This is a genomic window from Duganella violaceipulchra, from assembly GCF_019166075.1.
Classification (GTDB): domain Bacteria; phylum Pseudomonadota; class Gammaproteobacteria; order Burkholderiales; family Burkholderiaceae_D; genus Rugamonas; species Rugamonas violaceipulchra.
In genome coordinates, this window is sequence record NZ_JAHTGR010000014.1 from 1 (window position 1) to 55,155 (window position 55,155).

A 55,155-nucleotide genomic window follows, 5' to 3' on the forward strand; every position below is an offset into this window, starting at 1 on the left:
GACACGGCCTCTGCCGTAGGCGCCGCCTACGGCAGAGGCCGTGTCCGAATGTCAGACTTGACCCCCGTATAAAAAAAAAGCCCGCTGGTGAAAGCGGGCTAAATCCAATTCCTTTGCAAGAAGTGGAGGAGACAAGTCAATTATGCTGCAGCGCGGTATATAACGCAAATTTATTTTTCGAATATCGAACATCACGATAACGCATAACTGTCCGGCCGCCGCGCCGTGCATTCCGCGCGCCGCGGCCCTCTGGATTACTTCGGTTTGCAGCTCAGTGTCACGTTGCTGACCTTGGCGCCGTTGACCACGCCGCTGTTGTTGGCCAGCGAGCAATTGAGGTCGTCCGGCTGCGACAGGATGGTCACGCCGTAGGCGGAACCGTCGGCCACCGGCGACGCAAACTCGTACTCGCCCTTGCCCAGCACGGTATCCGTGGCCGCGGCGCTCGACACCGAGACCTGGCCGCCGGTGGAGCCGTTCAGCAGCACCACGACGCGCGGGACGGCCGCCACCGCGGCGGTGCTGCCGCTGGCGGGGATGGCCTCGGATTTGTTGAACAGGCCGACGAACGGGCCGCCCACCGAGTAGCTGTTCTGGGCGCACTGGATCGTCACGGCGATCGCCACCGTATGGCCGGCCGAACCGGAACCATTCAACGGCTGGCAGGTCTGGTGCGCCGGATTGGCCAGCACGGTGACGTTGTACTCGGTGCCGTACGGGATTTGCTTGGGCATCACGAAGCTGGTGGCGCCGGCCGCCACCGGCAACTGGTCGGCGCCGTTGGCCAGCACCAGGCCAGGGTTGCCCAGGCCGCTGATCGCGCCCTGCACGGCGAATTGGGCCTTGCCGCCGCAGGCGGACAGCGCGGCGGCCAGCATCAGCGCCGCTACGGCGCTCAAAGTCGAAAATTTCATCAATTACTCCAAAAAGAGGCGGATCGGCCGGCCAGCGCGATGCGGGCCGGCGCGAGAATTAGTTGCAGGTGACGGTCACGCCGAGGAAGCCGCCGGCCGGCATGGTGCCGACGTTGCTGGCCAGCGTGCAGGTCTGGGCCGGATTGTTCGGCTGCGCCAGCACGGTCACGCCATAGGGCGAACCGTCGCCAACCGTGTTGCCGAAGGTGAACGAGACCGGCGCGCCGGCGGTGGCCGGCCGCGGCACGCTGACGGTGTCGGCGCCGTTGGCCAGGATCAGGCCTGTGTTGGCGGGGCCCGTGCTGCTGAGGCCGCTCACGGTGCCGCCCAGCGTCCACGGGTTGGCCTGGCAGGCGAAGCCGATCTGGCCCGAGGTATAGGCGTTGGCCTTGCCGACGTTGCTGGTGCCGATCGGTTTGCAGCTGCCGCCGGTCGGGCCGGCGAAGACCTGGATATCGAATTCCTCATCGACCGCGGCCAGCTTGGTGAACACAAAGCCGGTGGCACCGGCGGCGATCGGCAGTTTTTCGCCGGTCTTGTTGTTGATCAGGACCAGATCGGGCTTGGTCAGGCCGCTGATGCCGCCGGACAGGGCCAGGTTGCCATTGCCGCCGCCGCAGGCGTTCAGCAAGGCGGCGCACACCAGGGCCAGGCCCGAACGCAGATACAAACTTTTCATAAAATTCTCTCTCCAAAACGAATAGGGCCCGGCAAACCTCGGGTGCAGCATCTTACACGGAATGGCCCGTATTTTAGTGCATTTGCTCAGGCCGGGCCGCTAAGCGATGTAACAGCTTGTGACACTTGCGGCCGCGGCGCGGCCTAGCGGACCTGCGCCAGCGCGCAGCGCGAACGCTTGCCGTCGAGCCGGCACGTGTTGCGCACCCGGCCTTGCTGGTCGTGCACTTGCACCAGCCACTGGTCGGCGCCCAGCCGCTCCATGCTCATGAAGCCGAAGCCGTCGACCCAGGAACTGAACTGCTCGACCTGCGCGCCCGGCGCCGGCGTCACGCCGTCCGGCAAGCGTTCCGGCAGCGGCACGGTGTCCTCGGCGGTGCCGGAAAAGCCGGAAATGAACTGGCTCGGATGGCCGCTGGCGAAGCTGACCTGCTCCCACAGATGCACATGGCCGGACAGCATCGCCTGTATGCCGTCCGGCAGCAGCTGCGCGTTGAGCGAGCCGAACGCCTGCTGCAGGCCGGCGTCGCCCGGCAGCAGCACGGTGGCGCCGTCGGCCTTGCGGTCGGCGCCCATGCCCAGCAGCGGATGGTGGACGATGCCGAGGTTGCGCGGCGCCTGCCGCGCCAGCGCCTCCAGCTTGCGGTACAGCTCGCGGTACTTGTCGTAGCCCGGCTCGCCCGGCTTGAGGCCCTTCCAGCTGGTGCTGGCGCTGTCGAGCACCAGCAGCTGGGTGTCCTGGCCGATCGGCACGGCGTAGGGATCGCTGTAATTGCCGACGGCGTCGTCGGCGGCGAGGTTGCAGTCGCGGCCGGGCAGCAGCGGGCGCGGATCGAGCAGGCGCCAGTAGCCCTGGCCGCCGCGCAGGCAGTTTTCGTGGTTGCCGCGCGCCATCACCCACGGCGCCGCCTGCAGCAGCGCCGCGCCGGGCGCGAAGAAATCGGCGTTCCAGGCGTCCCAGCCATAGCCCCAGGGGCTGCCGGCGCAGCCGGCGTTGCCGTCCGGGCAGGCGTTTTCGCGGTAGTGGTAGTCGCCCACGTGGATCACCAGCTCGGGGCGCCACGCGGCGGCGGCGGCGGCGATGGCGGCGAACGGGTAGGCGGCGCCGTCGTTGCAGGCCTGGTAGCTGTGGCTGTTTTTTTGCAGGCGGCAGCCGGTGTCGCCGAGCACGACGATGCGCCGCGGCGCCGGCGTCGGCAGCGGCAATACCCGGCCCAGCACGCTCGCCTGGCGATAGCTGCCGGCGGCCGGCAGCGGCGCCTCGCAGGTCAGCAGCGGGAAGGCGGCCGGCTTGGAGTCGGCCGGGGCCGACGGCGTGCTGCGCAGCGCCAGGGTGGCGGCCGGCGCGCGCACGGCCATCGGCCGCGGACGCTGGTCGATGACGATGTCGGGGCAGGCTGGCGCGGCGATCAGCACGCGCGCCACGGCGGCGCCCTGTTCGCCCAGCACCACGAAGGAGGAAAACGCCGGCGCCTGGCCGACGGTGGCGCAGCCGGCCAGCACGGCGCTCAGCAGGGGCGCCGCCCAGCGGCGGCAAATCGTCACAAACATGGTCAAAGGCACGGCGGCTCCAGCAGGGGAATCCGGTAATTTACCATGCCGTCGCCGGGTCGTTGCCGGCTCGTCGCCAAGCGGCGATCGGTGCGACAATACGCGGATTCCACATTTTCCCCTGCCCGCCATGAACTATCGCCGCCCGCACGCCCTGCTGTTCGACCTTGACGACACCCTGTGGCCGATCGCCCCGGTGATCGCGGCGGCGGAAACCAGTTGGCACGCCTGGCTGGCCGAGCACGCGCCCGAAGTGACGCAGCGCTACTCCATCGCCGAGCTGCGCGCGCGCCGCATGGCCTTGCTGGAGCAGCGTCCCGAGCTGGTGGTCGACCTGTACCAGCTGCGCCGCGTGGCGCTAGAGCAGGCCTTCGCCGACGCCGGCGCCGACGCCGCCCACATCGACGGCGCCATGCGCCATTTCCACGAGCGGCGCAACGCCGTCACGCCGTATGCCGACGTGGTGCCGGCGCTGGCCGAGTTGCAGGCGCTGCTGCGGCTGGGCGTGATCACCAACGGCAACGCCGACCTTGAAGTCATCGGCCTGCAGCACCATTTCGACACCGTGCTGGCCTCGTCGCGCTTCGGCCGCGCCAAGCCCGACCCGTCCATCTTCCTGGCCGCCTGCGCGGCGATGGGCGTGGCGCCGCAGGACGCGGTCTACGTCGGCGACGACCTGCGGCTGGACGTGCAGGGCGCGCAGGGCGCCGGCCTGCGGGCGGTGTGGATGAACCGCGCCGGCAGCACGGCGCACCTGGAGGCCGGCGTGGCGCCGGACGCCATCTGTGCCAGTTTCGATGCACTTCTGGCCTGGGTGCGCGGGCAAATGCGGCATTGACGCCACGCCGCGGCCCCTGTCCGGCGCAGAGCGTGCATAATAAGCGGAAATACCATCAGTGAATGAACATGCAACTCGAACCACGCGCACAAACCCTGCTCAAGGCCCTCGTCGAACGCTACATCGCGGACGGGCAGCCGGTGGGCTCGCGCGCCCTGTCCAAGATCTCCGGGCTGGACCTGTCGCCGGCGACCATCCGCAACATCATGGCCGACCTGGAGGAGCTGGGCTACGTCGCCAGTCCCCACACCTCGGCCGGGCGGGTGCCGACGCCGCGCGGCTACCGCATCTTTGTCGACACCTTGCTGACGGTGCAGCACCTCGACGAGCAATCGGTCGAAGGGCGCATGCGGCTGCAGGCGCCTCAGCCGCAGAAGATGATCGCCAACGCGGCGCAGATGCTGTCGTCGCTGTCGCAGTTCGCCGGCGTGGTGCTCAGTCCGCGGCGCGAATCGGTGTTCCAACAGATCGAGTTTTTGCGGCTGGGGGAGAAGCGCATCCTGCTGGTGATCGTCGGCCCGACCGGCGACGTGCAGAACCGGCTGCTGCTGACCGACGTCGACTACAGCCCGGCGCAGCTGGTGCACTCGGCCAACTACATCAACCAGAACTACGGCGGCCTGGCCTTCGACGAAGTGCACATGCGGCTGCAAAACGAAGTGCGCCAGCTGCGCGACGACATGGGGCGGCTGATGCAGGCGGCGGTGGAGGCGGGCAGCGAGGCGATGGCCGACAGCTCGGACGACATGGTCATCTCCGGCGAGCGCAACCTGCTGTCGGTGAGCGACCTGTCGTCGAACATGACGTCGCTGCGGCAGATGTTCGACATGTTCGAGCAGAAGACCGGCTTGATGCAGTTGCTCGACGTCTCGAGCAAGGCCAGCGGCGTGCAGATCTACATCGGCGGCGAATCGAGCCTGGTGCCGATGGACGAGATGAGCGTGGTCACCGCGCCCTACATGGCCAACGGCAAGATCGTCGGCACCTTGGGAGTGATCGGCCCGACCCGCATGGCGTATGAGCGGGTGATACCGATCGTCGACATCACGGCCAAGCTGCTATCGAACGCGCTGAGCCACAACTAAGCGGGGGTCAGGGGGTCAAGTCTGACATTCGGACACGAGCTCTGCCGTAAAGCAGCTTACGGCAGGGCTCGTGTCCGAATGTCAGACTTGACCCCCGAGGTTTTGGATAGGCTTACTGGCGGTGCGGGCAGGCGGTCTTGGTGCAGTTGCCGTAGATCGCCAGCGCATGCTCGGCGATCTTGAAGCCGCGCTCCTTGGCGATGATCTGCTGGCGCGATTCGATTTCCTCGTCGAAGAATTCCTCCACCCGGCCGCAATCGAGACACACCAGGTGGTCGTGGTGCGAACCTTCGTTCAATTCGAAAATCGCCTTGCCCGTCTCGAAATGGTTGCGGTTGAGCAGGCCGGCCTGCTCGAACTGGGTCAGCACGCGGTACACGGTCGCCAGACCCACATCCATATTGTCGGACAGCAGAATCTTGTAGACATCCTCGGCGGTCAGGTGGCGCACTTCGCTGTTCTGGAAGATGTCCAGGATCTTGAGGCGGGGCAGCGTGGCTTTCAGGCCGCTGGCCTTCAGGTCGGTAGGATTGTTGCTCATGATGTCGACTCTTTGAGTGGTTGGCGATTGTGAGCCGACAGTTTAACGCACTCCGACAGGCGCCGCACCTTCGACGCGAGACGCGCCCTCCCGCGTGAAATTTACATTTGCAATGTTTTACAATTAATCTTTATAAAACAAGGACATAGTTCCGGATTTGCTGGATAATGCGATCTCTCCGAGTGCCCGCGCAGCCCCATCTCGCACCTTGTGCTTTATGATATAGCGTTTTTCGGCACTTCCGCTCGATCAGATTGAGGACAACCATGCGCGTCACCCAGGCTTTATCGCAGTCTTTGTTGCACCGTTTCACCCGCCGCGCGCCGCTGCTCGCCGGCGCTGTTTGCGTCGCGCTGGCCGTGGGCGGCTGTGCGTCCAACACCACGCTGGGCGAGAAATCGACCGACGTCAAGGAAACCGGCACCACGCTGGACGCCAACAAGGGCGCGCAAACGACCACCATCACCAAGCTGCAGAAGTTCATGTGGTTCTTCTCGCCGTATCGCCCGGACATCCAGCAGGGTAACTTCGTGTCCGAAGAGATGCTGTCGCAGCTGAAGGCCGGCATGACGCGCGACCAGGTCCGCTTCATCTTCGGCACCGCGCTGTTGGCCGACCCGTTCCACGCCGACCGCTGGGACTACGCCTTCCGCATGGCCAAGGGCAACGGCGAAATCACCACCAGCCGCGTGATCGTGTTCTTCGACAAGGACGGCAAGGTGGCGCGCTGGGAAGGCGGCAACCTGCCGACCGAAAAAGAATACATCGCCCGCATCGCCGGCCCGGCGCCCAAGGTCAAGAAGGACCTGAGCGTGCCGGATGCGCGTCCGGTGGGCAATACCTCGTCCATCCCGGCCGGCAGCGACAACGCCGCCGCCTCGCCGGTTGGCGTCACGGTGAACAACGACAAGAAATAAGCACGAGGACCGAAGCATGACAGACCTGAACATCGCCATCGCCGGCGCCGGCGGCCGCATGGGCCGCATCCTGATCGAAGCGGTGCTCGACGCGCCCGACGCCACCCTGTCCGGCGCGCTGGACCGCGCCGGCTCGGCCAACGTCGGCAGCGACGCCGCCGCCTTCCTCGGCAAACCGGCCGGCGTGCCGGTGGAGTCCGAGCTGGCCAAGGGCCTGGCCGGCGCGCAGTTCCTGATCGACTTCACCCGCCCCGAAGGCACGCTGGAGCACCTGGCCTATTGCGCCGAGCACGGCATCAAGATGATCATCGGCACCACCGGCTTCGACGACGCCGGCAAGGCCGCCATCGCCGAGGCGGCCAAGAAGACCGCCATCGTGTTCTCGCCCAACTTCAGCGTCGGCGTCAACGTTACGCTCAAGCTGCTGCAGCAGGCGGCCAAGGCGCTGTCGACCGGCTACGACATCGAAGTGATCGAAGCCCACCACCGCCACAAGGTCGACGCCCCGTCCGGCACCGCGCTGAAGATGGGCGAAGTGCTGGCCGACGCGCTCGGCCGCGACTTGAAGGATTGCGCCGTCTACGCGCGCGAAGGCGTGACCGGCGAGCGCGATCCGTCGTCGATCGGCTTCGCCACCATTCGCGGCGGCGACATCGTCGGCGACCACACGGTGCTGTTCGCCGGCACCGGCGAGCGCATCGAGATCAGCCACAAATCCAGCAGCCGCGTGACCTACGCGCACGGCTCGCTGCGCGCCTGCCGCTTCCTGGCCGACAAGGCCACCGGCCTGTACGACATGAACGACGTGCTGGCGCTGAACTGATGACGCCCAACCACTTCACCCTGGCCAGCTACTGGGAGCAGGGCGACACCATCAGCCACATCGTGGCGCTGGTGTTGCTGGCGATGTCGCTGGTGAGCTGGTTCTTCATCCTGGCCAAGAGCTACGCCGCGTGGCGCATCCGCCGCGGCGCGCCGGCGGTGCAGGCGTTCTGGGAGGCGCCGTCGATGCAGGACGGCGTGGCCGCGCTGACGCTGGCCGATCCCGAACAAGTGTTCCTGCCGCTGGCGCAGCAAGGCGCCGCGCAGTTGAAGACCGCCGGCCGCTCTTCACTGGGCGGCGAGATGGGCCATGCGGCCCAGGTCACGCGCGTACTGCGGGTGGCGATCCAGCATTCCACCAACCGCCTCGAAGGCGGCCTGACCCTGCTGGCGTCGATCGGCGCCACCGCGCCCTTCGTCGGCCTGCTGGGCACGGTGTGGGGCATCTACCATGCGCTGGCCAATGTATCGGCCAGCGGCACGGTGCAGATCGACAAAGTGGCCGGCCCGGTGGGCGAGGCGCTGATCATGACCGCCATCGGCCTGACGGTGGCGATCCCCGCCGTGTTGGCGTATAACGGATTCAACCGCGTCAACCGGCTGACCCTGGCCGAGCTGGACGCCTTCGCCCACGACCTGCACGCGTATTTGACGAAGTAACGGAGGGGGTCAAGTCTGACATTCGGACACGTGCTCTGCCGTAGCGGCTGCTACGGCAGAGCACGTGTCCGAATGTCAGACTTGACCCCCCGCTTTAAGAGGAGCGAGCATGAGCTTTGGCGCATTCAACCACCACCGCAATCCCGGCCCGATGGCCGACATCAACGTCACGCCGATGGTGGACGTGATGCTGGTGCTGCTGGTGATCTTCATCCTCAGCGCGCCGATGTTCACCCACGCCGTCAAGCTGGACCTGCCGAAAGCACAGGCGCAGGCCAGCCCGCAGCAGGCCGCGACGGTCACGCTGTCGATCGACGGCGCCGGCAAGATCTTCTGGAATAACGACCCGGTCGAGCAGAGCGTGCTGGAAGCGCGCCTGGTCGAAGCGGCCAAGCTGGAGCCGCAACCGGAACTGCAACTGCGCGCCGACAAGGACACCCGCTACGAAGTGGTGGCCCAGGTGATGGCGGCCGCGCAGTCGAATGGATTAACGAAATTGGGTTTCGTCACCGACCCCAAAAGAGAAGGAAAAAAATAATGGCAACCGCAGAACTGAACGGCGCGGCGATCACCGACTTTGACGCCTTCCACGCCGCCTGCAAGGCCGCGCTGGGCTTCCCCGACGGCTACGCCAACACCATGGACGCCTGGGTCGATTGCCTCAGCTATTTGCGCGACGAGGACGGCATGAGCAAGTTCCGCCTGAAGCCGAACGAAGTGCTGGAAATCGTCATCACGGGCGCGGAGGCGATGAAGGCGGCCGTCCCGGATATCCTGGAAGAGATGACTTACTGCGTGGCCGGCATCAACGAGCGCTACGAAGACTACGGCGAGAAGCCGGCCCTGAAACTTACGCTGCGCTAACCGCGCCGGCCGGCACGGCGTTCGGGATCAGCGCCTTGGCGCCGGTCTCGCCCGGTGCCAGCGTCAGCACCTCGTAGCCGGTCTCGGTCACCAGCACCATGTGTTCCCACTGCGCCGACAGCGATTTGTCGCGCGTCTCGACGGTCCAGCCATCGTTCAATTCCTTGGTCGCCGCCTTGCCGGCATTGATCATCGGTTCGATCGTGAACAGCATGCCCGGCTTGAGTACCACGCCCTGGCCCGGACGGCCGTAGTGCGCCACCTGCGGCTCCTCGTGGTAGACCATGCCGATGCCATGGCCGCAGTAATCGAGCACCACGCTGTAGCCGGCCTTCTCGGCGATGGTCTGGATCGCGAAGCCGACGTCGCCCAGGGTGGCGCGCGGCTTGACGGCGCGGATGCCGGCCCACATCGCCGAATAAGTGGTCTCCACCAGCTTGCGCGCCGCCTTCGACGGCTCGCCGACGTAGTACATGCGGCTGGTGTCGCCGTGCCAGCCGTCGCGGATGACGGCGACGTCGATGTTGATGATGTCGCCATCCTTGAGGATGTGGTCTTCCGCCGGAATGCCGTGGCACACCACATGGTTGACCGAGCTGCACACGGTGGCCGGGAAGCCGCCGTAGCCGACGTTGGCCGGAATCGCCTGCTGCACGTTGACGATGTAGTCGTTGCACAGCTGGTCGAGGTAGGCCGTGCTGACGCCCGCCTTGATGTGCGGCGTGATCATGGTCAGCACGTCGGCCGCCAGCTGGGCGGCGACGCGCGCCAGGACGATTTGCTCGGGCGACTTGATCAGGTTGGCGTTGCGACGGGACATGGGACTACCTCTTTCATTTTTTAAGCCGCGTATTCTGCCACAACCGCTAGCGCACCGCTTTCAAGTCGAAGTGCGGGTTGTCAATAAGGCAAAGCAAATTGCCGAACGGATCGGCCAGTTCGACCGTCTTGATGTTCTCGCCGACGTCCTGGATCGCGCCGTGCACGGTGGCGCCCAGCGCGACGATGCGCTCGACTTCGGCGGCGATATCGTCGACGCCCCAGTAGACCATGCTGCCGGTCTGGCCCGGCTTGCCGTCCGGGATCAGGCCCAGCTCGAAACCGCCGACGTTGAAGCCGACGTAGAACGGCTGGTCGAAATAGGGTGCCGTATCGAATACCTTGCTGTACCAGGCCTTGGCGGCTGCCAGGTCGGCGACCGGGTAGGCCACGGTGCGTAATCCCTTGATCATGCTTGTCTCCACTGAGATGTTGAAAACACCATCTTGGCACAATGGCGGCGGGCGCGATTGTAAAAATGGAAGCTAGGCCGCCAGCAGGAAGCGTTCCGGCGCGCTGCCGGCGAATTCCTGGAAATCGTGGATCAGGTGCGACTGGTCGAAATAGCCGCAGGCCAAAGCCAGTTGCGCCCAGTCAGGCGACGGCTCGGCCTTGAGCGCGGCCGTGGCGCGGCGGAAGCGGCAGATGCGCGCATACAGCTTGGGCGACAGCCCGACCCGCGCGCGGAACAGCGCCGCCAGGTGCTGGCGCGACACGCCCAGCTGCGCTGCCAGGTCTTCGATGCGCAGCACGCCGCCGCTGGCGTCCAGCGCGGCCAGCGCGCGGCGGATCAGCAGGTCGCCCGGATCGCCCGCTTGTCCGGCGCCGTCCGCGCGCAGCCGCCGCAGCAGCTGATGCTCGATCAGGGCGATGCGCTCGCGGTCGGATAGTTCGCAGGTCCACAGCGCGTCGGCCAGCCGTTCGGCATCGCTGCGGTCCCACAGCAGGTCGATATCGGCCCGCTGGTCGGTCAGCGCGTGCAGCGGCGCCGCCAGGAAGGCGCCCGCCGCGCCGGGTTTGAAGCGCACCGCCACCGTCCGCAGCGGCCCGCCGCTGGCGACCAGGATGGCGCTGCTCATCATGCCGACCGCGAAGCCGGGCCGTCCGCCGTCCTGCCACAGGATGTCGACGCAGTTATCCGGCAGCACCCGATGCGTATGGGCGCCGCCCGGCGCGCAGGCGGCCCACATGCACTCGACATGCGCGGCCAGCGCCGGGTGGGGAGGATATTCGCGATAATACATCCGCCCAGTATACCCCGGGGGTCAAGTCTGACATTCGGACACGGGCTCTTCCGCAGTGCAGCAGAGGCCGTGTCCGAATGTCAGACTTGACCCCCTGGGTTATAATGTCCGGTTCATATTCACTTATTGGCCGCACACCATCATGCAAGATAAATATAGTCCCGCTGACGTAGAAAAAGCCGCTCAATCCCACTGGAAAGCCATCGACGCCTACAAGGCCGTCGAGCACGACCCGCGTTTCCCGAAAGGGAAGTATTACGCCTGTTCGATGCTGCCTTACCCATCGGGCAAGCTGCATATGGGCCACGTCCGCAACTATACGATCAATGATGTGATGTACCGCTACCTGCGCATGAACGGCTACAACGTGCTCATGCCGATGGGCTGGGATGCGTTCGGCATGCCGGCGGAAAACGCGGCGATGGCCAACAACGTGCCGCCGGCGCAGTGGACCTACTCCAACATCGCCCACATGCGCGAGCAGATGGAGTCGATGGGTCTGGCGATCGACTGGTCGCGCGAAATGACCGCGTGCAAGCCGGAATACTACAAGTGGAACCAGTGGATGTTCCTGAAGATGCTGGAAAAAGGCATCATCTACAAGAAGACCGGCACCGTGAACTGGGACCCGATCGACCAGACCGTGCTGGCCAACGAGCAGGTGGTCGACGGCCGCGGCTGGCGTTCTGGCGCGCTGATCGAAAAGCGCGAAATCCCGATGTACTACGCCCGCATCACCGACTACGCCGACGAGCTGCTGGCCTACGTTGACGACAAGCTGCCAGGCTGGCCTGAGCGCGTGCGCACCATGCAGACCAACTGGATCGGCAAGTCGACCGGCGTGCGCTTCGCCTTCCCGCACCAGATCAAGGGCGCCGACGGCGAGTTGATCCAGGACGGCAAGATGTACGTCTTCACCACCCGCCCGGACACCATCATGGGCGTGACCTTCTGCGCCGTGGCCGCCGAGCACCCGCTGGCGATCCACGCCGCGCAGACCAATCCGGCGCTGGCCGCCTTCAACGCCGAGTGCAAGCTGGGCTCCGTGATCGAAGCCGACATGGCGACGATGGAGAAGAAGGGCATGCCGACCGGCCTGTTCGTCACCCATCCGCTGACCGGCGCGCAGGTCGAGGTCTGGGTCGGCAACTACGTGCTGATCACCTACGGCGACGGCGCCGTCATGGGTGTGCCCGCGCACGACGAGCGCGATTTCGCCTTCGCCAAAAAATACAACTTGCCGATCAAGCAGGTCATCACAGCCGAAGGCAAGGACTTCTCCACCGAAGCCTGGCAGGAATGGTACGGCGACAAGGACATCTCCATCGTCACCAACTCCGGCAAGTACGACGGCCTGCGTTACGCCGAAGCCGTCGAAGCCGTGGCCGCCGACATGGCCGCCAAGAACCTGGGCGAGAAGAAGATCACCTTCCGCCTGCGCGACTGGGGCATCTCGCGCCAGCGCTACTGGGGCACGCCGATCCCGATGATCCATTGCGCCGATTGCGGCGTGGTGCCGGTGCCGGAAAAAGACCTGCCGGTGGTGCTGCCGGAAGACTGCGTACCCGATGGTACCGGCAATCCGCTGAACAAATACGAAGCCTTCCTCAAGTGCGACTGCCCGCAGTGCGGCAAGCCTGCGCGCCGCGAAACCGATACGATGGATACCTTCGTCGATTCGTCGTGGTACTACATGCGCTATACCTCGCCGGGCGCCGACAAGGCCATGGTCGATGAACGCAATGACTACTGGATGCCGATGGACCAGTATATCGGCGGCATCGAACACGCCGTCATGCACCTGCTGTACGCGCGCTTCTGGACCAAGATCATGCGCGACTTCGGCCTGGTCAAGTTCGACGAGCCGTTCGTCAACCTGCTGACCCAGGGCATGGTGCTCAACGAGACCTACTTCCGCGAAGACGCGGCCGGCAAGAAGACCTGGTTCAATCCGGCCGACGTCGACCTGACGCTGGACGACAAGGGCCGCCCGCAAGGCGCGACCTCGAAGGCCGACGGCTTTGCCGTCAACATCGGCGGCACCGAGAAGATGTCGAAGTCGAAGAACAACGGCATCGACCCGGCCGCGCAGATCGACCAGTACGGCGCCGACACCGCGCGCCTGTTCACCATGTTCGCATCGCCGCCGGAACAGACGCTGGAATGGTCGGGCAGCGGCGTCGAAGGCGCCAACCGTTTCCTGCGCCGCGTGTGGGCGTTCGGCTACGCGCAGCGCGAAGCCATCGCCGCCGCCGGCGCGCCGCTGACCGCCGTCGCCACCACGGACGCCGGCAAAGCCCTGCGCCGCGAACTGCACAAGGTCTTGCAGCAGGCCGACTACGACATCAAGCGCATCCAGTACAACACCGTGGTGTCGGCCTGCATGAAGATGTTGAACACGCTGGAATCGGCCAAGGACGCGGATGCCGCGTCGATCGCCGAAGGCTACGCGATCTTCCTGCGCCTGCTGAACCCAGTCGCTCCGCACGTCACCCACGTGCTGTGGGAAGAACTGGGCTACGCCAAGGCGCATGGCGACATCCTCAACGTGCAGTGGCCGCAAGTGGACCCTGCGGCGCTGGAGCAGTCCGAGATCGAAATGATGATCCAGGTGAACGGCAAGCTGCGCGGCAGCGTGGTGGTGGCCAAGACCGCCGACAAGGCGAGCATCGAAGCGGCGGCCCTGGCCAACGAAGCGGTGCAGAAGTTCATCGAAGGCACGCCGAAGAAGATCATCGTGGTGCCGGGCAAATTGATCAACATCGTGGTTTAACTGGATAGCACATGCTTACTACTTCCGAGTTGTTCCGGCGCGGCCGGCTGGCCGGCGCCGTGCTGGCCGTGGCGCTGACCGTGTCGGCCTGCGGCTTCCATCTGCGCGGCGACGGCGGCCACTACACGCTGCCGTTCCCGTCGATGTACGTCGGACTGCCGGAAGCGTCGCCGTTGGCGATCGATTTGAAGCGCAATATCCGCGCCAACGGCGGCACCACCGTCGTCAGCGCGGCCAAGGATGCGGACGGCGTGATCGAGGTGCTGTCCGACCCCGAAAAAACCCGCTCCAAGACCATCCTGACGCTGAACCGCAACGGCCGCGTGAGCCAGTATCTGCTGTCGTACAACATCGTGTTCCGCGTGCTGGACAAGCAGGGCAAGGAGCTGCTGGGACGCACGCAGATCCTGCTGACCCGCCCGATCGACTTCAACGAAACCCAGTTGCTGGCGAAGGAACAGGAAGAAGCGCTGCTGTACAAGGATATGCAGACCGACCTGGTGCAGCAGATGATGCGCCGCATCGCGGCCATCAAGCCGCTGCAGGTGTCGCTGCCGCCGCCGCCGGCCCTCGGCCAGTAAGGACGCGCGATGCAACTAAGGTTGGAAGCGCTGGACGGCCATTTGACGAAGTCGCTGTCCCAGCTGTACGTGATCACCAGCGACGAGCATCTGCTGGCGCTGGAGGCGGCCGACAAGATCCGCAAGGCGGCGCGCGCGCAAGGCTATTCCGAGCGCGACGTGCTGACCGTGGAGCGCAGCTTCAAGTGGGGCGAGCTGTTGGCGTCCAACCAGGCGCTGTCGCTGTTCGGTGACAAGAAGCTGATCGAGTTGCGCATCCCGACCGGCAAGCCGGGCAAGGATGGCGGCGCGGCGCTGCAGAATTATGTGAAAGATCTGAGTCCGGACAACCTGACCCTCATCACGCTGCCCAAGCTGGATTGGCAGACGCAGAAGGCGGCCTGGGTCGCCAGTCTGCAGCAGGCGGCGGTGTATATCGACATCGCCCAGATTGAACGGGCGCAGTTACCCAATTGGATAGGCCAGCGCCTTGCCGCACAAGGGCAAAGCGCGGATAGACAGAGCATCGATTTCATCGCCGATCGCGTTGAAGGCAATCTGCTTGCGGCCCATCAGGAGATACAGAAGTTGGCCTTGCTGCACGAGCCGGGCAAGCTGACCTACGAGCAGGTGCACGATGCGGTGCTGAACGTGGCGCGTTACGACGTGTTCAAGCTCAGTGAAGCGATGCTGTCGGGTGATCCGGCGCGTCTGGTGCGCATGCTGGAAGGCTTGAAGGGCGAGGGCGAGGCGCTGCCGCTGGTGCTGTGGGCCGTGTCGGAGGAAATCCGCACGCTGCTCAAGCTCAAGGCGGGCATGGCGCAGGGCCGTCCGCTGGGTGCGCTGCTCAAGGAGTATCGTATCTGGGGACCGAAGGAACGCATGATGGAGCCGGCGCTGCGCCGCATCTCGCTGCCTGTACTGGAAGCGGCGATGCGGGACGCGGCGCAGGTCGACAAGATGATCAAGGGCTTGCGCGCCAAAGCGCACGCCGGCGACGCGTGGGATTCGATGCTGCAGCTGGCACTCAAGGTCGCACGCGGTTAGGAAAGCTAGCTATGGATATCAAGCACTACATGGAACAACTGGGTCAGCAGGCGCGCAAGGCATCGCGCGCCATGGCCCGTGCCGACAGCGCGACCCGCAACCGCGCGCTGACGCTGATCGCCGACGCGATCGAACGCGAGGCGCCGCAACTGCGCGCCGCCAATCAGCTCGACATGGACGCGGCGGCCGCCAACGGCCTGGCGCCGGCCATGCTGGACCGCCTGGCGCTGTCCGACCAGGCCATCGCGACGATGGTGGAAGGCCTGCGCCAGATCGTCGCGCTGCCCGATCCGATCGGCGAAATCTCGGGCCTGAAGTTCCGCCCGTCCGGCCTGCAGATCGGCCAGATGCGCGTGCCGCTGGGCGTGATCGGCATCATCTACGAATCCCGTCCCAACGTGACGGTGGACGCGGCCGGCCTGTGCATCAAGAGCGGCAACGCCACCATCCTGCGCGGCGGCTCGGAAGCGATCCACTGCAACCGCGCGCTGGCCAAGCTGGTCACGGAAGGCCTGCTGGGCGCCGGCCTGCCGGCCGATGGTGTGCAGGTGGTCGACACCACCGACCGCGCCGCCGTCGGCGCCTTGATCACCATGCCGCAGTACGTGGACGTGATCGTGCCGCGCGGCGGCAAGGGCCTGATCGCGCGCCTGATCGAAGAGGCGACGGTGCCGATGATCAAGCACCTGGACGGCATCTGCCACGTCTACATCGACGCCAAGGCCGACATGAAGAAGGCGCTGGACATCGCGTTCAACGCCAAGTGCCACCGCTACGGCACCTGCAACACCATGGAAACGCTGCTGGTGGCGCGCGCGATCGCGCCTGCGGTGCTGCCGGAACTGGCCAAGCTGTACGCGACCAAGCAGGTCGAGCTGCGCGCCGATCCGGAAGCGCTGGCGATCCTGTCCGCTGCTGGCTACCCGCACCTGGTGGCGGCGACCGAGGAAGACTGGTCGACCGAATACCTGGCCGCGATCCTGTCGGTGAAAATCGTCGCCGGCATCGACGAGGCGATGGAGCACATCAACCATTACTCGTCCAAACACACGGAAGCCATCGTCACCGAAGACCACACGGACGCCATGCGCTTCCTGCGCGAAGTCGATTCGGCGTCGGTGATGATCAACGCGTCGACGCGCTTTGCCGACGGTTTCGAATATGGCCTGGGCGCGGAGATCGGCATCTCCAACGACAAGCTGCACGCGCGCGGCCCGGTTGGTTTGGAAGGTTTGACCTCGCTGAAGTACGTCGTGTTCGGTCACGGCGAAATCCGTCAATAAGGAGACATATGCTCTGGATTAAAGCGCTGCACATTTTCTTCGTGATCGCCTGGATGTCGGGTGTGTTCTACCTGCCGCGCATCTTCGTCAACCTGGCGATGGAGACCAACGAGGTCTCTACCCAGCGCCTGCTGACGATGGCGCGCAAGCTGTATCGTTTTTCGATGTGGCTGTCGGTGTTCGCGGTGGTGTTCGGCGCTATCCTGGTGTGGATGCAGTACGGCGCGCAGATGCCGCACTGGCTGCACGCCAAGCTGTTGTTCGTGGTGCTGGTGATCGGTTATCACCACGCCTGCGGCGGCATCCTGAAAAAGTTCGAGAAGGGCGTCAACACCCGCAGTCACAAGTGGTATCGCGTCTTCAATGAAATGCCGGTGTTTATGATGCTGGCGATCGTACTGCTGGTTGTCGTCAAACCCTTCTGATCGGAGCGTCATGAGTAAAGTCTGCCAGTATTTTTTCGCCGCCCATTCGCCGTGGACCTATCTGGGCCATGCGCGCTTTGTCGCCATGGCGCGCCAGAACGGTGTGCAGGTTGAAGTGCGTCCGGTCGATCTGGGCAAGGTGTTCGGCGTGTCGGGCGGCCTGCCGCTGGCCAAGCGCGCGCCGCAGCGCCAGGCCTACCGCCTGGTCGAGCTGACGCGCTGGTCGGAGTTCCTCGGCATTCCGCTGAACGTGCAGCCGAAGTTTTTCCCGGTGTCGCCGGACATGGCCAGCCGCATGGTGATCGCCGCGCGCCTGACGCACGGTGTGGACGTGGCGCTGGAACTGGCGTTCGCGGTGATGCGCGGCCTGTGGGCGGAAGACAAGAACATCGGCGACGAAGAGACGCTGGCGCAGATCGCCGGCAGCTGCGGCCTCGATGGCAAGGCGCTGATCAAATCGTCGGAGACGGCCAGCGTGCAGGCCGAGTATGACCGCAATACGGAAGACGCAACGGCGGTCAGCGTATTCGGCTCGCCGTGGTATGTGTTGGATGGTGAAAGCTTCTGGGGCCAGGACCGCCTGGACTTCCTGGAAAGAGCAATGCAGAAGTAAATCGCGCCGCGCCACTCGGGCGGCGCGCAATTTTTTTAACGGACAAAAGGTACACCTATGGCATCCTATTTTTGCCCATGCCCACGCGGCATGGAAGCGGCGTTGGCCGAAGAACTGGGCGAAATCGCCCTGCTGAGCACCACCCTGAAGGTGCACAACCAGGTGCCGGGCGGCGTGCACTGCTCCGGCGACCTGCTCGATTCCTACCGCATCAACCTGCATTCGCGCATCGCTTCGCGCGTGCTGATGCGCATGGCCGTCACCGGCTACCAGAACGAAAACGACATCTACGACCTGGTGCTGGCGCAGCAGTGGGAAGACTGGTTCACCTACGACCACACCATCCGCGTCGACGTCACCGCCGTCAAGTCCCCGCTGAAAAGCCTGGAGTTCACCACGCTGAAAATCAAGGACGCGATCTGCGACCGCTTCCGCGACCAGTTCGACAAGCGTCCATCGGTCAACACCAAGGAACCGGACATGCGCATCGTCGGCTTCCTCGACGCGCGCCAGTTCATCATCTACCTCGACACCTCGGGCGAAGCGCTGTTCAAGCGCGGCTGGCGTGAAGAAACCGGCGACGCGCCGCTGCGCGAGAACCTGGCCGCCGGCCTGCTGCGCGTGTCGGGATGGAAGCCGGGCATGCCGCTGTTCGACCCGATGTGCGGCTCCGGCACCATCCTGTGCGAAGCGGCGCAGATGGTGCAGGGCATTCCGCCAGGTGCGTGCCGTCGCTTTGCCTTCGAAGCCTTCAACGACTTCGATCCGGCGCCGTGGAACGAGATGAAGAATTCGATCAAGGCCAATCCGCTGCCAGAGTCGCCGACCATCTTCGGCTCCGACATCTCGGGCGACATGGTGGAGATGACCCGCCACAACCTGAAGTGCGCCGGCATCATGTTCGACGTGCCGCTCAAGCAGATCGAGGCGCAGGAAGTGAAGGCGCCGACCGAGCAGCCGGGCATCCTGCTGACCAACCCTCCGTACGGCGAGCGTATCGGCGTGCGCGGCGACAGCACGCTGCCGGAAGACGAACTGGCGAGCAGCTTCTACTCGGCGCTGTCGACCACCCTGAAGCAGCGCTTCGCCGGCTGGACGGTGTTCCTGTTCACGGCCGACCTGGGCCTGCCGAAGCTGCTGCGCTTGAAGGAATCGCGCAAGACGCCTTTCTTCAACGGCGCGCTGGAATGCCGTCTGTTCCGCTTCGACATGGTGGCCGGCTTCAACCGCCGCGAAGCGGCCAAGCCTAAAGAAGTCTAACCACTACGCCACATGTTCCCGACACCTCCCGCAAATCTTCCCCCAGATCCTGTCGCGGAGGTGCCGGAACCGCCGCCGTCGCACATGAAGGTCCTCGGCGCCGGCGCGCTGGCCGCCACGCTGGCCGCGCTGTCGATGCTGGGGCCTTTCTCGATCGACGCCTACCTGCCGGCCTTCCCGAATATCCAGGCCACGCTCAACGCCACGCCGATCGAGGTCCAGCAAAGCCTGACCTTCTACATGCTGTCCTTCGCCTGCATGGTGCTGTGGCACGGCGCGCTGTCGGACGCCTTCGGCCGCCGCAACGTGATCCTGGTGTCGCTGGCGATGTTCGCCATCGGCACGCTGGGCTGCGCCGCCGCGCACACGGTGCACTACCTGTGGGTGTTCCGCATCCTGCAGGGCATGTCGTCCGGCGCCGGCGTGGTGGTGGGGCGCGCCATCATCCGTGACCTGTACCATGACGCCGCCGCCGCGCGGCTGCTGTCGATGGTGACGATGATCTTCTCGATCGCGCCGGCCGTCGCGCCTATCCTGGGCGGCTGGGTGGTCACGCTGTTCGACTGGCGGGCGATCTTCCTGGCGCTGCTGGCCTACAGCGTGCTGCTGTTCATCTACTGCTACCGGCGCCTGCCGGAGACCCTGCCGAAAGAGAAGCGCCATCCCTTCAATCCGCACTTCCTGTTGCGTAACTACGGCGAGATCATGCGTTCGCCGCTGTTCCACATGAAGTCCGGCGTGGTGGCCTTCAATTTCGCCGGCCTGTTCCTGTACATCTCGTCGGCGCCGGTGTTCCTGCCGCAGCACCTGGGGCTGGGCGCCTCGCAGTTCGGCTGGCTGTTCATACCGTCGGTGAGCGGGATTTTCCTCGGCGCGCTGGCGGCCAACCGGATTGCCGGAAAGATGACATTTTCGCGACAGATTGGTATTGGCTTTTGTTTCCTGCTGGCGGCGTCGATATTTAACGTTTGCTACCACTTGTTGCTGCCGCCTGCGCTGCCGTGGTCGGTGGCGCCGATGTTTTTTTATACCTTCGGTATGTCGGTGGTCGCGCCGGGCGCGACCTTGCTGGCATTGGACTTGTTTCCGCACATCCGCGGCACGGTGGCTTCCTGCCAATCTTTCGCCACCACCCTGTTGGGCGCGCTGGTGGCGGGGGTGATTGCACCCTTCCTATCACACTCCGTGCTCTGGTTAGCCGCAGGACAGATGGCATTTAGTACCTCTGCTCTCGTTTTCTGGTTGACGTCGCGCTATTACCGGAGCATGCTTCTACGCCATCCGGGCCAATAATTATTAACGGCAGGAAATTGAGTTAGTTTAGAAAGAAATCTTACCTGCTGTTAAGTTACTACAAGACTTTATGTTAGTATAACTTTTTGGTAGCGATTTTTTCCCACGATTTTTGCACAACGCACCCGGCCCAGAACCCGCTTGATACGATGCATCAACCTGACCATGATATTCGCAATCGCCTGCTGATTGCCCGTCTGCCGGCAATGCCGCAGATACTCATTAAGTTGATTGAGCACTTGCAAGCCGACGACGCCGGCATGCCGGAGCTGGCCGCCCTGATCGCCAAGGATGCGGCGATGACCAGCAAGATCCTCACCGTCGCCAACAGCTCCGCGTACCACCGCAACGCGCGCGTGGTCGGCCTGGAGCAGTCGCTGGTGTCGCTGGGCACCGACATGATCAAGACGCTGGTCATCAGCGAATCCGTCTTCCAGACCTTTAACAGCTTCCCGCATTCGAGCAGCACCGACCTGCGCGGCTTCTGGAAAGGCTCCCTGACCACCGCCGTTATCGCCCGCGACATCGCCAGGCAGATGGAGTACCCGCACGTCGAGGAAGCCTACCTGGCGGGCCTGCTGCATAACGTCGGCCGCCTGGCGCTGCTGGCCACCGCGCCGAAGGAATACGCGTTCAACTTCATGGCGCGCGACGACGAGGACCTGTGCGCCGTCGAACAACGCACGCTGCAAATCACCCACTCGGAAGCGGGCGCCTGGCTGATCGAACGCTGGCACCTCGACTCGTTCCTGGCCGACAGCGTGCTGTATCACCACGAACCGATTTCGCGCGTGGAGTCGGCCCATCCGCTGATCCGCGTGGTGCGCCTGGCGCACCTGTTGTGCTTCCACGAAGACCAGCAGCTGGCCATCGAGGAAGCCGGCCACCTGTGCGGCCTGGATGCGGAAAAGTTGGACCAGATCGTCAGCAACGCCGCCCGCCAGGTGGAGAAGTCCGCCGCCTACCTGGGCATCGACCTGGCCGGCGCCGACGATATCCCGACGCCGACCGCCTATGCGGCGCCGATGGTCGATCCGGTGCAGCAGCGGCTGTCCGAGGAAGTGCGCAATATGGTGCTGGTGTCCGAGATGGGCCAGACCTTCGCGCGCCAGCAGGGCGAAGCCGGCCTGCTCGATGCGATGACGCGCTCGGCGCGCATTCTGTTCGATTTTGAAAACGCCGTGGTGCTGCTGGAGAATCCGACCGGCCACGCGCTGCACGGCACCGCCACCGGCGACCAGCAGCAGCGGCTGGCCGAATTGGTCATCCCGCTCAACAAAGGCGGCGTGGTGGCCGAGGCGGCGACCGCGCGCAAACTGACCTTCGTCAGCCGCGATTCCCAAGCCCTGAGCGTGGCCGAGGAGCAGCTGTTCCGCATCGTCGGCAGCGAGAGCATGGTGTGCCTGCCGCTGGTGGCCAACCAGCGCTGCCTGGGCGTGTTGATCGGCGGCGCGCCGGCCTGGCAGATGGCCAGCTTCCAGAAGCGCGAACGCTTCCTGCAATCGTTCGGCACCCAGGCCGCCGCCGCGCTGGAGACGGCCATCAGCGAGCGCGGTCACACCAAGCGCCAGATCGCCCACGTGGCCGAAGAATACCGCGAAGCCTCGCGCCGCGTGGTGCACGAGGTAAACAACCCGCTGTCGATCATCAAGAACTATCTGTCGGTCCTGGACGGCAAGCTGGCCAAGCGCGAGCCGGTGGTGGGCGAGATGTCGATCCTGAACGAGGAGATCGACCGCGTCGGACAACTGATCAACGGCCTGGCCGATTTGCAGCCGACCGAGAGCTCGCGCGTGACCGATGTCGGGCGCGTGGTGGACGACGTGCTGCGCCTGTTCCGCGCCACCGACTTCGTGCCGGCCTCGGTGCAGATCGTGGTGCGCATGCAGGAGGAGCCAGCCGAAATCGACGGCGACGCCGACCTGCTCAAGCAGATCCTGGTCAACCTGATCAAGAACGCCGTCGAAGCCCTGGCCGACGGCGGCAAGATCGAAATCTCTAACCGCGGCCACGTCAACCGCGAACGCAAGCTTTACCTGGAACTGGTGGTCAGCGATACCGGTCCGGGCTTGTCGGCCGAGGTGCTGGCCAATCTGTTCTCCGCAGTGCGCAGCACCAAGGAAGGCGCACACCACGGCCTGGGCCTGTCCATCGTCCACAGCCTGGTGAAGAAAATGCAGGGTCTGATCACCTGCCGCTCCGGTAAAACGGGTACCACCTTCGAAATCCTGCTGCCCGCCCGTGGCAGCACCAGTCAAGTCGCCGGCGTGCAAACGCGGGCGATGGATTCAGTTTAAGGCCATGATGAACCTGAACCCAGCCAGCCTCACCGCTGCCGCCCCGGACGACCACGCCCCCGTCGTCCTCTCCACCGATAACTGCCCGCGCATCCTGCTCGTCGACGACGAGCCGCGTTTGCTGTCATCCCTGTATGAACTGCTGCGCGACCGCGACTACCACCTGGTGACGGCGACCTGCGGCAGCGAAGCGCTGGCCCAGCTGACCAGGCTCAAATTCGACCTGATCCTGCTCGACCTGCGCCTGCCGGACATGAGCGGCCACGAGATCATGGACTTCATCAACGCCAAGGAGATCGACGGCGACGTCATCGTCATGAGCGGCGATGTCGGCATCGAGGCGGCCATCGGCGCGCTGAAACGCGGCGCCTACGACTACCTGCGCAAGCCTTACAGCCGCGAGGAGCTGCTCAAGACGGTGGAGAACGCGCTGCAAAAGCGCCGCCTGGCGATCGACAACGAGCGCATCGCCTCCAAGCTGGAAAACTCCGAGAAGATGTACCGCTACCTGGTGGACAGCTCGCCGGACATCATCTACACCCTGAACCACGAGGGCAAGTTCACCTTCGTGAACGACCGCGTGCAGCAGCTGCTGGGCTTTACCCGCGAGGAGCTGATCGGCCGCCACTACTCGGTGCTGGTGCACGACGAAGACCAGGAGCGCGCGCGCTACGCCTTCAACGAGCGCCGCGTCGACGAACGGGCGTCGCGCAACGTCGAGCTGCGCCTCAAGTGCAACACCGGCAGCGGCATCGAGCGTACCTTCAACAACACGCTGATGACGATTTCGCTCAACGCGATCGGCATGCACATCCCCGACCACGAGGTGAAGAAGCACGAGTTCTTCGGCACCTACGGCGTGGCGCGCGACATCACCGACCGCAAGCGCGCCGAGGAAGTGATCTCCTACCAGGCCTACCACGACATTCTGACCGACCTGCCCAACCGCATGCTGTTCAAGGACCGTCTGGGCCTGGCCGTGATCCAGGCCAAGCGCAAGTTGACCGAGCTGGCGGTGATGTTCGTCGACCTCGATCGCTTCAAGCTGGTCAACGACACGCTGGGCCACGTCAAGGGCGACGAGCTGCTGCAGCAGGTGGCCACCCGCCTCAAGGATTGCCTGCGCCGCGGCGACACCCTGGCGCGTCAGGGCGGCGACGAATTCACCATCGTGCTGCCGGAACTGCGCGACCGCCAGGACGCCAAGGCGATCGCCGACAAATTCCTCGAAAGCCTGCACAAGCCGTTCGACCTCGATGGCCACGAGGTGCATATCTCGGCCTCGATCGGCATCGCGATCTATCCGGGCGACGGCGAGACCATCGACGAGCTGCTGCGCCACGCCGACATCGCCATGTACCAGGTCAAGGCGCTGGGCAAGAACGGCCACAGCTTCTATCACAACTCGATGCTCGACGTGTCGCACCAGAAGATCGCGCTGGAGCAGAGCCTGCGCAAGGCGCTGGAGTTGAACGAGCTGGAAATGTACTACCAGCCGCAGGTCGACGTGGCCAGCGGCCGCATCATCGGCGCCGAGGGCCTGATGCGCTGGAACCATCCGCAGCGCGGGCTGCTGTCAGCCGGCGAGTTCCTGCCGTTCGCCGAAGAGAATGGCCTGATGCTGCCGATCTCCGACTGGATGCTGGGCGCGCTGTGCCGCGACCTGCTGCAGTGGAACGCGGCCGGCGGCGAGGCGATCCGCCTGTCGCTGAACCTGTCGCCGCAATACCTGGACCGCGGCGACTTCTTCGAGAAGATGCGCGGCGCGCTGACGCGCTACGGCATTTCGCCGGCGCAGATCGAAGTCGAGATCACCGAGAACATCTGCATCCGCAATCCGCAGTACGCGATCGAGCAGCTCAACAAGTTGTGCCAGCTGGGCGTGTCGGTGGCGATCGACGATTTCGGCACCGGCTATTCGTCGCTGTCGTACCTGCACCGCTTCCCTATCCACACGATCAAGATCGACCAGTCCTTCGTCAAGGAGATCCACGACGAGAACGGCCACTACCCGGTGATCCTGGCGATCATCTCGATCGCGCGCGGCCTCGGCCTGCACCTGGTGGCCGAGGGCGTGGAGACCGAGGTGCAGGCGCGCTACCTGCAGGCGAACGGCTGCACCACCATGCAGGGCTATCTGTACCACCGCCCGATCTCGCTGGCCAGCTTCATGGACGTGCTGCAGGACCAGGGACGCCTGACGGCAATGCCTTCGGCCCATGTGCTGCACGTGGTTCCCAACCTAGACACCCAACCGGCAATGGTCGCGATCCAGGCCTGACGCAGCTTAGAAAAACAGCATGACGAAATACGGTCCCAACGAAGCCGACGCCAACAGCGGCAGCACTTACACCGCCGAGTTCTTGCGCGTCAAGGGACTGGCCGAGCGTGGCGTGGCCAATGCCCAGCACAGCCTGGGCTTCATGTATTTCAACGGCCAGGGCGTGGCGCAGAGCTACGAGCTGGCGGTGGTCTGGTATCGCCAGGCCGCGCAGTCCGGCCTGGAACACGCGCAGTACAACCTGGGCGTGATGTACCAGAAGGGCCAGGGCGTCGAGCAGAATTACCAGGAAGCGGCCGCGTGGTACCAGCTGGCGGCGGAGCAGGGCTACGCCGCCGCGCAGTACAACCTGGGCTGGCTGTACGCCAAGGGCCAGGGCCTGGACGCCGATACCAGCAAGGCCATGTACTGGTTCAGCAAGGCGGCCGACCAGGGCGACGCCGGCGCGCAAAACAATCTCGGCATGATGTACGACACCGGCAAGGGGGTGCCGCAGGATTTCAAGCAGGCCATCGCCTGGTACCGCAAGGCGGCCGAGCAGGGCTATCCGCGCGCCCAGTTCAACCTCGGCCTGCGCTACGACAACGGCCAGGGCGTGCCGCAGGACGTGGGCCAGGCGATGTCCTGGTACCGCAAGGCGGCCGACCAGGGCTACGCGCCGGCGCAGTTCAACCTGGCGCTGCGCTTCGACAAGGGCGACGGCATCGCGCAGGACAGCCAGAAGGCCATCCTGTGGTACCGCCGCGCGGCCGAGCAGGACCACGCCAGCTCGCAGTTCAACCTGGGCCTGATCTACGACAACGGCCAGGGTGTGCCGCGCGACGAGCAAAAGGCGCTGGACTGGTATCGCAAGGCGGCCGAGCAGGGTCACGCGGCGGCGCAGAACAACTTGGGCCTGCGCTACGATCACGGCCAGGGCGTGGTGCAGGATTACGAGCAGGCGCAGTTCTGGTACCGCAAGGCGGCCGAGCAGGGCTTCCCCGGCGCGCAGTACCACCTGGGCATGCTGTACGACGCCGGCCACGGCGTGGTGCAGGACCCCCAGGAGGCGATCTTCTGGTACCGCAAGGCGGCCGACCAGGGACATCTGCGGGCGCAGTTCGACCTCGGCCTGCGCTATGAAACGGGACGCGGCGTGCCGCGCGACGACCGCAAGGCGATGGCCTGGTACCGCCGCGCCGCCGAGCAGGATTACGCGGCGGCCCAGTACAACCTGGGTCTGCTGTTCGACAAGGACGACGGTCCGCAACCCGATTGCGCCCAGGCCAACGGCTGGTACGCCAAGGCGGCCGAGCTGGGGCACGCGCTGGCGCAGTTCACGCTGGGTCTGCGCTTCGACAACGGCCAGGGCCTGGCGCAGGATTACGCGCAGGCGCACCACTGGTATCTGCAGGCCGCCGGCCAGGGCCATGCGCGCGCGCAGTTCAACCTGGGGCTGATGTTCATGGTTGGCCAGGGCGTGCGCGCCGATATCGGGCAGGCCTGGATGTGGCTGGCGATGGCCGAGCGCAGCGGCTACGCCGCCGCCGGCCGCTACCTGAAAAATGCCGCCGCCCGCATGGACAGCACGCAGCTGGCCCAGGCCCGCGAACGGCTGGAATTGCTGCCTGGTTAAAATTATTCTGTAACAGTGATGGACACCTTAGTTATTTTATAGATAATATCTAAAAACCAACTAAAACATAGGGTGTCTCATGAATAAATTTTTGACCGCTGCAATGCTCGCCAGCCTCGTCGGCCTGACCGCCTGTGCCACCACCGAGCAGCCTATCGTCCAGGCCGACGCTTCGGCACCGGCCGCCAAGCCATCCCAGGCCCGTCCGCTGACCGGTACCCGCATCCCTTCCAAGGGCACGGGTCAGACGGTCTCGGCCACAGAAGGCTCCGACTACGACCGCGATTCGCGCGGCCAGGCCTCGCCTTACACCATCAAGTAAGCGCGTTTTTGAGGCGGGACTGCTCAAGTCCCGCGTTTTGTTGCCGATAGATAATCATCAACCATCGTTCCGTGATGGCAGCGAGTATCGGCGACATGCAGATCAATACCAACCTCTCCTCCCTGAACGCCCAGCGCAGTTATGCGCAGTCGGGCGAGGAGATGGCTGTGCGGCTGCAAAAACTGTCGAGCGGCCAGCGCATCCATTCGGCGCGCGACGACGCGGCCGGGCTGGCCATCAGCGAGCGCATGAGCGCCGGCATCAATGGCTTGCACCAGGCGCGGCAAAACATCAACGACGGCATTTCCCTGATCCAGGTGGCCGATGGCGCGGCCGGCCAGTTGCTGGACAATTTCCAGCGCATGCGCGAGCTGGCGGTGCAGGCCGCCAACGCCACCAACAGCAAGACCGACCGCGCCGCCATCCAGGGCGAGGTCAACGCGCTGGTCGCGTCCAATGTGGACATCGTCGCCGGCGCCCGCTTTAACAACCAGAGCTTGCTCGACGGCACGTTCTCGCAGCAGCTGCAGGTTGGCGCCGAGGCGAACCAGACGCTGACGCTGGCCATCCCGGCCGCGCTGGTGCCGATCGGCACCAACCTGGCCAATGTCAGCGTCGCGCCGGAGCAGGCCACGGCGGTCGGCACGGCGGTGCTGGGGGCGATCGGCAATGGCGACCTGGTCATCAATGGCGTGGCGGTGGGGGCGTCGGCGGCCGGCGCGCAGCCGGGGCAGGGCGCCGCCAGCGCCTTCGCGGTGGCGGCCGCTATCAACGGCGCCAATGTGCGCAATGTGACGGCCAGCGCCGCCACCAGCGTGGCGGGCGCCGTCGCCGCCAACGGCGCGCTGGCGGCGGCCAGCTTCTCCATCAACGGCGTCAACATCGGCGCCATCGCCGGCAACACCGCCGCGATCCGGGCGGCCAGCGCCGCCGGCGCCATCAGCGCGGCAGCGGGCGCCAGCGGCGTGACCGCCAGCGCCGCCGGCGGCACGCTCACGCTCAGCGCCGCCGACGGGCGCGATATCGTCATCTCCGAATCCAATCCCGGCAGCGCCGGCTCGCTGGGCCTGACCGTGGGGGCGAACAAGGGCGTGGTCACCGTGACCGAGGCGGTGCGGCCGGGGCCGCACTCGCTGGCCATCACCGGCGCCAATCCGGCGGCGGCGGGACTGAGCGCGGGCAGGCAGAGCTCGGTCGTGGTGGGGCCGCCGCAGGTGGTGCAGCAGGATGTGTACAGCGCCGGCGAACCGGCGCAGGACTTGTCCACCTTCAGCGGCGCGTCCGACGCGCTGGCTTACTACGACGGCAAGATCGACGAGGTGAGCAGCCTGCGGGCCCTGCTGGGGGCGGCCAGCAACCGGCTGTCGGCGGCGGCCAGCAACGCCGAAAGCGGTGCCAACAGCCTGGCGGCGGCGCGCTCGCGCATCCGCGACACCGACTACGCCAGCGAGACCGCGCTGCTGACCCGCGCCAGCATCCTGCGCGAGGCCGGCGCCTCGATGCTGGCCCAGGCCAACGCCCAGCCGCGCGGCGCGTTGCTACTGCTGCGCTAGCCCCGGCGCCGACACATGGCCGACCCGGTAGCGCTGTTCGTGCCGCAGCGGCGGCAGCGCCGGCTCGCCGCGCCACAGGCACAGGCGCACGATGCTCCAGTTGCCCGGCTCGAAGCCGATCACCACCGCCAGCGCGCCGCACTCGAGCGCATGGCGCGCATGCTGCTCCTCCCGCTGGCGCAGCTGGGCCAGGTCGCTGTGCGGCGCGATCGCCTCGACGCTGCGGGTGGCGTGGCGCGCCTGCCGCACCGCCTCGCCGACGCTGGCGTGCCACGGCGTCCAGGTGCGCACCGACGGCCAGCCGAAAGCCTGTGCCACGCCGGCGAAACCGGGACCGTTGAGGAAGTCGTGCATGCCTTGCTCGCTGTGCCACAGGTAGAACGGCGCGTACAGGTTCTCCGTAGCATCTCCCCGTTCCGCGTACAGATAGGCCTTGAAGGCCAGGTGGGGCAGCTGGTCCAGCAGCGGACCCTTGCTGCCGATGCGCTCGCGCACGATGGCCATGTCGTAGTCGGCCGGCAGGCTGAAGCTGTATTGCATCGCGATCATGCCGGCCTCCACAGGCTGGCGGCCGGCGCGCCGCCGCTGAACGACCAATCGTCGCCCTGCGAGCTCGACAGCACCACCATCACATCCTGCGGCCGCAGGCCGGGCGCCTCGGCCAGCAGCTCGACCAGGCGGCGGTAGAAGGCTTGCTTCATTTCGGTGCTGCGCGGCTTGCCGGTGGTGATGTGGATCAGCACGAAGTCGTCGGAGCGCGGGCCGGCCGGGCTTTCGTAGTCGCGGTCGAAGACCAGCTCATACGCCTCGTGCTGCGTGATGACCTGGAAACGGTCTTGTTCCGGCACGTTGAAGGCCTCGACCATGGCGCGGTGCAGGCTGTGCGACAGCGCGGCCAGGTACTCGGGCGATTTTCCTTTCAGCAGAGAAATGCGACTCATGGGCATGATGGCCTCCGTTGGGGTGATTGACAGGCCCACGATACAGGGCTATTTTGATCCTGAAAATCAGGAATATTTTGATGGATGGTTCGATAAAGCGGGATGATGAATGGGGATGATCATGCGAAGAATCACTTTTGACCTCGCTGTGCTGCGCACCTTTGTCACCGGCGTCGACCTGGGCAGCTTCGCCCAGGCGGCCGACCGGCTGGGGCGCTCCACCTCGGCCGTCAGCGCGCAGCTGAAGAAGCTGGAAGAGCAGTTGGGCATGCCGGTGCTGCGCAAGCAAGGGCGCGGCATGGTGACCACCTCGGCCGGCGAGTCGCTGCTGGGCTACGCGCGCCGGCTGCTGGAACTCAACGACGAGGCCGCCACCGCCGTGCGCGGCGCCGAGCTGGCCGGCAGCGTGCGGCTGGGCATGCAGGAGGATTTCGGCGAGCACATCCTGACCGAAGTGCTGGGCCGCTTCGCCCGCGTCCATCCCCGGCTGCGCATCGAAGCCTGCGTGGCGCGCAACGCCGACCTGATGGCGCAGATGGCGGCCGGGCGGCTGGAGCTGGCGCTGGCCTGGAGCGACCCGGCGCAGGCCTGGCCGGCCTTGGGGCGCACGCCGGAACTGGCGCGCCTGCCGATGCGCTGGATAGCGGCGGCCGGCGCAGGCGCGGCCGGCGGCGCCGAATGGCCGGCCTGGAGCGGGCGCGGCGAGCCGCTGCCGCTGGTGATGATGGACGCGCCCTGCATGATGCGCTCGGCCGCGCTGCATGCGCTGGACCGGGCCGGCATCGCGTGGCGCATAGCCTTCAGCAGCCCCAGCCTGGGCGGCGTGTGGGCGGCGGTGGCGGCCGGGCTGGGTGTGACCGTGCGCACCCAGGTCGGCCTGCCGCCGGCCCTGCGCGCGCTGGAGCAGCCCGGCCTGCCGCCGCTGCCGGTGATCGGCCTGCGCCTGCATCGCGGCGCGGACGAGCTGGGCGCGCCGGCCCAGCGCCTGCACGATATCGTGCTGCAGGCGATCGCCGCGCAGCCGGCGCTGGCGCGCGCCGCCGTGACTATTGGATAGATTGACGGCGCAACAAACGCGTAGAATTGCCTCTTGGAAATTATTGCAATGTATTACTGTTGCAAAATACAATAACTATCTTCGGGGTCTCTATGAAAATGCATCACACCGGCGCCATCCTGGCTGCCGCCGCCTTCGTCTCGGCCTTGTCCGGTTGCGCCACCGAAAGTTCGCAGGCCCTGGCCGTGCCGACCGTGGCCAGCGCCGCCCGGCCGTACACCGGCGCCCGTACCCTGGTCGCGGTCGGCAAGTTCGACAACCGCTCCAGCTTCATGCGCGGCATCTTCTCGGACGGCGTCGACCGCCTGGGCAGCCAGTCGAAGACCATCCTGATTTCGCATCTGCAGCAGACCAACCGCTTCAACGTGCTGGACCGCGATAACCTGTCGGAATCCAAGCAGGAAGCCGAATTCAAGAAACAAAGCCAGAGCATCAAGGGCGCCGATTTCATCATCACCGGCGACGTGACCGAGTTCGGCCGCAAGGAAGTGGGCGACCATCAGCTGTTCGGCATCATGGGCCGCGGCAAGACCCAGGTGGCGTATGCCAAGGTCACGCTGAACGTGGTCAACATCGCCACCTCGGAAGTGGTGTATTCCAGCCAGGGAGCGGGCGAGTACAGCCTGTCGAACCGTGAAGTGCTGGGCTTTGGCGGCACCGCCAGCTACGACGCCACGCTCAACGGCAAGGTGCTGGACCTGGCCGTGCGCGAAGCGGTGGACCACCTGGTGGCCGGCGTCGACGCCGGTGTCATGACCCGCAAACAATAAGGCCAGCCATGAAACCCACCCTGATCAAGAGCGCGGCCCTGCTGCTGGCGCTGGCCGCCGGCGCGACCCTGAGCGGTTGCGCCTCGGCGCCTAAGACCCTGTACGGCTGGGAAGGCTATCAGCCGCAGGTGTACCAGCACCTGAAGGGCGAGAGCCCGGACCAGCAGATCGCCGTGCTGGAGAAAGACCTGCAAACCATGAGCGCCAAGGGCAAGTCGGCGCCGCCGGGCTTCCATGCCCACCTGGGCATGCTGTACTCGATCGCCGGCAAGCCGGACCAGGTGGTGGCGCAGTTCGAGGACGAGAAGAAACTGTTCCCGGAATCGGCGACGTATATGGACTTCCTGCTGGCAAAAATGAACAAGGGTGTGAACTGATATGCTGAACCGTATCCTGAAACTGGCCGTCTGTGTCGTGCCGGCCGCGCTGATCGTCGGCTGCGCGACGCCGAAGGCGCCGTATGACTACACCGCCTTCAAGGCCGCCAAGCCGCGCTCCATCGTGGTGCTGCCGCCGCTGAACAATTCGCCGGAGGTCAACGCCGGCAACAGCTTCTACGCGCAGGTGACGTATCCGCTGGCCGAGGCCGGCTACTACGTGCTGCCGGTGGCGCTGGTGGGCGAGACCTTCAAGCAGAACGGCCTGACCAGCGCGGCCGATATCCACGCGGTCGACGCCAAGAAACTCAACGAGATCTTCGGCGCCGACGCCGCGATGTATGTGACCATCACCAACTACGGCGCCAGCTACAATGTGCTCAACAGCGTGGTGCTGGTGACGGCCAACGCCAAACTGGTGGACCTGAAGACCGGCAAGCTGCTGTGGAGCGGCACCGCGTCGGCTTCCAACAACGAGGGCGGCAACAGCGGTGGCGGCGGCCTGATCGGCGCGCTGGTGGCGGCCGCGGTCAAGCAGATCATCGCCAGCACCACCGACGCTTCGCATCCGGTGGCCGGTGTGGCCAGCGCGCGCCTGCTGTCGGCCGGCACGCCCAACGGCATGCTGTATGGTCCGCGTTCGGAAAACTACCTGAAGCCCTAAGCTTTACGGCTGGACGCTGGCGCCGGCCAGCTTGGCCACGCCGGCCAGCGTGGTCTGCGCCGCGTTCTGGCCCAGCAGGAAATCCAGGTCCGAATAGGCGGCGTAGACGTCGGTCGGCTGATGCCAGTTGGGATTCCAGCCGGCGCCGATCTGCTGGCCGCGCTCGTTCTCGCGCAGCGAGATGGCCGGCGCCAGGTCCATGAACGGCGTCGAGTCGGTGTTGGTCATGTGGAAGCCGACGGCGGCCGGGTAGCGGCTGGCGTACTTGTCGTTGGCCGCGCGCAGGGCCCAGGCCAGTCGCGCCGATCCCTCCGCCTGCCGCGACACCGACGGGTGCTCGATGTTGACGTCGGCCTCGCGCCGCTGTTCCGGCGGCGACACGTAGACCGGCTGGCCCGTGGCGTCCAGCACCGGCTTGCCGGCCGTGTCCAGTTTGGCGACCGGCATGCCGTGGTCCCACAACATCATGTCGTGCTGGATCAGGCCCAGCCATTTCGGCTCGGGATACTGGCCCGAGCCCTTGGGCGATTCGATGCCCTGCATATCCTTGCGCTGCATGGCGTAGGCGCCGCCGCTGGGGATGCCTGGCGCGCGCCTGGCCGCCGGCGCGTCCGGCGCCGGCTGGGTGTACTGGTAAAACAGGCTTTGCCATTCTGCATCAAGATTGCGTAGACTGGGCGCACTATGAAAAAAATCGCCAAGGTGTCCATGTTCGCTGCATTGCTCGTCGCTGCTTATCTCGGCCTGTGGCCGGTGCCCATCGTGCCGGTCAGCTGGACCGCGCCCACGCCGCCCGGCTATACGGGCATCCATGCGGTCAACCAGCGCCTGGCTGGCGCGCGGCAGATCGCGCTGGGCGGCGAAGTGGGGCCCGAACATGTGTTGCTCGGACCCGACGGCAAGCTCTACACCGGCGTCGCCAGCGGCAAGATCCTGCGCATGAATGCCGACGGCGCCGCGCTGGAAACCTATGCCGACACCGGCGGCCGGCCGCTGGGCCTGGACTTCGACGGTGCCGGCCAGCTGATCGTGGCCGACGCCGTCAAGGGCTTGCTGTCGGTGGCGCCGGACCGCAGCGTCAGCGTGCTGGCGGACCACGTCGGCAGCGAGGCGATCCGCTTTGCCGACGGCGTGGCGGTGGCGGCCAACGGCAAGATCTACTTCAGCGACGCCTCGCAGCGCTTCGCCCCGGTCCGGCGCGACACGATGGAGGCGGCCATGCTGGACGTGCTGGAACAATCGTCGACCGGGCGCGTGCTGGAATACGATCCGGCCAGCAAGGCCGCGCGGGTGGTGGCCGGCGGCCTGAGTTTTTCCAATGGCGTGCTGCTGAGCGGGGACCAGCGCTGGCTGTACGTGAGCGAGAGCGGCAAGTACCGGGTGTGGAAGATCGCCGTCGACGCGGCCGGGCTGGACGTGCGGGTGGCGTCGCCGCAGGCGCAGGTGCTGCTCGATAACCTGCCCGGTTATCCGGACAACCTGGTGCGCGGCGCCGGGGGCAGGATCTGGCTGGGCCTGTCCGGCCCGCGCAACGACCTCGACAAGATGGCCGACAAGCCGTCTCTGCGCAAGCTGATGCTGCGCCTGCCGCGCGCGCTGTGGCCCGAGCCCAAGCCTTACGGCCATGTGCTGGCGTTCACCGAGGACGGCCGCATCGTCGCCGACCTGCAGGACCCGAGCGGCGCCTCGCCGGTGACCACCGGCGTGACCGAGACGGCCGAACGGCTGTATATCCACAACGTCGGCGCCGGCAGCATGGGCTGGATCAAGCGCTGAAGTGCACGGTCGGTCTGCCCGGCGGTCGCGCTTCGGGCGTCAGGCGCGGCGGGCGATGGGGGGCGCGGCGCGTTGCGGCCGCGCGCGCGGCGAGGCGATCAGCGCCAGCTTGGCGGACGCCTTGCCCGGCTTGCCCTGCGGCGGCAGCTTGAACACTTCCAGCGCCTTGGCCACGGCCTGCGCCTGCACGTCCAGCACGCCGGTGGCGGCCGAGGCTTCCTCGACCATCAGGGCGTTCTGGCGGGTCACTTCGTCCAGTTGCATGATGGCGTCCTTGACCTGGTTGACGCCGCTGCTCTGCGCGCGCGTCGAGCCGCTGATGTCGCCCATGATGGCGGCCACCCGGCCGATGGCGGCGATCACCGCGTCCATGTCCTGTCCCGCCGCGCTGGCCATGCCGGCGCCGACCGCGATCTTGCCGGCCGAGGCGTCGATCAGGGTCTTGATCTCCTTGGCGGCGGCGGCGCTGCGCTGGGCCAGGTTGCGCACCTCGCCCGCCACCACCGCGAAGCCGCGCCCGCTCTCGCCGGCGCGCGCCGCCTCCACCGCCGCGTTCAGCGACAGGATGTTGGTCTGGAAGGCGATGCCGTCGATCAGGCTGATGATGTCGACGATCTGGCTCGACGAGGCGCGGATGTCGTTCATCGCCGCCACCACCTGCGTCACCGCCACGCCGGTGCGTTCGGCCAGCGCGGTCGCCTCGCTCGCCACGCCGCTGGCGGTGTTGACGTTGTCGGCGGTCTGGCTGACGGTGCCGGTGATCTGGCCCATGTGCGCCGAGGTCTGCTCCAGGTTGGCCGCCTGCGCCTCGGTGCGCGCCGACAGGTCGGCATTGGCCGCGCGCACCTGCGTGGTGGTGCTGCGGGTGAGGCTGAAGTTGCTGCGGATGTCGACCAGGATGGACGCCAGGTTCAGGTTCAGCTGGCGCACGAATGCCTGCAGCTGGCCCAGCTCGTCGTGGCGGTCGACCGCCATGCGGGTGGTCAGGTCGCCGCCGGCCAGGATGCGGGCCGCCTCGATGCTGGCCTTGATCGGCGCGACCACCGCCAGGTGCAGGTTGCGCCAGCTGTACAGGGCCAGCGCCACCATCAGCAGCGCCTGCCAGTGCAGGGCGCTGTCGGCATAGGGCCAGACGGCGTGGCTGGCGAGCGTCAGCCCCAGCACGGCCATGCTGCCGAAGCACAGCGCCAGGCGCTGCGCCAGCGTGATGTCGCGCAGCGCCTGGGTCCAGCGGCGCCAGCCGCGCGCGGCGGCGGCGCCGCGCACGATGCGCACGCCGTCCGGGTTGCCGCCCCTGACGGTGCGGTAGAGCTGTTCGGCGTCATCGATCTGTTCGCGCTTGGGCTTGGTGCACACCGACATGAAGCCGGTGGTCTTGCCCTTTTCTATCACCGGCGTGACGTTGGCGATGCACCAGAAATGGCCGCCGTCCTGGCAGCGGTACTTGACCAGGCCGCGCCACGGTTGGCCCGACAGCACGGTGCGCCACATGTCGGCATCGACTTCGGGCGGCATGTCGCCATGGTAGAGCGAGGTCTGCGGACGGCCGCCCAGTTCGTCGTCGGCGTAGCCGCTGGCGTGGACGAAGGTGGAATTGGCGTAGGTCAGGCGGCCCTGGAGGTCGGTGGTGGTGACGATGGGCTTGCCGTCTTCAAGAACGGTTTCACGGCCGGTCGCTGGGGAGGTGCTGCGCATGGGCGATCCTGTGCATGGGGTTGTCGAGGGTGGCTAGCATCCTAACAGATTCAGGTGTCAACTATTTCCCAAATGTCATGATTTTTGCGAAGACGCAACGGTGTGCGTCGCCGCGGGCAGTTGAGACGCCCATCGCCGCTTTGCTTGAATAAATGTCGACGGCGGCAAACCTGTCCTGAGAGAAATGGGATGCTACATTTTCGCAACAAAAAATTACTTATGGACAATATTCATTATTTTTTTCAAAAGTAAGTTCTCACTTGGCAAGTATTGTGTTATATTTACATCACTGGCTTGATGTTACGCGTTAAGCCCTTCCATTGCAGCGCAATCACTACCCTAAGAGGACTCCCTTGAAACTCTCGAAAACTGCCATCGCCGCCTGTGCATTTGCCGCTGCAATCGCTTCGGCACCTGCCGCCTTCGCCGCCACCGAAACCATCGTTCTGGGCACTAGCCTCGAGGCCGGTTTTGCCAGCCAGGACATGGCTCACCTGACGATCACCGAATCGGGTGGCAACACGGTGTGGACCCTGGCGGCCAACTGGGACAACGCGCTCAACGCGACCAACCCTTTCATCTTCGGCCTGCAATTTAGCGATAAGAAGAGCGCCGCGCCAGTCAACTTCAGCGCTGCTGTCGGCAGCACCATTGCGCTGGCAAGTAACGGCCTCAGCGCCACTCAGATCAAGTTCCGGACCGCCAACAACAGCGGCCGCTTCACCGATGGCGAAACTGCCACGTGGACTTTCAACAATACCGCCCTGAGCGACTTCGGCTCCTTCCAGCTGCATGTCAACGCAGTGACGGCAAGCGGTGGTTCGGTCAAGTTCACCCCGATGATCCCGGTGCCGGAACCAGAAACCTACGGCATGCTGCTGGCAGGTCTGGGCCTGCTCGGCTTGGTCGCACGCCGTCGCGCCGCCAAGTAATTTCCGCAGGCAGGCTGCGCGCCCGCCGTGCCGGATCGAAAGCCCCGCTCGCCGGGGCTTTCGTTATTTTGATCCGGCGGCCATGCCGCCATGTTGTCAATTGCGCGCAAAGCCGCGTAGAATGCGTGGCACGCGGGTGTAGCTCAATGGTAGAGCAGAAGCTTCCCAAGCTTACGACGAGGGTTCGATTCCCTTCACCCGCTCCATAGGAGAAATCGACGGTTTTTGAACTGCGGTTTCCTCCCCAAAAATGAAGTTCCTCCCCAAAAGTCATTTTGTAGAGTCTACGATCTTGCCTCTACGCAAATAATGGCGCTGTGTCGTTTTCACGTTTCCGTGTCCCAGTAAGTCGCTGGCGGCCTGGTCGCCGCGCTGTTCGCCGGTGTCGGCTGCCGCCTTGGCGCGCAGATCGTAGAAGTGGAAGGCCACAATTGCGTCTGCCATTTCGGGGTGGGCCGCCGCTGCCTTTTTTCTCGCCTCGTCAAAATGATTCCGCAGCACGGCGGGCGTCAGACGCTTGCTGTTGGTGTTGGTAAGCAGGCCAGCAGTAACGATCTTGTGAGTTGCCTTGCGTGCGCGGATGCGCGCCATCAGCTCGGCCAGCTTGCCCGCAATACTGATGCGTAATGGTCGCTTCGTTTTTGCTTGCGTGACGATCAGGCAGCCATCAATGATGTCGTGTTCGGACATACGCAACGCGTCCGCCGGTCGCTGGCCGGTAGCCTTCGACGCTCGCAAGAAGAAGACCTGTTGAGGATTGAAGAAAAAAGAAAGTTGGAGAGAATCGACTCGCCGAATTAGTGTTGCAAATAACGGAAATTCTGAGGGGATGTTGCGCCCTGTTCGATTGTGTCCCCAGGCTGATCGCATAGTCGCTGGCCGGCACGACCGGCCAAAACGCTCCTACATGCGCTCATGACGCAGGGGGGGCCGTCCTTCGGCGGCATCCTGACATCCGTCAGGACTTGAGCCGCCCCCATTTGCTGTAATTGAGCTTTGGCAAAGTGGGCAGGCCCATCAAAGCAGCCGCTAGCTTTTATCCAAGCCAGCCGCCAATTCTCACGCCTTCAATCGTAAGCAAACATCATCTGCATCGAAATTTTGTCGTGACATCGCCGCGAGGACAGTTACTGCGTAGAATTAATGCCTTGCAGATAACTAGGTTTGAATATGGCACTGACGACTGTAGGAAAGCGAGTCCTGGGGGAGTATGTGGCGCGAGTCCAGCTGAGCGGAAAATTGGAAAAACTGACGATTAATGGTGCCGTCAAACTCACGCCGGTACAACAAGCTGACTTGCAGCTCCTGCTTATCGGGCTATGGAAACGGCCGGACTATATCTGTCCGCCATTGCTGCCGCTCAAGCCGGACCACGGCTATAACAGCCGTGTAATGAAGGATGGTTTCTCAGGGCAGCAGTATGTGGACTGGCTGGAGGCCGGATGCTCTGATGCAGCGGTAGCTGGCGCCGATGCTGACGGGTACCGCATCCACCTGGGATTTGGTCCCATGGGCGACTATCCGAATATCACCTATACCCTAGTTGTGCCAATTCATTCGGACTCACACGGGTGTGTACACGTGGACGATGTCATTCCGAAGGGTTTGCCAGCTGGGGCACAGAAGTAACTGTAGGGAGAGAAGCGGTGAGGAGCAGAAAAGCTCCGCGTAAACGAAAAACAGCCCCCGTGGCTTATCCTAAAGACTGTCAACGGCTTGCCGCGTAGCTGATTGACACTGAACGATAGGGGCTGTAGGACTGCCTAAGCAATATACCCACGGATCACGTGTTTGTCAAATTTAGGTAAATGCAGGTAAGTTGAAATCAGCCATAAATAATATTATTAAAGCAATGTTATGCTGCTCCCCAAAGAGGAATCCCCCCCGCCTAAATGCTGGCGATTTTTCAGGTGAAATAGTTGCCTTTGGGGATGGTGAACGGCCTTGCAACCCGCGTGGCTGTTGACTTCTTCGGACAGCTTCCCAAGCATACGACGAGGGTTCGATTCCCGTCACCCGCTCCACTGCCGCCTTGGCGCGGACATCTTGATTCCTTCAAACTCGCTCGCCCTTTGCGGCCGCCCGAACGATAACGGGCCGGCCGCAGGGCCTGCGCAGCTATGCAATGCTCATCAAGCCAGCGCCAGTTGCGGCGCCCGGTCGGCGCGGCGGGCAGGGGCTGCGCCCGACTTGGCGACCAGGCGCGGCGCTGAACGCTCGCCCTCCAGCTGGAACACGCTGACCAGCTGGGCCAGCGAGCCGGCCTGGCTTTGCAGCGACTCGGCCGCCGCGGCGGCTTCCTCCACCAGTGCGGCGTTTTGCTGGGTCACGGTGTCCATCTCGGTAATGGCCTGGTTGATCTGTTCGATGCCGGTGTCTTGCTCCTGGGTGGCGGAGGCGATGTTGGCCATGATGTCGGTCACGCGTTTGACGCTGACGACGATCTCATCCATTGTGGCGCCGGCCTGGTTCACCAGCTGGCTGCCCATGCCCACTTTGTCGACCGAATCGTTGATCAAGGTCTTGATTTCCTTGGCGGCCGAGGCCGAACGATGGGCCAGGTTGCGCACTTCGCTCGCCACCACCGCGAAGCCGCGGCCCTGCTCGCCGGCGCGCGCCGCCTCGACCGCCGCGTTCAGCGCCAGGATGTTGGTCTGGAAGGCGATGCCGTCGATCACGCCGATGATGTCGACGATCTTCCGGGCCGAGGCGTGGATGGCGCCCATGGTGTCGATCACCTGGGCCACCACCACCCCGCCTTTGACGGCCACGTCCGACGCGGACACCGCCAACTGGTTGGCGTGGCGGGCGTTGTGGCCGTTCTCGCGGACGGTGGCGGTGATTTCCTCCATCGACGACGCGGTCTCCTCCAGCGAACCGGCCTGCTGCTCGGTGCGCGAGGACAGGTCCTGGTTGCCGCTGGCGATCTGGCTTGAGGCGGTGGCGATGGTCTCGGTGCCGGCGCGCACCTGGCCGACGATGTGCTTGAGGCTGTCGTTCATTTCCTTCAAGGCCAGCAGCAATTGGCCGGCTTCATCCTTGGAACAGGGGCCGAAGTGGGTGCTCAGGTCGCCGGCGGCGACGGTTTGCGCGATGCGCAGCGCCTGGCGCAGGGGCTGGACGATCGAGCGGGTGAGCAGGTAGCCGGTGGCCGTGGCCAGCAGCGTCGCCGCCACGGCGAACACGCTCATCAGCAAGCTGGCGCCGCTCGACAGCGCGCTGGCCTCGGCGGCGAATTGTTCCATGCCCTCGACCTGGGTGCTCGAGAGCGCTTCGATCGCATGCAGATAGGCGTTTTGAGGGGGAATGATTTCCTTGATCAGGTAGTCGCGGGCGGCGTCGTTCTGTTTGGTTTTGATCAGCTCGAGCATATGGTGCTCATGGTCTTTGAACGTGGCGCGCGCGGTCAGCAGCGCTTGCAGGGCGGCCTTGCCCTGCTCGGTATGGACGATGGCCTGCAGCTTGTCGAGCGCCGCCGCGATGACCGGCGCCGAGGCGCTGATCTTATCCAGCTCGCCGCCAGTGATGTTCTCGTCGTTGGCGATCAGCGCCGTGCGCAGCGAGCGGGTCTGCCGATTGACCTCGTTCTCGATGGTTTGCGCGAGCGCGATCTTGGCATAGCGGTCGTGGACGATGATGTCGGTGTTGGCGTTGATGGTGTGGATGCTGCGGACGCCGACGATGGCCAGCGCGATCAGCAGCGCGATCACGACGGCAAAGCCGAACGTCAGCCGGGTACCAATCTTGAGGTTGTTAAACGAATTCATCTTGTTCTCCGTGGACTATAGTTGTTGATGCAAGAGGCATCGTTGTGTCATCTATGGTTTGCCGGCGGAGCTCGGGCCGGTAGGCGGGGCGGGGCAGAGCTGAGCCCCGGGGAAGAGGGGGCGGGTGAGGTGGTATTGCCAGTTTAAAATGAATATTTCTCGTCAGCAAGCGGAATTCTATCGAAATCCCACCGTTGTTGTTTTTGTCGCTTTGATCAGACTGTCGCGCAGCGTGGCGACGGCCTGTTGCACGTTGGCGAACTCATCGGGCGTCAGGCCGCAGGCCTCCACCAGGTTCATCTCCAGCCCTCGCTCGCGCAACGCGCGGCCGGCGTCGGTCAGGCTGACCAGCACCTGGCGCTCGTCGCCCGGATCGCGCGCGCGGCGCAGATATCCCATCGCTTCGAGCTTCTTCAGGATCGGCGTCAGCGTGTTCGATTCCAGGAACAGCTTCTCGCCCAGACTGGTCACGGTCTGGCCGTCCTGCTCCCACAGCGCGATGATCGCGATGTATTGCGTGTAGGTCAGGCCGAGCTCGTCCAGGATGGGGCGGTAGGCGCGGCCAAACGCCAGGTTGGCGGAGTAGATCGAAAAGCACAGGAAGTCGGCCAGCTTGCGGGCCTGGGCGGGGGTGTTGGCGGTCATGGCGACTCCTTGTTGATCTCGGTGCGATGATTATACATCGCATGCGATTCGATCGGAACTGCTTGACTTTGATTTTGCTTGGGATATTATTCGTCTCATCCGATTACATCGGATGCGATGTAAATGCGTCAGCCACCAACTTTGAGGAAATCCAGCATGACCAAGATCGAACAAGTGCTCTACACCGGCAAGACCCACACCACCGGCGGCCGCGACGGCAGCGTGCGCAGCAGCGATGGCCGCCTCGACCTCAAGCTATCCTCGCCCGGCAGCAACGGCCAGGGCAGCAATCCCGAGCAGCTGTTCGCGGCCGGCTGGTCGGCCTGCTTCATCGGCTCGATGGGCCTGGCCGCGCGGGCGATGAAAGTGCAGCTGCCGCCGGACCTGGCGGTGGACGCCGAAGTCGACCTGGGCACCACCGGCGACGACTACCTGCTGCAAGCACGCCTGAACGTCAGCCTGCCGGGCCTGGAGCGCGAACTGGCCCAGGCGCTGGTCAACGCCGCCGACAAGATCTGCCCGTACTCCAAGCTGGCGCTGGGCAAGATCCACGTCGAGCTGGCGCTGGTGGCATGAACACCGGGCGCCGCACCCTGCTGACCGGCGCGCTGGCCGCCGTCGGCCTGGCCGCCGCCGAGTTGCCGTTCGCCGCGCCGGCACGCGCCGCCGACGGCGCGCAGCCGCTGGCGCCGATCAGGCAAATCCGCGCCGGCGAGCTCGATGTCGGTTACTACGAAGCCGGTCCGGCCGACGGCAAGCCGGTGCTGCTGCTGCACGGCTGGCCATACGATATACACAGTTACGCCGAGGTGGCGCCGCTGCTGGCGGCGCGGGGCTACCGGGTGATCGTGCCGCACCTGCGCGGCCACGGCAGCACGCGCTTCCTGTCGGACGCCAGCTTCCGCAACGGCCAGCAGGCGGCGGTGGCGCTGGACATCATCGCGCTGATGGACGCGCTGCAGATCGAGCAGGCGATCCTGGCCGGCTACGACTGGGGCGCGCGCACGGCCAACATCATCGCGGCCTTGTGGCCGCAGCGCTGCAAGGCGATGGTGTCGGTGAACGGCTATCTGATCAACAACCGCGAGCGCAACCAGCTGCCCCTGGCGCCGCAGGCGGAACACGGCTGGTGGTATCAGTTCTACTTCGCCACCGAGCGTGGCAAGGCGGGTTACCAGGCCAACCGCCGCGAGTTCGCCAGGCTGATATGGCGGGCCAACTCGCCGCAGTGGCGCTTCGACCAGGCCACCTTCGAGCGCAGCGCGGCATCGTTCGACAACCCGGACTACATCGCCATCGTGATCCACAACTACCGCTGGCGCTTGAGTGTGGAGCAGGGCGATCCGAAGTACGACGCGCTGGAACGGCGACTGGCGGTCGGCCCGGCGATCGCCGTGCCGACCATCACGCTCGACGGCGACAGCGACGGCGTGGCGCCGGCCACCGATGGACTGGGCTACGCGGCCCGCTTTACCGGCAAGCGCACGCACCGCGTCATCAAGGGCGTGGGCCACAACCTGCCGCAGGAAGCACCGCAAGCGTTCACCCAGGCCGTGATCGACGTCGACGCCTACTAGCGCGTCAGGCGGACTTGCGTTCGCCGCGCTGCAGGAAGTGCTCGACCAGCGCGCGGTGCGTGGGCAGGTCGGCCAGCGCGCGGTGCGACATCTGCTCGATCATCTGGAACTCCTTGCGCGCCTCGTCGACGCGCGGCAGCGTGCGCGCGTTGGCGTATTGCGCGGTCGGATACTCCATCCCGTACAGCACATACTGCCAGCTGGACGGCGGATACATCTCCAGGTCCACCACGAAGTCCATGCGGTGCGGCGCGCGTGTGCGCCACATGGACAGCTTGTCGCGCAGCGATTCGGGAATGCTGGCCGGATCGGTGTTGTCGGTCCAGAAGGCGTTGTCCTTGCGCTGCGTGAGGCAGTAGTGCAGCTTGACGAAATCGACGATGCGCTCGTAGCGCGCCTTCATCATCTCGTTGTATACCTTGGCCACCGGCGCCAGGTCGCCGTTGTGCGGGAACAGGTAGCTGACCAGGTAGGCCGCCGTTTCGATCAGGCCGATGCCGGACGATTCCAGCGGCTCCAGGAAGCCGCCCGACAAGCCGACCGCCACGCAGTTCTTCACCCAGTGCTGCTCGCGGTAGCCCACGTTGAGCTTGAGCTGGCGCGGATTGAGGCCGTCGCTGGCGGGGCCGATGTACTGGCGCAGCACTTGCTCGGCGCGGGTGTCGTCGGTATGGCGGCTGGAGTAGACGTAGCCGATGCCGCGCCGCTGGTGCAGGCCGATGTCCCAGGTCCATCCCGCCTCGTGCGCGGTGGCGATGGTGTAGGACGGGATGGGGGTGTCGGCCGTCTCGTAGGGCACCTGCATCGCCAGCGCGCGGTCGACGAACAGCGTGTCGTTGATGTTGCGGAAGGGCGTGCCCAGCGCGTCGCCGATCAGCGCGGCGCGGAAGCCGGTGCAGTCGATGTACAGGTCGGCCGTCAGCACGCCGGCCTCCCTGGTGTGCACCGCGCCGATCGCGCCCTGCTGGTCCAGCTCCACCCGCTCCACCGTGGCCAGCACGTGGCGCACGCCCAGCGATTGCGCGTGGGTGCTGAGCAGGGCGGCGAATTTGCCGGCGTCGAAATGGTAGGCGTAGTTCAGCGGTCCCATGAAGTCGGCGTCGTTGTAGCGCTTGGGGCCGTGCGCGGCGTCGGCCACCCGCTTCTGCATGGTGGCGGCGGCGGCGAAGCCCACGCCCGGCGCGGCCGCGCCTTGCAGCCAGTAGGGCAGTAGCTCCGGGCCGCCGGGCCGCTGGCTGGGCAGGCTGAATGGATGGAAGTAGTGGTCGTTGCCCGGCGCGCCGGGCGGGCGCACCCAGTCGGTGAACTTGATGCCCTGCTTGAAAGTGGCGTGGCATTCGCGGATGAAGCGCGCTTCATCGATGCCGATGGCGGCAAGCGTGCCGCGGATCGACGGGAAAGTGCCTTCGCCAACGCCGATGATGCCGATTTCCTTCGATTCCACCAGCGTGATGCGCACGCTATTGTCGTCCGCGCCGGCGCCCAGGGTGCGGGCCAGGAAGGCCGCCGTCAGCCAGCCGGCGGTGCCGCCGCCGACTATCAGGACGCTTTTGACAGGTGTTGGCATCGATTTCATTTTATTTTGGTCTCCATCGGTAGAGTGTACAGTCTCTCGAAACGCCGTCTCGCATGTCAAGGAAACAACGCCGCTACAATTTTTAAATTGACATCCTTGATTTGAATTATGTACCATGAAATCGATTTCACAAATAACGAAAACGTTTTCAGTGAATTTGAAAACGATTTCAAACAACATGAAATCGATTTCCACGATGATAAATGTGGCACCGCCCCTTCCCCGGCGATCGCTACGCAAAAGGAGACTTATGAACGTCCACGTACCGCAGTCCGGGAAGCGCTTGCCGTCCCCGATCCAGTTGGCCATCCTCGCCCTGATGGCCGGCACCAGCGTCACCGCCTATGCGGCCACCCCGGCCGAAGCATCGGCCGCCGAGCAGTCCATCGCCGTCGCCACCGCCGCCGATAAAACCTCATCGACCATCACCGAGGTGTATGTCACCGCGACCAAGCGAACCACTTCGCTGCAAAAGACCCCGGTCGCGGTGACCGCGCTGAACGCGGCGGTGCTGGACGACAATCACGTGCAGACCTTGCAGGATGTGGTCAACCTGGTGCCAGGCTTCGCCGCCACCGGCCAAGGCGACCACGGCGTGATCACCATGACCCTGCGCGGCATCGGCAACGACAGCGCCAAGACCGAATACGCCGATCCCGAAGTGGCCAGCTTCGTCGACGGCATCTACTCGCCGCGTCCGGAAGGCGCGACCGCGCTGCTGTTCGACCTGGACGCGATCGAAGTGCTGCGCGGCCCGCAAGGCACGCTGTGGGGCCGCAACTCGACGGTCGGCGCAGTCAATATGCAGACCGTGAAGCCGGAGATCGGCAGCAGCGCCGGCAACTTCGAAGCGGGCTACGGCAGCTACGCCCGTGTGGGCGCGCGCGGCGCGGTCAACATCCCGATCAACGACACCATGGCGATGCGCGTGGCGGTGGTGCACGAGCAGCACAACGGCTACGTCAGCTACCAGGATGCGCCGAACCTGTCGCTCGCCGCGCAGCACGCGGCGGCCGATCCGGTGATCGCCACATGGAACAAGGCGCATCCGGGCAACCCGATCGCCTTCCAGCCGATCAACACCAACCTGTACGTCAACAACAACCAGAAATACAGCGCGCAGGACCAGAGCGCAGCGCGCCTGAGCTTCCTGTGGCTGCCGATGCCGGGCCTGAAGTGGAACGTCGCGTATGAGCACTATATGGACCGCGGCACGCCGAGCATGAACCTGATGCAGACGCCGCGTGCGGGCCAGGATTTCTGGTCGGCGCTGATCGACGTCGCGCCTAGCGTCAACCGCGATTCGCATTCGGTGCGCAGCCGCGTCGACTACGAGATCAACAAGGACATCAGCCTGGCCTACATCGCTGGCTACTCGCGCTTCAATGGCTCGTCGACCTTCGACCAGGATGGCGGTGCCAATATTCCGACCAGCTTCACCAGCGGCGGCAGCTACCAGGCCAACAACACCGTCTGGTCCAAGTACAAGAATTACAGCCACGAGCTGGAAATCCAGTCGACTGGCAAGCGCGATGTGGACTGGCTGCTTGGCCTGTACTACGCCAATGAGGACAACGGCATCCGCTTCGACATCCCGATCATGAACGGTACCCAGCAGGGCACCGTGGGCTGGCAGGGTTCCTTCATCCAGCCCAAGGAAACCGTGGAATCGAAGTCCGTCTTCGGCCAGGCCACCTGGAACGCCAACGATGCCTTGCATGTCACCGGCGGCCTGCGCTACACCTCGGACGAGCGCAAGAACATCGGCGGCACCAACAACGGCTGGAGCAATTCGGATGCGCCGCAGATTCCTGTGAGCCCTTCGATGAATCCACTGGGTGGCGGCACCGGCTTCTCGACCTATCAGCACAATGACGGCGTGTTCAACGACCACAAGCTCACTGGCCTGGTACGCGTGAGCTACGAGATCGACAAGAGCAACATGGTCTACGCCAGCGTATCGACCGGCTACAAGTCCGGCGGTCTGCAGGATGGCGGCGTGCCATATGGTTCCGAGACGCTGACCAACTACGAAGTCGGCTCGAAGAGCACCTTCCTGGGCGGCACGGTGCGGATGAATAATTCGGCCTACTACGAGAAGTTCAAGGGCTTCCAGTTCAGCGCACCGATCACCAATCCAGATGGCACGCGCGGCCTGGCGACCAGCAATGCGGAAGGCGCCAAGGTCTGGGGCCTGGAGACGGAGATCGCCGCCAAGATCACACCTTTGGACCGCGTGCAGTTCACCGCCGCCTACACCAACGCCACGTTGAAGCACCTGGTCGGCGGCAGTAACGACTACGTGCTGCCGGCGTGTTCGGTGCCGGGCATCAGCACCTGCCTGGACGTCACCGGCAACACCATGCCGCACTCGCCGAAGTTCAGCGCGCAGATGATGTACCAGCACAGCTTCGCGCTGGCCAACGGCACGCTGATTCCCCGCATCAGCGCGCACTACGAGACGGCCAGCTGGTTGAGCGTGTTCAATCTGGGTGAGCCGGACAAGCAGAAGTCTTATACCCGTACCGACCTTGGCCTGCGTTTCGACGCCGATACCAAGTGGTACTTCGACGCTTACATCCGCAACGCGGAAGACGCGAAGATCAAGACCAGCGCGATGAACGCCAACGGCCCGTGGCAAGCGCAGTACCTGCCGCCGCGCACCTTCGGCATCAACGTCGGCAAGTCGTTCTAAGCAAAGAGTTTTTCATGTAGTCCCAGTGTTGTTGTAGTGGTCTTCCAGCCCCTCTTCCTGAAAAGGCCGAGGGGTTTTTTTTGTCCGGGCTCATGCTGTAATGGGGGGGGCTGACTCCGGGTTGAGGCAACAAAAAGGGCCGGCGCTTTTCAGGCGCCGGCCCTTTTGCTTACCGCCTTGCGGGTTTAGTCTTTATGATGGAACGGTGCGTACCAGGTGACGATGAACGATGGGATCGTGGCGGCCATCACCAGCCAGAAGTAGTGCACATAACCCAGGGACTGCTGCAAGTGGCCGCTGACGATGCCGGTGACCATCATGCACAGGCCCATCAGGCCGGTGCCGAAGGCGTAGTGCGTGGTCGTGTATTTGCCCGGCGCCAGCTGCTGCATCAGGTAGATCATGAAGCCCACCGAACCGAAACCAAAGAAGAACTTCTCGATCGCCACGCCGGCGCTGATGATCAGCAGGTCGTGCGGCTGGTAGATGCTCATCAACAGGAAGGTGACGTTGGGGATGTTGACCGCGCAGCACAGTACGAACAAGGTCGCCGGCAGCCCACGCCGCGCGACGAAGATCCCGCCCAGCAGGGAACCTAGCAGCACCGCGATCAGGCCATAGGTGCCGTAGATCAGTCCCAGCATCTCGTTCGACAATCCCAGCCCGCCTTGCGCCACCGGGTCGACCATGAAGAAGGGTCCGATTTTTTCCAGCAGCCCGATACTGAGCCGGAACAGGAACGCAAACGACACCATCAGCCACACGTCGCGCTTCTGGAAGAAGGTGACGAAGGAATCCTTGAGGATGAAGGCCGCTTCGGCCACCGACTTCGGCGCGTTCTCCGCCTTGGCGCCGTCCGGCATCACGCGCATGTGCCACAGCGCCGCGACGATGGTGATGGCCGCGACGATGAAGAAGATGATGCGCCACGATTCGATCCACTCCGGCCCGAACACGCCGGCCTGGTGATGGAAGTAGTGCGTGTGCAGCCAGCCGCTCAGATACACCATGCCGCCCGAGGCGACGATGGGACCGATGTTCCAGCTCAGGCTCTGGATGCCGCAGAACAGCGACTGCGTCTTGGCGTCCAGCGAGGTGACGTACACGCCGTCGGACGCGATGTCCTGCGTGGCGCCGACCAGCGACAGCACGCCGAACATGAACACCATCACCACCATGTAGTCCGGCAGCGACATCGCCAGCGCCACGCCGGCGAAACCCAAGCCGATGATCAGCTGCGCGCACAGCACGAAGAACTTCTTGGTGCGGTACATTTCAACGAAGGGCGCGAACAGCGGCTTGATGGTGTAGGCCAGGATCAGGTAGCTGGCGTACTGCGCGGCCTGGCCGTTGTCCATGCCCAGGTTCTTGAACATGATGGAGGTGACGCTGGTGAGCATCATGTAGGTCAGCGCCATCGCGAAATAGCCGCTGGGGACCCACAGCATCGGCGTGCCGGGCGCGAACATGGCGCGCAGTAGCGATGGCGGTTGGTTGCTGGCGGCGGAGGCCTGCGGCTCTGGTGGCACGGCGGATGGTGCGGTTTGCATGATGTCGTCCTCGTTATTCTCGTTGGAGTGTAAAGCATCAGGCTCTGTGGCCTGTAGAAAGGAAAAAGCCGGCATCTGCGCCGGCGGGGTTGATACGCTTGCTCTAGGCCGCGTGCGCGGTGCGTTGCGGCCTTTGTTTCAGCAGGTAGTCGCGGTACCAGTGCGCGCTGTGCTTCAAGGTTCGCTTCTGCGTCGCATAGTCGACGTGGACGATGCCGAAGCGCTTCGCGTAGCCCGAGTTCCACTCGAAGTTATCGAGCAGGCTCCAAAGGAAGTAGCCCTGGATGTCCACGCCCTGCAGGCGGGCGTCGTTCAGCGCCTTCAGGTGGCGCAGCACGAAATCGATGCGCGCCTCGTCCGGGATCTCGCCGTCGACGATCACGTCCGGGTTGGCCATGCCGTTCTCGGTGATGTAGATCGGCGGCAGGTCGTATTCCGCCTTCAGTTTCAGCAGCAGCTCGGTCAGGCCGTCGGGGAAGATCTCCCAGCCCATGTCGGTGATGCCCAGCTTCGCTTCCGGCTGGCGCGGCGGCGTCTCAGCCGAGCAGTAGGCGCGGAAGTAGTAGTTCACGCCGAGGAAGTCGATCTTGTGCTGGATGTCCTTGAAGTCGTTCTCGTGGATCTCCGGCGCGTTGTCGCCGTGGCCTTGCAGCGCCAGTTCCGGATATTTGCCCTTGAAGATGGGGTCCATGAACCACTGCACCGAACGGGCGTATTCGAATTCCGCCAGCGCCTTGTCGGCCGCGCTGTCGGTGGCCGCGTCGGCGGTCCACTGATTGAGCACGATGCCCAGCTTGGCCGGACTGCCGACCGCGCGCATGGCCTGCATCGCCAGCCCGTGCGACAGCAGCAGGTGGTGCGATACCTGGATCGATTGCTTCAAGTCCGCCACGCCGGGCGCGAACTGCGCGTTGCCGTAGCCCAGATTGGCCGTGCACCATGGCTCGTTGTGTGTTGCAATCGTTTTCAAGCGCGAGCCAAAACGACGCGCCACTTCGCCGGCATAGTCGGCAAAGCGGTGGGCGGTGTCGCGATTGAGCCAGCCGCCGTCGTCCTGCAGGCCTTGCGGCAGGTCCCAGTGGTAGAGGGTGGCGTGGGCTTCGATGCCCTTGGCCTCCAATTCGGACAGCAGGCGGTCGTAGAAGGCGAAACCGGCTTCGTTCCAGGCGCCTTTGCCCGTTGGCTGCACGCGCGACCAGGCCATCGAGAAGCGGTAGGCGTCCACGCCCATGCCGGACATGATGGCCACGTCTTCCGGATAGCGGTGGTAGTGGTCGCAGGCGACGTCGCCGTTGCTGCCGTCGATGACTTTGCCGGGCGTGTGGCTGAAGGTGTCCCAGATCGACGGGCCTTTGCCGTCGGCGGACGCGCCGCCCTCAATCTGGAAGGCGCTGGTGGCGACGCCCCAGGTGAATGAGGGAGGGAATTGAGTGAAATCGGTCATGGATGGTCGTTTTGAGGATTAACAGGGTGCGAAACAGGGCATTTTGACGTTTGAAAACGATTTCACGCCTCCTGGCTCGATTAGACCTCAAGTCAAACGGGGTGTCAATCTTTTGCTGAAATGGGTTTTGGGCGACTGATATAATGCTGCCTCATTCTTCATCGACTCACTTCATCCCATGTCTTCCGATACCCCTAAAGACGGCCCAGCGCGGCCGATGCTCTACGACCCGACCGAACACCGCATCCGCAGCTTCGTCACGCGTGCGGGCCGCCTGTCGACCGCGCAGGCGCGCGCGCTGGAGGAATTGAGCCCGAAGTACATGATCGAATACGCCAAGACGCCGCTCGATTATGAGCAGGTCTTTGGCCGCAAGGCGCCGGTGGTGCTGGAGATCGGTTTCGGCATGGGCGGCACCACGGCACACATCGCCGGCGTGATGCCGGAAAAGGACTTCATCGGCGTGGAAGTGCATACGCCCGGCGTGGGCAGCCTGCTCAAGCTGATCGAAGAACAGGGCCTGACCAACCTGAAGGCGATCCAGCACGATGCGGTGGAAGTGCTGAACCAGATGATCCCGGACGGCTCGCTGCACGGCGTGCATATCTACTTCCCGGACCCGTGGCACAAGGCGCGCCACAACAAGCGCCGCCTGATCCAGTCGCCGTTCGTCAAGCTGCTGGTGCAGAAGCTGGCCGTGGGCGGCTATCTGCATTGCGCCACCGACTGGGAAGACTACGCGGTGCAGATGCTGGAAGTGCTGGGCGCGGAAGAGGGCTTGCAGAACACCGCCGACGGCTACGCGCCGCAGCCGGCTTATCGTCCGCTGACCAAGTTTGAAAACCGCGGCCTGAAACTGGGCCACGGCGTGTGGGACCTGGTCTTCACCAGGAAATAAGCTGCACCCCGCACGGCCAAGCGGGGTCAGACCCCGCGGGGTCTGACCCCTACGCGGCGCAGCTGGCGTATCGCTTCAATCACGCGGGGTTCAATTATTTGTGCAGCCGGACGATGGCGCCGTTCAAGCGCTTGAACGTCTCGTCCGGCACCGACTTGCTGCACCACAGGCGACGCGCGTAGCCTTTGTACAGGTCGGAGAAGTAGATGCGCTTGTAGTGCGAGGCCGGATAGCCCGAGGCCTTGATCGCTTCGTCCAACTCCTCCTCCGTGATGAAGAAGTAGTCGATGCTGTGCCGGCGCAGCATGTCCAGCAGCTGCTGCGTGTCCGCACTGCTTGGGATGGTCGGCGTCTTGTAGCGCAGCAGGCCGCGGTCGATCACCACGCCGTAGGACACTCCCCGGTTCACCACCACGCGCAGCTGCTTGTCGGCCAGCGTATCCTTCAGCGGTTCCTCGTCATGCATGGCGGGATTGCCGCTCCAGGTCAGCGCGAACGGGCGCTTGTCCTCATACACCACTTCCGAGAATTTTCCGACGCGTTCGCGCTCCGGCGTTTGCAACCAGCCCAGCATGCAGGCGGGTTCCTGCTCGGCCGCCTGCATCAGCACCAGCTGCTGCTTGGCCGGCGTCTGGCGCACGACAAACGGGATGCCGGCTGCGGTGAGCGCGGCGATGGCGGGTGCTGCGGCGTGACCCGTCAGCACGCCGCGCGAGTCGGCATATTGCAGCGGTGGGCTTTGCGTGTAATGAATCAACAGCGGCTGGGCCGAGGCGGCGCCCGCCGCCATCAGCAGGGACAGGGCAAACACCTTCATCACTTTTCCAGCTGCTCGATATCCAGCACCACGACATAGGCCAGGTGGCCGCTCTGCCACACGCCGCCACCGCGCACCTGGGCGTCGCAGCTGGTGACCTGGCCTTCGATTTCCTTGTGCTTCAGCAGCGCGCGGAAGGTCAGCGAAGCCTTGGGCGACAGGTAGCCCGTCATGCGGCCGTTGAGGAAGACTGCGACGGCCGCGCTCTCGTAGGGATTGACATCGTCCGGCACCAGCGTCGCCAGGTAGGGCGTCGCGGCGGCCTGGTCGCCATGGTCGCCGGCCAGCGCCTTGAGCGTGGCCTGGTAGCGCGATTCGTTGACCACTTCGACCAGGAAGCGGCCGTCGTCGGACCAGTGCAGCGCGGGAGCGACGTCGGGCAGCTTCGGTTCATACGGCGTGGCGGGGCGCTCCGGCAGCGGCATCGGCTTGGCCGGATTGGTCTTGATGATCGCGTAGACCACCAGGCCGGTGACGGCGATGATCAGCAGGGAGATGGCGAGTTCCATGGCATGCCTGTTTATCTAAAGGCCGACATCTTAACGCATGCCCTCGGCCTGATACACAATTTTGCCGCCCACCATAGTCTGCAGCACCTTGATGTTGGCGATGTCCTCGGCCGGAATGGTGAAGAAATTCCGGTCCAAAACGATCATGTCGGCCAGCTTGCCCGGTTCCAGCGATCCGGTCAGCGCTTCCTGGCGCAGCGTGTAGGCGGCGTTGAGCGTGATGGCGCGCAGCACGGCGGCGCGCGGCATGCCGGGCTGGGGACCCAGCGTGCCGGCGTATTGCTTGCCGGCGTCCGGCGCGGCGGTGCGGGTCACGCCGACTTTCAGTGCGAACCATTCGTCGAGCGGATCGACCGGCCAGTCGCTGCCATAGGCGATGCGCGCACCGGCGTTCAGCAGCAGCGCCTGCGGTTCGACGATGGCGTAGCGCTGTGGGCCCATGTAGTCCTTCAGCGCGCCCACGGTGTCGGGCGCCGGTTTCCCCCATTGGAAGGACAGCACCGGCGTCACATCGAGTTTGGCGAAGCGCGGATAGTCGGCCGGGGCGACGATTTCGTCGTGCGCCAGCGCGGGGCGGATGTCCTTGCCGGCGGGCGTGGAGCGCAGGTATTCGATGGCGTCCAGCGATTCACGCACGGCGCGGTCGCCGTCGACGTGGATGTGCGGATCGATGCGGGCCTTGGCCAGTTCCGTCAACGTGGTCCTCAACGCTTCGGGCGAGAAGTAGCTGGCCGGGCCGGTGCCCTGGTTGACCAGGTAGGGCTCCAGCATGGCGCCGGTGAAGGCCGGTGCTGAGATCACGCCGTCCATGAACAATTTGGCGTGGCGCACCTGCATCGACGGTTTGACGGTGGTCGGCCCCTGGTCGAACTGCTTCTGTTGCTTGAGCAGTTCGGCCACCGCGCTTTGTGGCGTGGCGCCTTTATCCAGGTCGATCAGCACCGCGAAGTGGGCGCGCGCCGTCAGCTTGCCCTGCTGGTGCAGGTCGGCGAAGGCGGTCATGGTTTCGGGATCGGTGTAGGCGTCGAGGAAGCTGGTGATGCCCTGCTTGCGCATCGCCGCCAGTGCGGCCTTGGAGGCGGCCAGGTTCTCGGCCACCGTCAGCGGTGGCAGCAGGTTCATCGCCATGTCCTGCGCGGCGTCTTCCAGCAGGCCGGTGGCGTCGCCCTTGGCGTCGCGGGTGATCTTGCCGCCAGCGGGATCGGGCGTGTCGCGCTTGATGCCGGCCAGTTGCACGCCTTTTGAATTGAGCAGCGCCGAATGGCCGAAGGAAGAGCGCACGATGACGGGGCGTTCGGTCTTCAGCGCGTCGAGCGTGGCGGCGTTGGTTTCCACGCCGTCCGGCAACATCCCTTGCTGGAACCAGTTGACCACCACCAGCCAGCGGCTGGCGTCGGACTTCTTGTCCTTGTCCAGGCAGGCCTGGATGCGCGACTGGAATTGGGCCACCGTCAGCGCCGCGTAATCAAGGCTGCAATTGAGCAGGCGGCTGCCGCCCGATTGCGGGTGCATATGACCGTCGACCAGGCCGGGCATCAGCATGCGGCCGTGCAGGTCGATGACCTTGGTCTTCTTGCCGGTCAGCGGCTTGGCGCCGGCGTTGTCGCCGACGTAGACGATGCGGCCGGCGCGCACGGCCAGCGCCTGCTGCACGCTGTCCCTGGCGTCCACGGTGTAGATGTAGCCGTTGCGGTAGATTGTGTCGGCCGGCGCTTCGGCGCCTTGTGCGGACGCCGCCAATGCCAGTGTCAGTGCAGCGACGTATCTCTTCATGCGTTTCCCTGTTTTATGCGGCTCCCATCGCTTTGGTGCGCGGGGCCAGCGGCAGGAACGCCAGCAGATTCCCCGCCAGTACCAGCGCCAGCCCGGCCAGGGCCGTCGGCGTCCAGTGGTAGCCTTCGTAGATCGTTGAAATGGTCAGTGCCACGATGGGGAATAATACCGTGGAATAGGCCGCGCGGTCCGGTCCTATGCGGCCGACCAGCAACAGATAGGCGGTGAAACCGATCACCGAACCGGGTATCGCCAGATACAGCAGCGCGCCGACGTAGCGCGTACTCGGCTCCAGCGCGAACGGCATGCCCAGCGCCAGCGCCGCCACGCCCAGCGTGGTGGAGCCGATCAGCATGGCCCAGGTGTTGGTCAGCCACGGCGTCAGGCCCAGCGACTGCATGCGGCTCGACAGCAGGTTCCCGCAGGAGAAGCACAGCGTGCCGCCCAGGGTCAGCGCGAGGCCCATCATCACCTTGCTGTCGTTCCAGTGGCCGGCCATCTGCGGCGAGAACAGCAGCACGATGCCGGTCAGCCCGAGCAGGGCGCCCATCATCACCTGGCGGCGTATCGGCCGGCCGAGGAAGATGCGGCCGTTGATGGCGTTCCAGATCGGCGCGGTGGAAAACACCACGGCTTCCAGGCCGCTGGTGATCCACTGGCTGGCGTAGTAGAAGCACAGGAAATTCAGGCAAAACAGCGCCAGGCCCTGGGCGAACAGGTAGCGCCACGCCTGGCGCGGCGGCCACCACGGCTTGCGCGTGACGAGCAAGAATCCCATCAGGACGGCGGCGGCCAGCCAGAAGCGGTAGGCGATCGACACCGGCGCCGGCACCACGCCAAGCTGGAAGGTGATGGCGATCCATGTGGTCCCCCAGATCAGGACGGTGAGCAGGTAAAGGAAGATATTCATGCCGCCAGCATGCCGGGTGCGCGCGGGCGGCGCTTGTCTGAAATTGCGCAAATCGGCCGGCCGCCGGCGGGGAGGGCGCGCTCCGTGCTAGACTTTCAGTCAACTCTTACTGAATGTCCGCGCCGTGCCAGCCCGCCCTTCCAACGCCACCGATGCCTCCCCCGCCCGCCCGCCGGACGGGCTGATCTCGCACGCGGTGTTCCGCACCATGTCCGAAACGGACGCGGAGCTGGAGCGTTTCGCCTGGCTGGGCGACGAGCTGGCGGTGGCCATCTGGCGCCGCGACACCGAGGTGGCCGAGACCAGCTACAGCAAGCCTGGCCACCACACGCTGTCCTACTACATGGGCGGCGGCTATCGCACCGAGCGCGACGAGCTGCCCGGCCTGTATGGTGCGCCAGAGCGTCTGTGCACGCTGCCGGACTGGCACGAATCCAGCTGGACGGTGCGCGGGCCGCTGCGCTTCCTGCACGTCTACTTCCTGCCCGAGCACTTCACGCGGCGCGCCGTGGTGGAGCTGGACCGCG

53 protein-coding genes and 1 tRNA gene (1 of these 54 only partly in view) are annotated in these 55,155 nt (G+C 64.9%); 33 read left to right on the forward strand and 21 right to left on the reverse strand.

Going from position 1 to position 55,155, the window contains the following annotated elements:
* Positions 1-254: 254 nt before the first annotated feature.
* From KVP70_RS23355 to KVP70_RS23365, 3 genes are all read right to left on the reverse strand, one after another.
* Positions 255-914: a hypothetical protein gene (locus KVP70_RS23355; RefSeq protein WP_217944792.1), complete on the reverse strand. Its 660-nt coding sequence runs from the start codon at positions 912-914 to the stop codon at positions 255-257.
* A gap of 58 nt (positions 915-972) precedes the next feature.
* Positions 973-1,593, reverse strand: coding sequence for a hypothetical protein (locus tag KVP70_RS23360; RefSeq protein ID WP_217944794.1), 621 nt, complete (start codon positions 1,591-1,593; stop codon positions 973-975).
* Between the two features lie 143 nt (positions 1,594-1,736).
* The gene (locus tag KVP70_RS23365; protein ID WP_262311777.1) at positions 1,737-3,155 is read right to left on the reverse strand and encodes a metallophosphoesterase; all 1,419 of its coding nucleotides are present in this window, start codon (positions 3,153-3,155) and stop codon (positions 1,737-1,739) included.
* A gap of 118 nt (positions 3,156-3,273) precedes the next feature.
* Here KVP70_RS23365 and KVP70_RS23370 point away from each other — a divergent pair, with 118 nt between their 5' ends.
* Entirely contained in the window at positions 3,274-3,981 is a 708-nt protein-coding gene (locus KVP70_RS23370) for an HAD family hydrolase (protein ID WP_217944795.1), read from the forward strand.
* A 68-nt stretch (positions 3,982-4,049) separates the two neighbouring features.
* Positions 4,050-5,066, forward strand: coding sequence for a heat-inducible transcriptional repressor HrcA (gene hrcA / locus KVP70_RS23375; RefSeq protein ID WP_217944797.1), 1,017 nt, complete (start codon positions 4,050-4,052; stop codon positions 5,064-5,066).
* Between the two features lie 112 nt (positions 5,067-5,178).
* Here hrcA and fur read toward each other — a convergent pair whose 3' ends face one another.
* Complete coding sequence (gene fur, locus KVP70_RS23380; protein ID WP_217944798.1) at positions 5,179-5,607, reverse strand: ferric iron uptake transcriptional regulator; 429 nt, start codon at positions 5,605-5,607, stop codon at positions 5,179-5,181.
* Between the two features lie 266 nt (positions 5,608-5,873).
* Between fur and KVP70_RS23385 the strand changes: the two genes are divergently transcribed.
* From KVP70_RS23385 to KVP70_RS23405, 5 genes are all read left to right on the forward strand, one after another.
* Complete coding sequence (locus KVP70_RS23385; protein ID WP_217944800.1) at positions 5,874-6,524, forward strand: outer membrane protein assembly factor BamE; 651 nt, start codon at positions 5,874-5,876, stop codon at positions 6,522-6,524.
* 16 nt (positions 6,525-6,540) lie between these two features.
* Entirely contained in the window at positions 6,541-7,347 is an 807-nt protein-coding gene (gene dapB, locus KVP70_RS23390; protein WP_217944802.1) for a 4-hydroxy-tetrahydrodipicolinate reductase, read from the forward strand.
* Positions 7,347-8,006: a MotA/TolQ/ExbB proton channel family protein gene (locus KVP70_RS23395; RefSeq protein WP_217944804.1), complete on the forward strand. Its 660-nt coding sequence runs from the start codon at positions 7,347-7,349 to the stop codon at positions 8,004-8,006. The genes dapB and KVP70_RS23395 overlap by 1 nt, the downstream gene beginning before the upstream one ends.
* A gap of 109 nt (positions 8,007-8,115) precedes the next feature.
* Positions 8,116-8,544, forward strand: a complete 429-nt coding sequence (locus tag KVP70_RS23400) for an ExbD/TolR family protein (protein ID WP_217944806.1) — start codon at positions 8,116-8,118, stop codon at positions 8,542-8,544.
* On the forward strand, positions 8,544-8,870 hold the full coding sequence (locus KVP70_RS23405) for a barstar family protein (RefSeq protein ID WP_217944808.1): 327 nt from the start codon (positions 8,544-8,546) through the stop codon (positions 8,868-8,870). The genes KVP70_RS23400 and KVP70_RS23405 overlap by 1 nt, the downstream gene beginning before the upstream one ends.
* On the opposite strand, the gene map is transcribed toward KVP70_RS23405, so the two are convergent.
* The 3 genes from map to KVP70_RS23420 all read right to left on the reverse strand — a co-directional run bounded on the left by map (position 8,857) and on the right by KVP70_RS23420 (position 10,933).
* Positions 8,857-9,690 carry a type I methionyl aminopeptidase gene (gene map / locus KVP70_RS23410; RefSeq protein WP_217944810.1) on the reverse strand — a complete coding sequence of 278 codons (834 nt, stop codon included), beginning with the start codon at positions 9,688-9,690 and terminating at the stop codon, positions 8,857-8,859. The two genes, KVP70_RS23405 and map, sit on opposite strands and share 14 nt — an antisense overlap.
* A 46-nt stretch (positions 9,691-9,736) precedes the next feature.
* Positions 9,737-10,102 (reverse strand): VOC family protein, encoded by a 366-nt coding sequence (locus KVP70_RS23415; protein ID WP_217944812.1) that lies wholly within the window; start codon positions 10,100-10,102, stop codon positions 9,737-9,739.
* Positions 10,103-10,174: 72 nt separating this feature from the next.
* Positions 10,175-10,933: a helix-turn-helix domain-containing protein gene (locus KVP70_RS23420; RefSeq protein ID WP_217944814.1), complete on the reverse strand. Its 759-nt coding sequence runs from the start codon at positions 10,931-10,933 to the stop codon at positions 10,175-10,177.
* A gap of 142 nt (positions 10,934-11,075) precedes the next feature.
* On the opposite strand from KVP70_RS23420, the gene leuS reads away from it, so the two are divergent.
* The 13 genes from leuS to KVP70_RS23485 all read left to right on the forward strand — a co-directional run bounded on the left by leuS (position 11,076) and on the right by KVP70_RS23485 (position 28,255).
* Positions 11,076-13,706, forward strand: coding sequence for a leucine--tRNA ligase (leuS, locus tag KVP70_RS23425; protein ID WP_217944816.1), 2,631 nt, complete (start codon positions 11,076-11,078; stop codon positions 13,704-13,706).
* Between the two features lie 11 nt (positions 13,707-13,717).
* Positions 13,718-14,287 (forward strand): LPS-assembly lipoprotein LptE, encoded by a 570-nt coding sequence (locus tag KVP70_RS23430; protein WP_217944818.1) that lies wholly within the window; start codon positions 13,718-13,720, stop codon positions 14,285-14,287.
* Between the two features lie 9 nt (positions 14,288-14,296).
* Positions 14,297-15,313, forward strand: coding sequence for a DNA polymerase III subunit delta (holA, locus tag KVP70_RS23435; protein WP_217944820.1), 1,017 nt, complete (start codon positions 14,297-14,299; stop codon positions 15,311-15,313).
* An 11-nt stretch (positions 15,314-15,324) separates the two neighbouring features.
* A complete protein-coding gene (locus tag KVP70_RS23440) occupies positions 15,325-16,596 on the forward strand; it encodes a glutamate-5-semialdehyde dehydrogenase (protein ID WP_217944822.1) in 1,272 nt (423 codons plus the stop codon).
* 8 nt (positions 16,597-16,604) lie between these two features.
* The gene (locus KVP70_RS23445; RefSeq protein WP_026333971.1) at positions 16,605-17,021 is read left to right on the forward strand and encodes a CopD family protein; all 417 of its coding nucleotides are present in this window, start codon (positions 16,605-16,607) and stop codon (positions 17,019-17,021) included.
* A 10-nt stretch (positions 17,022-17,031) separates the two neighbouring features.
* Positions 17,032-17,634, forward strand: a complete 603-nt coding sequence (locus tag KVP70_RS23450) for a 2-hydroxychromene-2-carboxylate isomerase (protein WP_217944823.1) — start codon at positions 17,032-17,034, stop codon at positions 17,632-17,634.
* A 57-nt stretch (positions 17,635-17,691) separates the two neighbouring features.
* Complete coding sequence (locus KVP70_RS23455) at positions 17,692-18,894, forward strand: THUMP domain-containing class I SAM-dependent RNA methyltransferase (RefSeq protein WP_416053874.1); 1,203 nt, start codon at positions 17,692-17,694, stop codon at positions 18,892-18,894.
* A 12-nt stretch (positions 18,895-18,906) separates the two neighbouring features.
* Positions 18,907-20,187 (forward strand): multidrug effflux MFS transporter, encoded by a 1,281-nt coding sequence (locus KVP70_RS23460; protein WP_217944825.1) that lies wholly within the window; start codon positions 18,907-18,909, stop codon positions 20,185-20,187.
* Between the two features lie 206 nt (positions 20,188-20,393).
* The gene (locus KVP70_RS23465; protein WP_217944827.1) at positions 20,394-22,484 is read left to right on the forward strand and encodes an HDOD domain-containing protein; all 2,091 of its coding nucleotides are present in this window, start codon (positions 20,394-20,396) and stop codon (positions 22,482-22,484) included.
* Positions 22,485-22,491: 7 nt separating this feature from the next.
* Positions 22,492-24,765, forward strand: a complete 2,274-nt coding sequence (locus KVP70_RS23470; RefSeq protein WP_217944829.1) for a putative bifunctional diguanylate cyclase/phosphodiesterase — start codon at positions 22,492-22,494, stop codon at positions 24,763-24,765.
* A 19-nt stretch (positions 24,766-24,784) separates the two neighbouring features.
* On the forward strand, positions 24,785-26,380 hold the full coding sequence (locus KVP70_RS23475) for an SEL1-like repeat protein (RefSeq protein ID WP_217944831.1): 1,596 nt from the start codon (positions 24,785-24,787) through the stop codon (positions 26,378-26,380).
* A gap of 79 nt (positions 26,381-26,459) precedes the next feature.
* Positions 26,460-26,702, forward strand: coding sequence for a hypothetical protein (locus KVP70_RS23480; protein ID WP_217944833.1), 243 nt, complete (start codon positions 26,460-26,462; stop codon positions 26,700-26,702).
* A gap of 95 nt (positions 26,703-26,797) precedes the next feature.
* Positions 26,798-28,255, forward strand: a complete 1,458-nt coding sequence (locus KVP70_RS23485; RefSeq protein ID WP_217944835.1) for a flagellin N-terminal helical domain-containing protein — start codon at positions 26,798-26,800, stop codon at positions 28,253-28,255.
* Here the strand turns inward: KVP70_RS23485 and KVP70_RS23490 are convergent.
* Together KVP70_RS23490 and KVP70_RS23495 are read right to left on the reverse strand one after the other, a co-directional pair.
* On the reverse strand, positions 28,241-28,804 hold the full coding sequence (locus KVP70_RS23490; RefSeq protein WP_217944837.1) for a DUF4865 family protein: 564 nt from the start codon (positions 28,802-28,804) through the stop codon (positions 28,241-28,243). The two genes, KVP70_RS23485 and KVP70_RS23490, sit on opposite strands and share 15 nt — an antisense overlap.
* Entirely contained in the window at positions 28,801-29,196 is a 396-nt protein-coding gene (locus tag KVP70_RS23495; protein WP_416053873.1) for a tautomerase family protein, read from the reverse strand. Before KVP70_RS23495 ends, KVP70_RS23490 begins: the two co-directional genes overlap by 4 nt.
* 121 nt (positions 29,197-29,317) lie before the next feature.
* On the opposite strand from KVP70_RS23495, the gene KVP70_RS23500 reads away from it, so the two are divergent.
* The 4 genes from KVP70_RS23500 (at position 29,318) to KVP70_RS23515 (ending at position 32,064) form a co-directional block, all read left to right on the forward strand.
* On the forward strand, positions 29,318-30,253 hold the full coding sequence (locus KVP70_RS23500) for a LysR substrate-binding domain-containing protein (RefSeq protein WP_217944841.1): 936 nt from the start codon (positions 29,318-29,320) through the stop codon (positions 30,251-30,253).
* A 92-nt stretch (positions 30,254-30,345) separates the two neighbouring features.
* The gene (locus KVP70_RS23505) at positions 30,346-31,023 is read left to right on the forward strand and encodes a CsgG/HfaB family protein (RefSeq protein ID WP_416053872.1); all 678 of its coding nucleotides are present in this window, start codon (positions 30,346-30,348) and stop codon (positions 31,021-31,023) included.
* A gap of 8 nt (positions 31,024-31,031) precedes the next feature.
* Positions 31,032-31,400, forward strand: a complete 369-nt coding sequence (locus KVP70_RS23510; protein ID WP_217944843.1) for a DUF4810 domain-containing protein — start codon at positions 31,032-31,034, stop codon at positions 31,398-31,400.
* Position 31,401: 1 nt separating this feature from the next.
* Positions 31,402-32,064: a DUF799 domain-containing protein gene (locus KVP70_RS23515; RefSeq protein WP_217944845.1), complete on the forward strand. Its 663-nt coding sequence runs from the start codon at positions 31,402-31,404 to the stop codon at positions 32,062-32,064.
* A 3-nt stretch (positions 32,065-32,067) separates the two neighbouring features.
* Here the strand turns inward: KVP70_RS23515 and KVP70_RS23520 are convergent, their stop codons facing one another.
* Positions 32,068-32,622: a hypothetical protein gene (locus KVP70_RS23520; RefSeq protein WP_229225051.1), complete on the reverse strand. Its 555-nt coding sequence runs from the start codon at positions 32,620-32,622 to the stop codon at positions 32,068-32,070.
* 126 nt (positions 32,623-32,748) lie between these two features.
* Between KVP70_RS23520 and KVP70_RS23525 the strand changes: the two genes are divergently transcribed.
* Complete coding sequence (locus KVP70_RS23525; RefSeq protein ID WP_229225052.1) at positions 32,749-33,840, forward strand: SMP-30/gluconolactonase/LRE family protein; 1,092 nt, start codon at positions 32,749-32,751, stop codon at positions 33,838-33,840.
* A gap of 39 nt (positions 33,841-33,879) precedes the next feature.
* Here the strand turns inward: KVP70_RS23525 and KVP70_RS23530 are convergent, their stop codons facing one another.
* A complete protein-coding gene (locus KVP70_RS23530; RefSeq protein ID WP_217944849.1) occupies positions 33,880-35,535 on the reverse strand; it encodes a methyl-accepting chemotaxis protein in 1,656 nt (551 codons plus the stop codon).
* A gap of 353 nt (positions 35,536-35,888) precedes the next feature.
* On the opposite strand from KVP70_RS23530, the gene KVP70_RS23535 reads away from it, so the two are divergent.
* Together KVP70_RS23535 and KVP70_RS23540 are read left to right on the forward strand one after the other, a co-directional pair.
* On the forward strand, positions 35,889-36,467 hold the full coding sequence (locus tag KVP70_RS23535) for an FxDxF family PEP-CTERM protein (protein ID WP_217944851.1): 579 nt from the start codon (positions 35,889-35,891) through the stop codon (positions 36,465-36,467).
* A gap of 132 nt (positions 36,468-36,599) precedes the next feature.
* A tRNA-Gly gene (locus tag KVP70_RS23540) sits at positions 36,600-36,673 on the forward strand.
* Between the two features lie 64 nt (positions 36,674-36,737).
* Here the strand turns inward: KVP70_RS23540 and KVP70_RS23545 are convergent.
* A complete protein-coding gene (locus KVP70_RS23545) occupies positions 36,738-37,337 on the reverse strand; it encodes a tyrosine-type recombinase/integrase (RefSeq protein WP_217944853.1) in 600 nt (199 codons plus the stop codon).
* Positions 37,338-37,637: 300 nt separating this feature from the next.
* On the opposite strand from KVP70_RS23545, the gene KVP70_RS23550 reads away from it, so the two are divergent.
* Complete coding sequence (locus KVP70_RS23550) at positions 37,638-38,096, forward strand: hypothetical protein (protein WP_217944855.1); 459 nt, start codon at positions 37,638-37,640, stop codon at positions 38,094-38,096.
* Positions 38,097-38,599: 503 nt separating this feature from the next.
* Here the strand turns inward: KVP70_RS23550 and KVP70_RS34890 are convergent.
* Together KVP70_RS34890 and KVP70_RS23560 are read right to left on the reverse strand one after the other, a co-directional pair.
* Positions 38,600-40,234: a methyl-accepting chemotaxis protein gene (locus KVP70_RS34890; RefSeq protein ID WP_217944857.1), complete on the reverse strand. Its 1,635-nt coding sequence runs from the start codon at positions 40,232-40,234 to the stop codon at positions 38,600-38,602.
* Between the two features lie 177 nt (positions 40,235-40,411).
* Complete coding sequence (locus tag KVP70_RS23560) at positions 40,412-40,879, reverse strand: MarR family winged helix-turn-helix transcriptional regulator (RefSeq protein ID WP_217944859.1); 468 nt, start codon at positions 40,877-40,879, stop codon at positions 40,412-40,414.
* Positions 40,880-41,035: 156 nt separating this feature from the next.
* On the opposite strand from KVP70_RS23560, the gene KVP70_RS23565 reads away from it, so the two are divergent.
* A complete protein-coding gene (locus tag KVP70_RS23565; RefSeq protein WP_217944861.1) occupies positions 41,036-41,455 on the forward strand; it encodes an organic hydroperoxide resistance protein in 420 nt (139 codons plus the stop codon).
* Positions 41,452-42,456, forward strand: coding sequence for an alpha/beta fold hydrolase (locus KVP70_RS23570; RefSeq protein ID WP_217944863.1), 1,005 nt, complete (start codon positions 41,452-41,454; stop codon positions 42,454-42,456). Before KVP70_RS23565 ends, KVP70_RS23570 begins: the two co-directional genes overlap by 4 nt.
* A gap of 4 nt (positions 42,457-42,460) precedes the next feature.
* On the opposite strand, the gene KVP70_RS23575 is transcribed toward KVP70_RS23570, so the two are convergent.
* Positions 42,461-44,032: a tryptophan halogenase family protein gene (locus KVP70_RS23575; RefSeq protein WP_217944865.1), complete on the reverse strand. Its 1,572-nt coding sequence runs from the start codon at positions 44,030-44,032 to the stop codon at positions 42,461-42,463.
* A 250-nt stretch (positions 44,033-44,282) separates the two neighbouring features.
* Here KVP70_RS23575 and KVP70_RS23580 point away from each other — a divergent pair, with 250 nt between their 5' ends.
* Positions 44,283-46,727 carry a TonB-dependent receptor gene (locus KVP70_RS23580; RefSeq protein ID WP_217944867.1) on the forward strand — a complete coding sequence of 815 codons (2,445 nt, stop codon included), beginning with the start codon at positions 44,283-44,285 and terminating at the stop codon, positions 46,725-46,727.
* A gap of 185 nt (positions 46,728-46,912) precedes the next feature.
* Here KVP70_RS23580 and KVP70_RS23585 read toward each other — a convergent pair whose 3' ends face one another.
* Together KVP70_RS23585 and KVP70_RS23590 are read right to left on the reverse strand one after the other, a co-directional pair.
* On the reverse strand, positions 46,913-48,277 hold the full coding sequence (locus KVP70_RS23585; RefSeq protein WP_229225054.1) for an MFS transporter: 1,365 nt from the start codon (positions 48,275-48,277) through the stop codon (positions 46,913-46,915).
* A gap of 103 nt (positions 48,278-48,380) precedes the next feature.
* Positions 48,381-49,721, reverse strand: coding sequence for a GH1 family beta-glucosidase (locus tag KVP70_RS23590; RefSeq protein WP_217944869.1), 1,341 nt, complete (start codon positions 49,719-49,721; stop codon positions 48,381-48,383).
* A 217-nt stretch (positions 49,722-49,938) separates the two neighbouring features.
* Here KVP70_RS23590 and trmB point away from each other — a divergent pair, with 217 nt between their 5' ends.
* On the forward strand, positions 49,939-50,619 hold the full coding sequence (gene trmB / locus KVP70_RS23595) for a tRNA (guanosine(46)-N7)-methyltransferase TrmB (RefSeq protein ID WP_217945032.1): 681 nt from the start codon (positions 49,939-49,941) through the stop codon (positions 50,617-50,619).
* A 94-nt stretch (positions 50,620-50,713) separates the two neighbouring features.
* Here trmB and KVP70_RS23600 read toward each other — a convergent pair whose 3' ends face one another.
* From KVP70_RS23600 to KVP70_RS23615, 4 genes are read right to left on the reverse strand one after another with little or no spacing between them, the layout of a single operon-like run.
* On the reverse strand, positions 50,714-51,436 hold the full coding sequence (locus KVP70_RS23600) for a transporter substrate-binding domain-containing protein (protein WP_217944871.1): 723 nt from the start codon (positions 51,434-51,436) through the stop codon (positions 50,714-50,716).
* Positions 51,436-51,945 carry a hypothetical protein gene (locus tag KVP70_RS23605; RefSeq protein WP_217944873.1) on the reverse strand — a complete coding sequence of 170 codons (510 nt, stop codon included), beginning with the start codon at positions 51,943-51,945 and terminating at the stop codon, positions 51,436-51,438. Before KVP70_RS23605 ends, KVP70_RS23600 begins: the two co-directional genes overlap by 1 nt.
* Positions 51,946-51,975: 30 nt before the next feature.
* The gene (locus tag KVP70_RS23610) at positions 51,976-53,718 is read right to left on the reverse strand and encodes an amidohydrolase (protein WP_217944875.1); all 1,743 of its coding nucleotides are present in this window, start codon (positions 53,716-53,718) and stop codon (positions 51,976-51,978) included.
* 13 nt (positions 53,719-53,731) lie between these two features.
* Entirely contained in the window at positions 53,732-54,628 is an 897-nt protein-coding gene (locus KVP70_RS23615) for a DMT family transporter (protein ID WP_217944877.1), read from the reverse strand.
* 124 nt (positions 54,629-54,752) lie between these two features.
* Here KVP70_RS23615 and KVP70_RS23620 point away from each other — a divergent pair, with 124 nt between their 5' ends.
* A protein-coding gene (locus KVP70_RS23620; RefSeq protein ID WP_217944879.1) for an AraC family transcriptional regulator crosses the window boundary here: on the forward strand, positions 54,753-55,155 show its 5' end (the start). Its footprint extends 524 nt past the window's final position; the window shows 403 of its 927 coding nt (coding positions 1-403); the start codon lies at positions 54,753-54,755; its stop codon lies beyond the right edge, outside the window.

What these genes read in the sequence shown, in the direction of transcription:
- KVP70_RS23355 (WP_217944792.1), bottom strand. Translation starts at nt 914, where the DNA reads ATGAAATTTTCGACTTTGAGCGCCGTAGCGGCGCTGATGCTGGCCGCC.
- KVP70_RS23360 (WP_217944794.1), bottom strand. Translation starts at nt 1,593, where the DNA reads ATGAAAAGTTTGTATCTGCGTTCGGGCCTGGCCCTGGTGTGCGCCGCC.
- KVP70_RS23370 (WP_217944795.1), top strand. Translation starts at nt 3,274, where the DNA reads ATGAACTATCGCCGCCCGCACGCCCTGCTGTTCGACCTTGACGACACC.
- hrcA (WP_217944797.1), top strand. Translation starts at nt 4,050, where the DNA reads ATGCAACTCGAACCACGCGCACAAACCCTGCTCAAGGCCCTCGTCGAA.
- fur (WP_217944798.1), bottom strand. Translation starts at nt 5,607, where the DNA reads ATGAGCAACAATCCTACCGACCTGAAGGCCAGCGGCCTGAAAGCCACG.
- KVP70_RS23385 (WP_217944800.1), top strand. Translation starts at nt 5,874, where the DNA reads ATGCGCGTCACCCAGGCTTTATCGCAGTCTTTGTTGCACCGTTTCACC.
- dapB (WP_217944802.1), top strand. Translation starts at nt 6,541, where the DNA reads ATGACAGACCTGAACATCGCCATCGCCGGCGCCGGCGGCCGCATGGGC.
- KVP70_RS23395 (WP_217944804.1), top strand. Translation starts at nt 7,347, where the DNA reads ATGACGCCCAACCACTTCACCCTGGCCAGCTACTGGGAGCAGGGCGAC.
- KVP70_RS23400 (WP_217944806.1), top strand. Translation starts at nt 8,116, where the DNA reads ATGAGCTTTGGCGCATTCAACCACCACCGCAATCCCGGCCCGATGGCC.
- KVP70_RS23405 (WP_217944808.1), top strand. Translation starts at nt 8,544, where the DNA reads ATGGCAACCGCAGAACTGAACGGCGCGGCGATCACCGACTTTGACGCC.
- map (WP_217944810.1), bottom strand. Translation starts at nt 9,690, where the DNA reads ATGTCCCGTCGCAACGCCAACCTGATCAAGTCGCCCGAGCAAATCGTC.
- KVP70_RS23415 (WP_217944812.1), bottom strand. Translation starts at nt 10,102, where the DNA reads ATGATCAAGGGATTACGCACCGTGGCCTACCCGGTCGCCGACCTGGCA.
- KVP70_RS23420 (WP_217944814.1), bottom strand. Translation starts at nt 10,933, where the DNA reads ATGTATTATCGCGAATATCCTCCCCACCCGGCGCTGGCCGCGCATGTC.
- leuS (WP_217944816.1), top strand. Translation starts at nt 11,076, where the DNA reads ATGCAAGATAAATATAGTCCCGCTGACGTAGAAAAAGCCGCTCAATCC.
- KVP70_RS23430 (WP_217944818.1), top strand. Translation starts at nt 13,718, where the DNA reads ATGCTTACTACTTCCGAGTTGTTCCGGCGCGGCCGGCTGGCCGGCGCC.
- holA (WP_217944820.1), top strand. Translation starts at nt 14,297, where the DNA reads ATGCAACTAAGGTTGGAAGCGCTGGACGGCCATTTGACGAAGTCGCTG.
- KVP70_RS23440 (WP_217944822.1), top strand. Translation starts at nt 15,325, where the DNA reads ATGGATATCAAGCACTACATGGAACAACTGGGTCAGCAGGCGCGCAAG.
- KVP70_RS23445 (WP_026333971.1), top strand. Translation starts at nt 16,605, where the DNA reads ATGCTCTGGATTAAAGCGCTGCACATTTTCTTCGTGATCGCCTGGATG.
- KVP70_RS23450 (WP_217944823.1), top strand. Translation starts at nt 17,032, where the DNA reads ATGAGTAAAGTCTGCCAGTATTTTTTCGCCGCCCATTCGCCGTGGACC.
- KVP70_RS23455 (WP_416053874.1), top strand. Translation starts at nt 17,692, where the DNA reads ATGGCATCCTATTTTTGCCCATGCCCACGCGGCATGGAAGCGGCGTTG.
- KVP70_RS23460 (WP_217944825.1), top strand. Translation starts at nt 18,907, where the DNA reads ATGTTCCCGACACCTCCCGCAAATCTTCCCCCAGATCCTGTCGCGGAG.
- KVP70_RS23465 (WP_217944827.1), top strand. Translation starts at nt 20,394, where the DNA reads ATGCCGCAGATACTCATTAAGTTGATTGAGCACTTGCAAGCCGACGAC.
- KVP70_RS23470 (WP_217944829.1), top strand. Translation starts at nt 22,492, where the DNA reads ATGAACCTGAACCCAGCCAGCCTCACCGCTGCCGCCCCGGACGACCAC.
- KVP70_RS23475 (WP_217944831.1), top strand. Translation starts at nt 24,785, where the DNA reads ATGACGAAATACGGTCCCAACGAAGCCGACGCCAACAGCGGCAGCACT.
- KVP70_RS23480 (WP_217944833.1), top strand. Translation starts at nt 26,460, where the DNA reads ATGAATAAATTTTTGACCGCTGCAATGCTCGCCAGCCTCGTCGGCCTG.
- KVP70_RS23485 (WP_217944835.1), top strand. Translation starts at nt 26,798, where the DNA reads ATGCAGATCAATACCAACCTCTCCTCCCTGAACGCCCAGCGCAGTTAT.
- KVP70_RS23490 (WP_217944837.1), bottom strand. Translation starts at nt 28,804, where the DNA reads ATGATCGCGATGCAATACAGCTTCAGCCTGCCGGCCGACTACGACATG.
- KVP70_RS23495 (WP_416053873.1), bottom strand. Translation starts at nt 29,196, where the DNA reads ATGAGTCGCATTTCTCTGCTGAAAGGAAAATCGCCCGAGTACCTGGCC.
- KVP70_RS23500 (WP_217944841.1), top strand. Translation starts at nt 29,318, where the DNA reads ATGCGAAGAATCACTTTTGACCTCGCTGTGCTGCGCACCTTTGTCACC.
- KVP70_RS23505 (WP_416053872.1), top strand. Translation starts at nt 30,346, where the DNA reads ATGAAAATGCATCACACCGGCGCCATCCTGGCTGCCGCCGCCTTCGTC.
- KVP70_RS23510 (WP_217944843.1), top strand. Translation starts at nt 31,032, where the DNA reads ATGAAACCCACCCTGATCAAGAGCGCGGCCCTGCTGCTGGCGCTGGCC.
- KVP70_RS23515 (WP_217944845.1), top strand. Translation starts at nt 31,402, where the DNA reads ATGCTGAACCGTATCCTGAAACTGGCCGTCTGTGTCGTGCCGGCCGCG.
- KVP70_RS23520 (WP_229225051.1), bottom strand. Translation starts at nt 32,622, where the DNA reads ATGCAGCGCAAGGATATGCAGGGCATCGAATCGCCCAAGGGCTCGGGC.
- KVP70_RS23525 (WP_229225052.1), top strand. Translation starts at nt 32,749, where the DNA reads ATGAAAAAAATCGCCAAGGTGTCCATGTTCGCTGCATTGCTCGTCGCT.
- KVP70_RS23530 (WP_217944849.1), bottom strand. Translation starts at nt 35,535, where the DNA reads ATGCGCAGCACCTCCCCAGCGACCGGCCGTGAAACCGTTCTTGAAGAC.
- KVP70_RS23545 (WP_217944853.1), bottom strand. Translation starts at nt 37,337, where the DNA reads ATGCGATCAGCCTGGGGACACAATCGAACAGGGCGCAACATCCCCTCA.
- KVP70_RS23550 (WP_217944855.1), top strand. Translation starts at nt 37,638, where the DNA reads ATGGCACTGACGACTGTAGGAAAGCGAGTCCTGGGGGAGTATGTGGCG.
- KVP70_RS34890 (WP_217944857.1), bottom strand. Translation starts at nt 40,234, where the DNA reads ATGAATTCGTTTAACAACCTCAAGATTGGTACCCGGCTGACGTTCGGC.
- KVP70_RS23560 (WP_217944859.1), bottom strand. Translation starts at nt 40,879, where the DNA reads ATGACCGCCAACACCCCCGCCCAGGCCCGCAAGCTGGCCGACTTCCTG.
- KVP70_RS23565 (WP_217944861.1), top strand. Translation starts at nt 41,036, where the DNA reads ATGACCAAGATCGAACAAGTGCTCTACACCGGCAAGACCCACACCACC.
- KVP70_RS23570 (WP_217944863.1), top strand. Translation starts at nt 41,452, where the DNA reads ATGAACACCGGGCGCCGCACCCTGCTGACCGGCGCGCTGGCCGCCGTC.
- KVP70_RS23575 (WP_217944865.1), bottom strand. Translation starts at nt 44,032, where the DNA reads ATGAAATCGATGCCAACACCTGTCAAAAGCGTCCTGATAGTCGGCGGC.
- KVP70_RS23580 (WP_217944867.1), top strand. Translation starts at nt 44,283, where the DNA reads ATGAACGTCCACGTACCGCAGTCCGGGAAGCGCTTGCCGTCCCCGATC.
- KVP70_RS23585 (WP_229225054.1), bottom strand. Translation starts at nt 48,277, where the DNA reads ATGCAAACCGCACCATCCGCCGTGCCACCAGAGCCGCAGGCCTCCGCC.
- KVP70_RS23590 (WP_217944869.1), bottom strand. Translation starts at nt 49,721, where the DNA reads ATGACCGATTTCACTCAATTCCCTCCCTCATTCACCTGGGGCGTCGCC.
- trmB (WP_217945032.1), top strand. Translation starts at nt 49,939, where the DNA reads ATGCTCTACGACCCGACCGAACACCGCATCCGCAGCTTCGTCACGCGT.
- KVP70_RS23600 (WP_217944871.1), bottom strand. Translation starts at nt 51,436, where the DNA reads ATGAAGGTGTTTGCCCTGTCCCTGCTGATGGCGGCGGGCGCCGCCTCG.
- KVP70_RS23605 (WP_217944873.1), bottom strand. Translation starts at nt 51,945, where the DNA reads ATGGAACTCGCCATCTCCCTGCTGATCATCGCCGTCACCGGCCTGGTG.
- KVP70_RS23610 (WP_217944875.1), bottom strand. Translation starts at nt 53,718, where the DNA reads ATGAAGAGATACGTCGCTGCACTGACACTGGCATTGGCGGCGTCCGCA.
- KVP70_RS23615 (WP_217944877.1), bottom strand. Translation starts at nt 54,628, where the DNA reads ATGAATATCTTCCTTTACCTGCTCACCGTCCTGATCTGGGGGACCACA.